The following is a 56,634-nucleotide window of genomic DNA, read 5'->3' as shown; positions in this document are numbered from 1 at the left end:
GGATGTTGGAAAGGATGACCTCGGTGAGGAAGCCTTCTTGCTCCGTTTTGCGGCGAACCATGATCACATCGACTCGATCGTTGGGCAGAATGAAACCGCCGGCACTGGTGGCAACCGAAATTTCGGTCGCAATTGCGCGCTTGCCCGCAGGAAGCAGGGAAGACATTATGCGCGAAGAGGAATCCACGATTTTTTCGGGCCGAAGCGGTTCACCAGTGAACAGCGGAAGCCGGACAATTGACCCCGTCAGCTCCGTTATGGCATCCGGGCGGGATTCACGTCGGATCAGTCCTTCTGTGACTGCATCCTCCGGCCAACCCTTCCACTCCATTGTCTCTTCATTGAGCCGCGCGCCCACCGGTAGGCTGGCGCTGACCACCAGAACATCCAGGGTAGGCATTTTTTCGATCACTGGCGTTGCTGAGATCTCGTTCACCTGAACCGTTGGAGCAGTTAGGTTCATAGCGAGATATCCGGCAAGACCGGCGGCCAGGACTGCCACTGCCATGATGACGACGCGGGCGGGTTTCATGCGGTTTCCTCACCGTGAATTGGATAGGCTGGCCGCAGAATGCATTCGCAATCGTGTAATTATGGTTAATGTTCTGGAAGCAAACAGGGTTAATGTTTGGTTTGCTTGACAAATAGGGTATGGGGCTCTCGTGACTGCAATGGGAATGACGGCTCATACCGCTGCCATTGCCCAACAGCAGATGGCGCAATTCTCAAATCTCAGTGGAGACGGCCGATGGCTTCAATGAAAATACGGCTGTCAGGATAGGTGGAAAAGGCGGCTGCCCCAATGGCCACACCGTAGGGGATACCCGCACGATCCTTGAAAAAATGCATTGGAATCGGAACCGGCGACACAAGCAGGATGTTCTGGTTGGCGCGAAGCATCAGCACGACAAGCGCAAGAAGGCCGCCATAGATTCCCGTGAACCCTAAAAACACGACCAGATCCGAGCTAAAGCCGTACCATAGCGCGGCAGCGCTGAGGATCTTGGCGTCACCACCGCCCATGACGTTAACTGCGAACAGGGCGAAGCAAACCGCGAATACGATCAGAGCCGCAACAATTGACCACCCAAAGGTAGCGAGATCCATGCCGCTGAGGGGCGCGACAACAAAAAAGGAGAGGCCGAGAACAATCGAGACCCTGTTCGGAATCTTCATTGTCAAAATATCGGTGAATGCCGCTATTGCCAGGCAAAGCGGGAGTACAATGAAGATTGCGGCCTCAACCATCGAAAAGCTCCAAGATTCGCTGTCCACCGTTATGACCGCAACGCGCGTGGGATTTCCCGGTCTGCGGCAACCCCGCGCGAAAGGCCAAGTTCCGCTTTCTGAAGAAGTTTCTTCAGCGGGAGTGCTAATCTAGCCCGAAGACATTAAGAAACCGCAACGGGAACCTAATCCAAAAATACCGCCAGAATGCCGGTTGGTATTTTCAGAGTGCGCAATAGCGCTTTTTCGCATTATTTATGCGCGTTTTGGGCATTGTTCATCTTGTCCGCCAGGCCTTGGAACTGATTCCCGACCGTATTTCCAAGCGTCATTGCTCCAGCGATAATGGAAACAGATATCAAAGTTCCAATCAGGCCATATTCAATAGCCGTTGTTCCAGTCTTGTCTTTGGCGAAACATTCAAAAAATTTCAGCACGGAACGTTCCTTTATCCAGATAAACAAAGACGCCAACCCTTCGAACTTGTAAGACGTTGCGATAAATGAAGCTGTTTCGGAGAAGCAGACTATCGGGGCAACAGAAAAACCGATTTCATCATGTCCAAAATATATTAGAGATTCGTTTACATTGATCCGCAATTCAGCCTGATCCACAGCGGATCGATTGGATGGATGGATACAAAAAAGCTGCCCCATCTGAGGGGCAGCTCTTATCCAAGCAATGCTGAATGCGATTTTAGTCAAGCACCTTCAGCATTGTCATCAACGCTGATTACTTACCAGCGTTGTCAAGCTTGGTCGCCAGGCCCGAGAACTGATTGTTCAGCGAGTTGCCGAGTGTGGTTGCGCCGGTGATCAGTGCGACCGAAATAAGTGCAGCAATCAGGCCGTACTCGATTGCAGTTGCGCCGGATTCGTCTTTGACGAAACGATCAAAAATGGTCTTCATGGGATACTCCTTCATCCAGATATTGGTTTCAGCACTCCGTCAACCGTTACCGTTGATCAGATGACCTGAACCTAGGATGGAAGTTTTTCGATCTGCTTAAGAGACGTGGTTAGCGAAATCTTTTCGCCGGGATAGCGGCCTGCACCAAGCCTGGTTCGAGGCCGACACACCGGATCGCCAGAGTCACTTTATAATTAGGGGGGGCTCAATTTCCGACCGCTTTTTGTACGGCTAGCGGGATGAAATCGATCAAAAAGAGGGCTAAATGAAGAAGTCTGGCCTCACCTTAAGGCTTCATTCACCAATCCAGGCGATTTTGGGGTGAGACACCGAGACCCGAGGAAACGGCATGACCCACTCCACCCCTGTTCGACGTCGGCTTGCGATTGCGGCGTTCGGCATGGCGATCGCCGTGCTTTCTCCACTGACTGCGGTGGCAGATGAAGATCTTATCCGGGTGTTCATGGATCATGCACGTATCCTCAAGCTCGACCGGACAGTCAGCAAGGTGATCATCGGCAATGCCGCTGTGGCGGATGTGACAGTGTCAGATCCGCGAACAATTGTGCTGACCGGCAAGTCTTACGGCACAACCAACCTTGTCATTCTTGATCAGGAAGGTGAGGCGATTGTTGACGAGCGCATTCTGGTGTCGGTTGACGAAGCCAACACGCTCAGGGTGTTCAAGCAGACGGCCCGTTCAGTCTATTCGTGCTCACCCTCGTGCGAGGAACACAAACCGGGTGCCGTATCCCCCTAGCCTCAATCGACTTTGAGATCATGGCCAGTAACGATCCATTCACCAGAATGGCGATCTTTGTGTCCTGCTCGTTACGAATGATCAACTAGTTCAGCATAGAGTATGCCTGAGACAAAGAATGTCTGGGAGTTCGATGATGATTATCGAAGAGCAAACTCGAAAGAAGCCGAGAAAACAGGTGCGCCGTATTATCGGCCGATTCCGCAAATCTCAGGATGGGGTAGCTGCAATTGAATTTGCAATGCTCTCGCTCCCGTTCTTTATGCTCGTCTTTGCCACCATAGAGGTCTTTGTCGCGTTCGCCGGTGAGCAATTGCTCGAAAATGCCGTCGATACCATGAGCCGTCAGGTTCGGACCGGGCAGATTACCTTTCAAATGGGGCGCGCGACCGACAAGACAGAGGCGGAATTCCGGGCGCAACTGTGTGAAGAGATCAGCCTGATGATCACATGCCCCGAGAACGAAGATCCCAACGATCAGAAGCTGTATCTTGACGTCAGAGAGTTTGCCAGTTTTGCGGCGATTCCAAATGATATTCCGCGCGTGGGTGAAGCGAAACACTCCGACATTGACCCATCCAGCTTCGACTACGATCCCGGTGGTCCCGGCACGATCAATATTGTGCGCGCCTACTATCGCTGGGAAGTAATGACCGATCTGGTCCGCCCCTTCATCACAAATATCCGAAAGGATGGGGAAATGCCACGCGATTACCTGATGGTGGCGACCTCCGCGTTCCGGAACGAGGAATACCCATGACCGGCGCGCTGATAGGATTGATGCAAACTGCGCGCAGGTTGCGCGGAAATAAAGATGGCGTGGGCGCGGTTGAATTTGCTCTCATCGCGCCAGTTCTGATCATTCTCTATATGGGATCATTGGAAATTTCGGTGGCCATGTCGGTTAACAAGAAACTGGCACGTGCCTCCAGCACTGTGGCTGACCTGATCACGCAGGAAGAATCGGTCGACAAGGTCTACCTTACCTCGATGGTGAATGTGGTGGAGAGCGTAATGACTCCATTTCGTTCAGAAGGCGTGAGAGTAAAAGTCACTGGAATTGCCATCAACGGTGCGGGCAATGCGACAGCCTCGTGGTCGTGGCAGGACAATGGTTCACGCCCATATAGCGCGGGCTCAACCCAAACGCTGCCAGCAGACCTCGCAATTCCGAACACGTTCCTGGTCCGCACCGAGGTTGAGTTCGACCATAAGCTTCTGCTGGTTCTTCCGGGTGTCAGTGATATCGATATCCGCACCCTGAAGATGGCGAAAACCTACCACCTGCGACAGCGGATGGGCAACAGCGTGACCTGCTCGAACTGCTGATCCACAATTCAGCCGTCGCCGCCATCGGGCGGAGCCACGACAAGCCCTTGCAGGTTCTCGTAATCCTTCAGGCCAGGTGTCACATAACCCCCTGCAAAAAACGGCTCGAAGATGTCCAGCAATCCTGGTTCATTCTCCGGCATCTGGTCAAGAAATGCCCCCAATGCGGCCAGCAGATCATCAGGCAGCGACCGATGCAACGCATGCGGACCATAGGGTATCCGCTGCGATGACCAGATTACGCGAACTGGATCGCTTTCAAGCACCATCTGCCGATTCCAGCCTCCGAACAGAAGCGAAGGGTCCGATCCGGCTGCTGTGGCAATATCGGGAACCCAACCGAAGAAGCCATCGGCCTCGCCTGCGCCATACAGCGTGATTGTTGCAGCGACTGTGCCGGCACGAACCAATTGGGGCGTTTCAAGGCTTCCGGCCTGCATTGCCTGATGCGGAATCTGCCAGCCGGAGACCGAATCTTCGTTCGAGTAGGCAATCCGGAGTTCGCTGATCGGCCTGGTCACGGAGTCGCCAACAGCGAGTACTGATCTGAATCCGCTAGAACCATCGGCGGCGACCGGGGTTCGAAATGGTATGACACACCCGCATGCCGCATCGGTGGCAGCATAGGAACGTGCTGAATGGATCGCATATCCGACACGCCCGCTGGCGTGCGCGTCAACCAACGCCGCGTAACTGCGCATCCTGATGATCTCGATGGGAATTCCGAGTGTTTTGGAGAAGGCCTGCTGCACGGCCTCAAGCTTGAGCGGGTTGGTCAGGGCAACGTGATTTTCGACAACGCCAATTCGCAACACGGGGACCGTATCGCGATAGTCCGCAAACGCCGCGCATGCCCCCAGGGCGAGAACGGCAACACCTGCCCGGCAGGTCGCAAAAAAGGAAACGGCCATCGCCGCAGCTGGCTTGGTCACGATCATGGAGAGATTGTAGCATGATCAATTTCGGTTGCTAGGATATGGTGAAAACAAGGTTACCGGGCAAGATCCATGATCACCCTTCCGGCATGATACGATTCGGGCTAACTTCGCGATCATACTGGAGAACCCCGCATGGCTCGCGCATTTCTTTTCGTTCTTGACTCATTTGGCATCGGAGGCGCCCCGGATGCCGAGGCCTATGGCGATCTCGGGGCCAATACGCTTGGCCACATAGCCGAGCAATGCGCCGCCGGCCTTGCCGACCGTGCGGACTTGCGCAAGGGGCCACTGGCGCTGCCGCACATGCAGTCTCTCGGCCTGGCTGAAGCCGCGCTTGCTGCATCGGGCGAGCTTCCCGCGGGCTGGGAGCTGGCGGTCCGCCCTCGCGGCCTGCACGGTGCGGCGGCTGAAGTCTCTCACGGCAAGGACACACCATCCGGGCATTGGGAGATTGCCGGTCAGCCCGTCATGTTCGACTGGGGCTATTTTCCAGATGATGGCGCAGCTTTCAGCGATGAACTGATTGCGGCAATTGCGTCTCAAGGCGATGTTCCGGGGATCCTGGGCAATTGCCACGCATCGGGCACAGAGATCATCGCGAGCCTTGGTGCCGAGCACATGCGGACCGGAAAGCCGATCTGCTACACATCATCCGACTCCGTGTTCCAGATTGCGGCTCACGAGGAAAGCTTTGGTCTCGATCGGCTGATCAAGCTTTGCCAAACCGTCCGCAGCCTTGTTGACCCACTCAATATCGGGCGGGTGATCGCCAGGCCGTTCGTCGGCACACCTGAAACAGGTTTCGATCGTACGGGAAACCGCCGCGATTTCTCGGTGCCGCCGCCTGGCCCGACGCTGCTTGATCAGATCAGCGACAATGGCAACCGGGTGTTCGCTGTCGGCAAGATCAGTGATATCTTCGCCCATCAGGGCGTTACCGATCTTCGCAAGGCCAACGGCAATGCAGCGCTTTTCGAAGCGACACTGAAAGCCGCCAAAGACGCCAAGGATGGTGATCTGGTGTTCACGAATTTTGTCGATTTCGACATGTTGTACGGTCACAGGCGCGATGTGCCAGGTTATGCTGCGGCACTGGAAGCCCTTGATGCGAAACTGCCGCGCTTCGCCAAGCTTCTCAAACCAGGGGACCTGGTGCTGATGACCGCAGACCATGGCTGCGACCCGACCTGGCGCGGGACAGATCATACTCGCGAACGTGTTCCGATCCTCGGTTTTGGGCCAGGCATTGCGGCACGAAGCATTGGCATCAGGAGGAGTTTTTCAGACATCGGCGCAACGGTGGCGGCGCATCTGGGTCTGCCGCCATTGGCCAATGGAAGGAGTTTCCTTTGACACTCAACGTCAAGAAGGCAGAACTGCATTGCCACATCGAGGGCGCTGCATCACCTGCACTGGTCAAGGCTCAGGCCCGCAAATATGGTGCGGATGTCTCCACCTTTATCGCTGACGATCACTATGTCTGGTCTGATTTCACCGAATTTCTCGCGGCCTATGACGGTGCTGCAGCGCTGTTTCGCAGCGAAGAAGATTATGCGTTGCTGGCCAGGACCTATCTTGAGGGTATCGCGGCGCAGAATGCAATCTATGCCGAAATCTTCGTTTCCCCGGACCATGCCGCTGCTGCGGGCTTGACGGCTGAAGCCTATCTCAACGGTCTGGGCGAAGGGATCGAAGCCGCCCGGTCCGCGACCGGCATCGAGTGCAGGATGATCATTGTCGGCGTGCGGCATCTGGGTGCGGAAAAGGTGGAGGCCGCTGCCCGGCTCGCAGCGACCAGACCGCATTCGCTGATCACCGGTTTCGGGATGGCCGGCGAAGAGCGCTTTGGACGGGTTGCGGATTTCACGCGCGCCTTCGACATCGCCCGCGATGCAGGGCTCGGCATTACCATTCACGCGGGAGAACTGGCTGGGCCGGAAAGCGTGCGCGATGCGCTTGATCACGTCCGCCCATCGCGGATCGGACACGGGGTCCGCGCCAGCGAGGATCCTGATCTGGTCAGGCGCCTGGCAGACGAAGGCGTGGTGCTCGAGGTATGCCCAGGATCAAATCTGGCTCTCAATGTCTATCCAGACATCACCAGTCACCCGTTCGACGCTTTGCGGCGCGAAGGGGTGAAGGTCACGCTGAGTTCGGATGACCCTCCGCACTTCCATTCCTCGATCGGACACGAGTATCAACTTGTTGCCGATGCCTGGGGCTACAGTTCCGCTGAAATGACCGGCTTTACCAAGACTTCGATCGAAGCGGCCTTTGTTGATGAACCAACCCGCGAGATTCTCTTGGGACAGCTTGGCTGAAAGCGCTGCAAAAGGTTGCCGCCGCTTCCCAATCGGTGTCTAAATCAGGCTTGGCTGAAGCCATGTTGCCAACGGTATCCGGCCGGCAGCAAAGGCGGAGCAGGATTTTATCAGCAGGCGAACCAAACACATCGACCAGGAATTGGCGGTGCTGCGTCGGCTCAGAGTTTCAGGGCGGGACATTATGGACGGCGTAACAGTTATCGATCACCCTCTGGTGCAGCACAAGCTGACCATCATGCGCAAGAAGGAAACCTCAACAGCCGGTTTCCGGAGGTTGCTTCGGGAAATCTCGACGCTCCTGTGCTACGAGGTCACGCGTGATCTTGAACTCACCATGGAGCGGATCGAAACCCCGTTGACCGAGATCGAAGCCCCGGTTCTTGAAGGCAAGAAGCTGGTTTTCGCTTCGATCCTGAGGGCGGGCAATGGTCTGCTCGAGGGCATGCTCGATCTGGTGCCCTCGGCGCGCGTTGCCCATGTTGGCGTTTATCGTGATCATGAGACGCTGGAAGCGATTGAGTATTACTTCAAGGCGCCCGAGGATGTGAGCAACCGGCTGGTCATTGTCGTCGACCCGATGCTCGCCACCGGCAACTCGTCGATTGCCTCGATCGACAAGCTTAAAGAGCGCGGCGCGCACAACATCCGGTTCCTGTGCCTGCTGGCAGCGCCAGAGGGTATCCGCAACTTCCAGGCGGCGCACCCGGACGTGCCGATCTTCACTGCTTCGATCGACAGCCATCTCAACGAAAAGGGCTATATCGTCCCCGGGTTGGGTGATGCGGGCGACCGGATGTACGGGACCAAATAGCTCCAACGCCAAATTCTGCAGTGGCGATGGCGGTGTGGCAGGAGCGTTACCGATCGCTTAACCATGGGTTCAATTCCACGAACCAGAAGCTCGATGGTCACCGGGCGTTAGGAATGAATGTGTTCAATGGAACCGAGATTTCGGAGTTGTGCATGTTCAAGAAGATCTTTCTCATTTCCTGCGCCGTTCTGGGCATTGCCAGTCTGCCGCATTATGCGCAGGATGTTTCCGTGTTTACCGGCACGATGTCTGACAAGGAAAGCTCCGGGGTGCCAGTGCCGGAGGTCAAAACGGCCTCCGCGCACCCGGCACAGCCACTGGCACACTATGCAACCGGTGTACGTGCGGCCACCATTCCCATGGACAGAAGCGGGCACTTTTCCGCAGACTTCAGGGTGAATGGCCGCAATTTGAAGGGCCTTATCGATACCGGGGCAACCTATGTGGCGCTGAATGTTTCGACGGCGCGCAGTCTTGGCCTTGGTCTGGTTGGATCGGATTTCAAACATCAGGTGAACACCGCAAACGGCAAGACCAGTGCGGCCCTGGTGATGCTTGACCAGATGAATGTGGGTTCGATCACGGTGCGAAATGTCGAGGCGTTCGTCCTGGAAGACAAGGCCCTGTCTTCAACCCTGATCGGAATGAGCTTCATGTCGAAACTCAAATCCTATCAGGTCAAAGGCAACAGGCTGGAACTCGTCAACTAAATCCGCGCGGCATCAGACCTCCCGACCAACAATGACCGGGTCGAGTTGGGGAAGATCCGCGCCGATACGGATCGCTCTTTTCAACTGTGCCTGCACCTGCTCGACCTGATCCGGTGTTCGGGCGTGGATTCTTGCGATCGGCCTGTTCTTTTCCAGACGCGTTCCAACCGGCAACAGATCGGTGAGCCCAACAGCGTGGTCCACGGGGTCGCTCGGGCGCACACGCCCGCCGCCGAGCTCAACCACGGCGAGACCTATGCCACGGGTGTCGTAACCGGTCACAAAACCTTCGGCTTCGGCCAGGCAATCGGCCACAATCGGCGCCTTTGCCAGATGCCGGGCCGGGTCTGCCAGGAAATCCGTTGGCCCACCGAGAGCCGCCACCATCCGGTTGAAGTGTTCGGCGGCATAGCCCTGTTCCAGCGCACGTCTCGCCTGAACCGCCCCGGCTTCGGGATCAGAAGCCAGCCCACCCGAAACGAGCATTTCCGCAGCGAGCGCGACAGTGACCGCTTCAAGCCGAGGGTCCCGCGCGTCTCCGGTGAGAAAATCGGCGGCATTCTGAACTTCCACCGCATTGCCTGCGGCACTCGCAAGCGGCTGGTTCATATCGGTGATCAACGCTGTTGTGGGCATTCCCGCACCGGTGGCGACCTCCACCAGAGAGCGTGCCAGTTCGGCGGCGCGGACCGGGTTGTCCATGAAGGCGCCATTGCCGCATTTGACATCCAGAACCAGCGCACCGAGCCCGGCTGCGAGCTTTTTCGACAGGATGGATGCGGTTATCAAGGGCACCGATTCGACTGTCGCAGTAACATCGCGGATTCCATAGAAGCGCTTGTCGGCGGGTGCGAGATTACCGGTCTGGCCAATGATCGCGCACCCCGCGGAGGCGACAACCTTGCGGAACAGCGCATTGTCCGGCATCGCCTGATAGCCGGGGATCGCTTCCATCTTGTCGAGCGTACCCCCGGTATGGCCAAGACCGCGCCCCGAAATCATCGGCACGGCAAGCCCGCAGGCCGCGGCGATCGGCGCCAGCATCAGCGAGACATTGTCGCCGACACCGCCCGTGGAATGCTTGTCGACGACCGGACGGTCCAGCTCGGGCCAGGACAGCACTTCGCCGGAATCACGCATCGCCAGCGTCAGGGCGACCGCTTCTGCACGGGTCATGCCGTTGAAGAACACCGCCATCGCAAGGGCCGCCACCTGGCCCTCGCTGACGCTGCCATCGGTCAGACCGGTGATGAACGCGGCAATCTGCTCGCGATCAAGTTCGCCACCGTCGCGTTTGGTCCGGACAATCTCCTGGGGAAGCATGATACCTCCTCAAACGCCAAACGGCGTCCAGATGGTCTTGATCCGCACCGCGCGGAACAGGAACTCCTCGCCCTGACCCTGAACCGGGTCGGACCAGTTACGGGCCTTGCCATTGCTGGCCCAGACGGGCTTGAGATTGCCCGCGGATTCGCGCTCGACCAGCGCGGTTCCGGCCTGGCCGCCAAAATACCAGAGCGCCGCGATGTCATCATGCTTCGCCATTGTATCAGCCAGAGTGTCGCGATCGCCGGTGACGATGTTGACCACACCGCCGGGCACATCGGACGTATCGAGCACCTGATAGAAATCCAGAGCCGGCAGCGGCTGGCGCGGCGAGGGTGTCACCACAACCCGGTTGCCCATCGCAATGGCGGGCAGAACCAGAGAGACGAACGCCAATAGTGGCGCTTCATCCGGGCAGGAGATGCCCATCACATCCCAGGGCTCGTTGAGCGCCAGCGTCAGCATGCGCTTGTCAGGCGCGCGCACAGCGCCGTCATATTTGTCGGCCCAGGCGGCATAATGCATGATCCGCGCCACCGATGCCTCGACTTCGCGCTTTGCCGCAGACGCGGACGCCCCGGCATCAGCCAGACGAGCGGCGAATTCTGCGCTTCGCAGTTCCAGATTTTCGGCCAGGAAATAGAGCACCTGGGCGCGCTGATGACCGGTCATTGCGCTCCAGGCGGAGGCCTTGTGCGCGGCTTCGACCGCATTGCGGATGTCCTTGCGGCTGCCCAGGCCGACTTCCGCGAGATGCCTGCCGTTCTTGCCGGTCACCGGGTAGGAGTAACCCGAATCCGGCCGCGCCTGCTTGCCGGCAATGTACATTTTCACGGTCCGGTCGAGGCCAGGGGCATCACCACCAGGGACAGGAACGGGAGCCGCAAGAGGCTCGCTTTCGGGCAGCAATTTTGCCTTTTTCTGCCAGGACGGGACGAGATATTCGCGCATGCCTTCACGGCCGCCCTCGCGGCCGAAGCCGCTTTCCTTGTAACCGCCGAAGCCTGCCGAGGCGTCAAACAGATTGGTGGCATTGATCCAGACGATGCCGGACTTGATCTGCCGCGCGGCGTCGAATGCCTCATCGAGGTTTTGCGACCAGACCGAGGCGGCCAGGCCATAACGCGAATTGTTGGCAAGCTGCACCGCCTCACCCGGGGTGCGGAAGGTCATCGAGGCGAGCACCGGCCCGAAGATCTCTTCCTGGGCCAGCGTCGAAGACGGGGCAACGCCGGTGAACAAGGTGGGTGGGAAGAAGCAGCCATCCGCATTGGAGACCGTCCTGGCCCAGCTCGGCTGCCACATGCTGCCGCCCTCGGCGATCCCGGCTTCGACCTTGGCCGTGATCTCACGGATCTGGACCGGCGCGACAACGGCGCCCATGTCCATCGACTTGTCGAGCGGATTGCCGACGCGGAGTTTCTCCATGCGGGCGCGCAGCTTGTCATGAAAGCGATCGGCAATGCCTTCCTGAACGATGGCGCGGGAGCCGGCGCAGCAGACTTCGCCCTGATTGAACCAGATCGCATCCACCACGCCCTCGACGGCTGCATCGATGTCGGCGTTTTCAAACACGATGAAAGGCGACTTTCCACCGAGTTCAAGCGACAGCTTCTTGCCCGACCCTGCAGTCTGGCGGCGCAGCACCCGGCCGACTTCGGTCGATCCGGTGAAGGCGAGCTTGGCGATGCCATCATGGCCTGCGAGAGCAGCTCCGGTTTCGCCCGCGCCGTTGACGAGGTTGAAAACCCCGGCGGGAAGGCCTGCCTCAGTACAGATTTCCGCAAAGGCAATCGCCGTCAGAGGCGTGTGTTCGGCGGACTTGAGCACCACGGTGCATCCGGCTGCCAGCGCAGGAGCAACCTTCCAGGCGAGCATCAACAGCGGGAAGTTCCACGGGATGATCTGACCACAAACACCAGCCGCCTCATAGCCCGGGAACTCGGTCTCGCAGAGCTCCGCCCAGCCGGCATGGTGATAGAAATGGCGGGCGACAAGCGGAATGTCGATGTCCCGGGTCTCGCGGATGGTCTTGCCATTGTCGAGCGTTTCCAGCACTGCAAGGAAGCGGGCATGTTTCTGGATATGCCGGGCCAGCGCATAGACATGCCGGGCGCGTTTGTTGCCGGACAGGGCCTGCCATTTCTTCTGTGCTTTCGCAGCCTCGCCGACAGCGCGGTCCACATCCTCGGCATTGGCAATGGCGACGCGGGCAAGGGTCTCGCCATTGGCGGGATTGTGCACTTCGAAGGTGTTGCCGCCAAGCTTTGTGAAGCTGCCGCCGATGAAATGGCCAAAGCCATCCTTGTGGTTTGCGAGCCAGGCCCGCACTTCCTTGTCGTCTTCCGGCGCAGGTCCGTAGTCCATCGTGTTCAGAATATCCCTGATCTCGTTCATGGAGCGCTCCTCACGCCATGCCGTGGCGGTCGGACGAGGCGTACCGGCCGGTCACGTGGTGTTCAATCTGGCGCTCGATATCGCCAAGCAGCGCGCTGGCGCCAAAGCGGAACAGATCGGGCTTGATCCAGTCATTGCCGAGCTCCTCCTTCATCAGGACCAGCCAGGCGATCGCGTCCTTAGAGGTGCGAATGCCGCCCGCCGGCTTGAAACCGCAGATCTGCCCGGTGAATTCAAAGTAGTCGCGCACCGAGCGGACCATCGTCAGACTTACGGGCAATGTCGCATTGACCGCTTCCATGCCGGTCGATGTCTTGACGAAATCCGCGCCCGCCATCATCGAGACCATTGACGCCTTGTAGACATTGGAGAGCGTCTTGAGTTCGCCGGTGGACAGAATGGCCTTCATGTGCGCCTCGCCGCAGGCCTCGCGCATCCTTCGGACCTCGTCATAGAGTGCCGACCAGTTGCCAGTCAGAACATGGCGGCGGGAGATGACGATATCGATTTCCTCAGCGCCTTCGCCGACCGCATAGGTGATTTCCGCAAGGCGATCCTTCATCGGAGTGAGGCCTGCGGGAAAGCCGGTCGCAACGGATGCAACGGGAACCCCGGAGCCCTCCAGCGCGCGCACCGCGGTCGACACCATCATCGGATAGACGCAGACCGCGCCGGTGGTCAGGGCGTAGTCATCGAGGCCCAAAGCCTTGCGCAGATCGGCACGCAACGGATTGCGCGCCTTAGCACAAAGCCGCTCTACCTTGCCCGGCGTGTCGTCGCCGGCGAGCGTGGTCAGATCGATGCATTCGATCGCCCGGATCAGCCAGGCGGCCTGCCAGTTCTTCTTGACGGTGCGGCGTGCACCCAGCGTCGCGATGCGGCGTTCGGTGGCGGACAGGTTGACCGACATGTTTTCGAACATCGCGGGCAGAAATTCGGTCCCCATATTGCGCTTGTGCGCCGGGGCAAGCGAGACCAGTTGCGATCCCGTCTCCTGCCGGCCAGTCGCGGCCAGCGCAGCGGTTTTGTTGGTCATGCCTCTCCTCCAAGAGCGTGAGTCAGGATGGCTGCAAGCCGTTTTCCACCGACCGGCGCCATGTCCTTGGTCTCCTGATGGGAAAGCTCGCCTCCGGTCATCCCGGCTGCATAATTGGTGATCACCGAGGCTGCAGCGACCTTCATTCCAAGAAACCGCGCCAGTATCACCTCAGGAACCGTCGACATGCCGACCGCGTCCGCCCCGATGATACGGGCCATGCGGATCTCCGCCGGGGTCTCGAAGCTGGGGCCGGAAAACCACATATAGACACCCTCATGAAGAGGCGTTCCGGTGGCTTCAGCCGCTGCCTTCATCCTGGCGCCGAAGTCGACGTCATAGGCATTGGTCAGGCCGACGAAACGGCGGTCGCTGGGTTCGCCGAACAACGGGTTGGAGCCCGAGAAATTGATGTGATCGGTGATCCGCATCACCGATCCGGGCGGCATGTCCTCGCGAAGTGACCCGGCAGCATTGGTCAGGATCAGATTGGTAACGCCAATCCCCTGCAGCGCTTCAAGCGGGGGGCGCATCGCGTCAGCACGGGCATGTTCATAGTAGTGGGCACGGCCCGACAGCATCATCACCGGGGTGTTGCCGATCAACCCTGCCACCACTTCGCCAGCATGGCCGGAGACACCGCTCACCGGGAAACCGGGCAGATCGCCATAGGGAATGCGAACCGGGTCGGTCACGGTCTCGACCAGGGAACCCAGCCCGGATCCCAGAATCATTGCATGGCGTGGCAGCAGCCCGCGCAAACGGTCGGTCAGAATGTCTGTGACAGACTTCATCCAATGACCTCCGTCTTGAAGCCGAAGGGGAGCAATTCGTCCATTCGCAATGTCTGCTTCACACCCTGAGCATCGCAGAGATGAATCAGCGTATCGGGATCGGCGAATTCCGCCAGCCGCTGACGGCAACCCCCACAGGGCGGGCAGAGTTCGAGCTTTTCCGCGATCACCGCGACTTCGCGGATTCGCCGCGCGCCCGCCATGATCATGTGGCCAATGGCGGTCGTCTCGGCACACCAGCCTTCGGGGAAGGAAAGAACTTCAATGTTTGCACCGGCATAGATTGCCCCGTCTTCGGCGCGGATCGCCGCGCCAACAGGGAACTTCGAATAGGGCGCATGGCACAGCGCCATTGCATCGCGCGCGGCTTCGAACAGGTCCTGAGACATCTCAACGCTCCTTGACGTAAGGCACACCACCGGCTTTGGGCGGGATCGCCTTGCCGATAAAACCGGCGAGGAGGACAACGGTCAGAATGTAAGGCAAGGCCTGCATCAACTGCACCGGCACTTCGCCGATCAGCGGCAGCGCATTGCCCTGCATGCGGATCGACATGGCATCGAGAAAGCCGAACAGCAGGCAGGCGAACATGACGTTGACCGGCTTCCATTTGGCAAAGATCAGAGCCGCAAGCGCGATAAAGCCCTTGCCCGCCGTCATGCCTTTGACGAAGCCTGCGGTCATTGCCATCGACAGATAGGCGCCGGCGATGCCGCAGAGAATACCGCAGCAGATGACGGCGCGGTACCGCATCCACGTGACAGAGATCCCGGCGGTGTCGACCGCACCGGGGTTCTCGCCGACGGCACGCAGCCGCAAACCGAAGCGGGTGCGGTAAAGCACCCACCAGGTGAACGGCACAAGCGCAAAGGCGAGATAGGTCAGAAGGAAATGGCCTGACAGAAGGTTGGAATAGATCGACCCCAGGATCGGCACATTGGCAATTTCAGCGGCGAAGGGCAGCTCGACGGTCGAGAAGCGCGCGCCTTCGACCAGTTGCGGGGTGCGGCCGCCCTGCTGAAACCAGGCTTGCCCAAGGATCACGGTAGCGCCAAGCGCGATGAAGTTGATTGCCACGCCAGAGACGATCTGGTTGCCACGCTGGGTGATCGAGGCAAAGGCGTGAACCAGCGCCAGGCAGACCGAGACGAAAATTGCCGCGGCAAGGCCCATCAGCGCCGAAGCGGTGACTGCGGCGGCGGCACCACCGGCAAAGGCGGCCGCCAGCATCTTGCCCTCAAGGCCGATGTCGAAGATACCGGCCCGCTCCGAGTAGAGCCCGGCAAGTGCGGCCAGGATCAGCGGCACGGACACCCGCACCGTTGACTGGAGGATGACAATAAGTGTGTCGAAGGTTTCCATCATGATTTCACTCCGCCGCTGGCGCGGTTTTGGTCTCTCCGGCCGAACCCAATGTGGCAAAAAAGGTGGTGATGGCCGGGCGGAACATGTTTTCAAGCGCACCGGCAAACAGGATCACCAGACCCTGAATGATGGTGATCATGTCACGCGAAATCTGCGGCATCTCAAAGGAGATTTCCGCGCCGCCCTGGTAGAGCACACCGAACAGGATCGCCGCGGGCACGATACCGACGGGATGGGACCGGCCCATGAGCGCAACGGCGATGCCGACAAAGCCTGCACCGGTGACAAAATCAAGCTGCATGCGGTGCTGGTCACCCATGATCGGGTTGAGGGCCATCATGCCCGCAAGCGCGCCGGACATCATCATGGTGATGATGATGATCCGGCTTTCCTTGATCCCCGCATAACGTGCGGCTTTCGGGCTGTGCCCCATGGTGCGGATCTCATAACCGAGCCTGGTTCTCCAGATCACCACCCAGACCACGAAGGCTGCCACAAGCGCGAGCAGAAAGGACAGATTGAACGGAGCCCCGCCAATGTCCAATCCGAAGGGCGACAGCAGCCAATCGAGCCGGGGCAACTGTCCGCCCTCCTCAAAGGTACGGGTCTGCGGCGCCATAGAGCCGGCCGGCTTGAGAACATCGACGAGCACATAGACCATCAGGCTCGAAGCGATGAAGTTGAACATGATCGTGGTGATGACCACGTGGCTGCCGCGCTTGGCCTGCAGCCAGCCCGGGATGAAGGCCCAGGCCGCGCCAACCAGGGCCGAACCCAGAATGGCGGCGGGAAACACCACATACCAGGGCATGATCTGGTCGAGCCAGAGGATCGGCAGTGCCACACCGAGACCAGCCACATAGGCCTGCCCTTCACCGCCGATGTTGAACAGTCCACAATGGAATGCAACGGCGACGGCAAGCCCGGTGAAGATGAAGTTGGTGGCATAGTAAAGCGTGAAGCCGATGCCCTCGCCATACCCAAAGGCACCCTGAATCAGCAGGCTCGCAGCCCGTAGCGGGCTTTCACCCACTGCCAGAACCACAAGCCCCGCAACCATGAAGGCCACCACAAGATTGATCAGCGGGATCAGGCCATAGTCGACCCAGGCCGGCAATTTCGCATAGGGCGCACTCATTCTGCCGCCTCCTTGGTATCTTCCACACCGGCCATCAGCAGGCCCAGTTCGCCCTCGCTGGTCTCGGGCGACCTCTCACCAACGATCCGGCCATCGAACATCACCAGAATCCTGTCAGCCAGAGAGCGGATTTCATCAAGCTCGACAGAGACCAGCAGCACCGCTTTTCCGGCATCGCGCATCTCGATGATGCGCTTGTGAATGAATTCAATGGCCCCAACATCGACACCGCGGGTGGGTTGGCCGATGACCAGCACCGGTGGATCGCGCTCCATTTCACGGGCCAGAACGATCTTCTGCTGGTTGCCACCGGAAAAATTGGCCGTCTTCAGGCGCGGATTGGGAGGGCGGATATCGTATTTCTCAATCTTTGCAACGGCATCCTCGCGGATCGCATCGGTATTGAGAAACACGCCATTGAGATATTTCCCATCGTCATGATAGCCGAGAATAGAGTTTTCGCTCTCATCGAACTTGAGAACCAGGCCCATATGCTGGCGGTCCTCAGGCACATGCGCCAGTCCGCGGTGACGCAACTCTGCGGGGTCTGCTTCACCGGTGACATGGATCGGCTGGCCCTGAAGCAGCACCCGGCCACTGACCCCGCGACGGATACCAGTGATCGCCTCCAGCAGCTCCGACTGGCCGTTGCCGGCGACACCGGCGACGCCGACAATTTCCCCGGCGCGGACCTGAAGCGAGACATCCTTGACCATATCGACGCCGCGGGAATCGCGGACAGTCAGACCTTCAACCGACAACGCCACCTCACCTGGCGAGGCAGGGCCCTTGTCGACCTGGAGAAGCACCCGGCGGCCGACCATCAGCTCGGCCAGTTCTTCGACCGATGTATCAGCCGTAGTGCGGGTTGCGACCATCTCGCCTCGCCGCATCACCGACACCTCATCGGTCACGGCCATGATCTCCCGCAACTTGTGAGTGATCAGCATGATGGTTTTGCCTTCGGCCTTGAGCTGTTCAAGGATCCGGAACAGGTGATCGGCCTCAGCAGGGGTCAGAACGCCGGTCGGCTCATCCAGAATCAGGATTTCCGCGCCGCGGTACAGCGCCTTGAGGATTTCAACGCGCTGCTGGATGCCAACGGGCAGTTCCTCGATGATGGCATCGGGATCGACCTCGAGTTCATATTCCTCTTCGAGCCGCCTGAGCTCGTCACGCGCCTTTGAAATGCCGGCCGTCAGAATCTGGCTTTCCTCGGCTCCGAGCATGACATTCTCAAGAACGGTAAAATTCTCGACCAGCATGAAATGCTGGTGAACCATGCCGATCCCGGAGGCGATCGCCGCATTGGGATCCTTGATCACGGTCTTGCGGCCATCAATGAAGATGTCGCCCTTATCAGCCTGATAGAATCCATAGAGGATCGACATCAGAGTCGATTTGCCGGCACCATTTTCTCCGATAATGCCGTGAATGGTGCCTTTGCGGACAGTCAGATTGATGTTTTTGTTAGCTTGAACGAGCCCGAAGCTCTTGTCGATGCCCTTGAGTTCAATGGCAATATCGTTCATGTGCCCTCGTCATTTTTTTTATGGTTCGCCGTCGCCCGGCCCTGTCGCGGGTTCGACCTTTGTCCTAGTCTCGACAGTTCTGAAAGCAAAGTCCAGATTCAAATGAGGAGACGAGCTTGCAGCCTTTTGTTTTCAACACCACTGCACAAATTGTATGCAAAGCGGGTGCAACAGCCGAACTCGGACAGCACGCTGCAGCAATGCTGGGGGACAAGGTGATGTTTGTCACCGACCGGGGTCTGCGGGAGATCGGTCTGGAAAGGGCAGCAATAACCAGCCTGGTGAGGAGACAGTCATGAGCCGTCTACCGCCTTCAGGGCGCTCCCGGTTCGTTGCCTTCATGGAGCTGCAAACCCGCTGGGAAGACAATGACATTTACGGCCACATGAACAATGTGGTGCATTACAAGCTGTTCGACACGGCGGTCAATCAATGGCTGATCGAGGCAGGTCTGCTTGATCCGCTGAACGGGTCAATGATCGGGCTGGTGGTGGAAACCGGATGCCGCTATCACGCCGAAGCTGCGTTTCCGGACCGGATCAGCGCCGGGATTGCAGTGGAACGGCTGGGCGGCTCTTCGGTCACTTATGAAATCGGCCTTTATCGCAACGAGGCACAGAAAGCCTTTGCGGATGGCCGGTTTGTTCATGTCTATGTCGACAAGGCCACCCGGCGGCCGGTCGCCTTGCCAGAGCTCTGGCGTGAAAAACTTGCGGAGATTTGCCGATGAATGCGGATGACGAAGCCCGGCTGATGCGGCTGGAAGAGCTGGTGGCGCATCAGCAGGCGGCAATCGAAGACCTGTCACGCCAGCTCACTGAAGGCTGGAAGGAAAACGAGAAACTGCGGCGGGACCTTGCGCGGCTGGCCGACCGTTTTGAAGAGCTTGAAGATGGTGCCGAGGCACCCGCCGCCAACCAGAAGCCGCCCCATTGGTGAGCTGGCTGAGAGACTGACATGCGCCATTGACGGCCGGTTCTCGTCAATTGGCTTCGGCAGGCTGGTAGCGAACGAATGCGAAGCGAGAACCATCGGGCGACCAGCAAGGCACATTGATCGTCCCCTGGCCACCGAAGAGTGACAACAAGGTGCGGACCGACTGGTCGGCCAGATCGAGCAATCTGAGCTCGACATCGCGGTCGCGCGGGTGGCCCTCGGTCCGCGGCGCATAACTGAGATAAAGGACCGAACGGCCATCGGGTGCGGGATGCGGGAACCAGTTCGCCCGGTCGTCGCGGGTCATTTGTTGCGGCTCCCCGCCGGCTGCGGGGATGCGCCAGAGATCCATACTTCCGGTACGGTCGGAGTTGAACCAGATGAAGGCGCCATCGGGAGAGTAGTCCGGGCCGTCATAATGGCCGCCGCCGCTGATCAGATGCTCTTCATCACCCCCCGCAAGAGATATCGTGTAGATGCCAAACCCATCATCACGGCGGCCGACATAGGCCAGCGTGCTTCCGTCAGGCGACCACCCGTGCCACCAGGAGGGAACCTGGCCAGTGATCCGCTCGGGAATGCCTCCTGCAATCGGCAACACCCAAATGCAGGACTGGCCCGTATCGGTGGAATCACTGATGACCAACCTCTCGCCATCGGGCGAAACACCGTGATCATTGTTGCAGTTTATCGCGTGACTGGTGTCGATCGGCACAAGATCCGGCGCTTCCAGCGGCACCCGGAACATGCGGCCATCACCATTGACGATCAGCGCCACGCCGTCCGGCGTCCAGTTCGGAGCCTCAATCAGGCGGGGCGTTGCGAGCACCTCCTCGACCGTGCCGGTGGCAATCTCATAGATGCAGAGTGCGCTGCGCATCATCCCTCTTCCGGCATATAGGCAAATTGCTCGAAATCCGCGGCGATCGCACTGCCGGAGGTATCGAAAGCTGCCATGCCAACGAAGGCTCCGGTGAAGGAGGCATGCTCGCCACGCCCGCCCTCATCGGAAATCACACTGGCGTCGAGCATAGGGCCAATGCGCTGCCACTCACCGCCAGGTATCCGGTGGGAGAATACGATTTCCGCGCCATCGACATCCATAGCGAGATCGACCGGTCCGTCTCCCGGAAGCGCCACCGGGGTCTTGAGGGGAAACTCCATTCTGCTATCCGGCCAGTCTCCGGGGCAGCTCAGAATGGACAGCGACCGTCCAAGCTGCTCATGCCAGGTGACGGCAAGGAAATGAAATTTGTGCCGGTTGTAGTAGTGAACAAGGCCGGCTGCCTGCTGAAAATTCCCCGGTTCAAAGCGCAGTGTGGTCTCGGCACGGAACTTAAGGTGCTCCTGCCGCCTTGCCACCAGGGCCTGTTCGAACCAGCTCCCGATCGATTCGCGTGCATGCAAACGCAGGGCCGAACCGGTCAGAGTGAACAGGCGGTCCGGATGAGGTGTCCTGAGCCACTGGAATTCATCGGGAAGCCGCTCACCGGCGAATGTTCGACGGACTGCAACGGGTGGCGTTCTGCGGCTTTCGGGATCGGGCGATTCGACCGTCACGTCGGGCACAAGCCCTCTCTGGGCAAGCCGCAGCCAGCCATCCTCACCCCAGGTGCATTTCTGCAAAGCGGTTTCGCGGCCCAGCGGCGAACGCCGGAGTCCGGGCAGCGGGCGTGAGCACAGATGGGTATGATAGACCTCACCATCCGGGGTTTCGATCATCTGGCCATGGCCTGCGCGCTGCAGCGGCGCTTCGGGCGCGTCCTTGGAGGTCATCAGGAAGGTGTCGGGATGCAGCTCATAGGGCCCGGCAAGCGCACGTGACCGCGCCATGGTGACAGCGTGTTCGTAACCGGTCCCGCCCTCGGCGACGGTGAGATAGTACCACCCATCGCGCTTGAAGACGTGCGACCCCTCGACCAGACCGTGATCACTGCCGGCAAAGACGTTCTGAGGCTTGCCGATCAGCTTGCCGGCGTCCGCGTCATATTCCTGTAGCAGAATGCCTGCGAAGGCCGGGTGTTTGGGGCTCCCACCAACAGAATCCGTGCGGTGGTTCCAGACCATGTTGAGGAACCATTTGCGGCCGTCATCATCGTGGAACAGCGACGGATCGAAACCCGACGAATTGACATAGACCGGATCGGACCAGGGGCCGGTGATCGACGGCGCGGTTACGATGTAGTTGTGGGCGTCCTTGAAGTTGCCATCAAGCCGTTTGACATCGGTGTAGACAAGCCAGAAAAGACCGTCGGCGTAGGACAGGCAGGGCGCCCAGACGCCGCAGGAATCCGGGTTGCCGCGCATGTCGAGCTGGCTTTCGCGGTCGAGAGGGCGGCAAACCAGACGCCAGTTGACCAGATCCGTCGAGTGATGGATCTGAACGCCGGGGTACCATTCGAATGTGGATGTGGCGATGTAATAGTCCGCTCCTGCCCGGCAGATGGATGGGTCGGGATTGAAGCCGGGCAGAATCGGGTTGGTGATCATTTTCTCTTGGGTCCCTTACGCTCGGATGAAGCCGCCCACAGGTTGATGTCGGCATCGCGGGCGAAGGTATCGATCTCGCTCAACTCGGCCTCGGTGAAATCGAGATTGTCGAGCGCCCCGACACAATCGATGATCTGTTGCGGACGGCTGGCGCCGATCAGCGCCGTGGTCACCCGGCCGCCGCGCAGCACCCAGGCTATGGCCATTTGCGCCAGTGTCTGGCCACGACGTTTGGCGATCGCGTCAAGGCCGCGGATGTTGGCCAGATTGCGCTCGTTGAGGAAATCCGCATTGAGCGATTTTTCCTGCGCAGCGCGGCTGTCCTCGGGGATGCCACCAAGGTATTTGCTGGTCAGCATGCCCTGGGCCAGCGGCGAAAACACGATCGAACCGATGCCTTCCTCGTCCAGCGTGTCGAGCAGACCGTCATCCTCGACCCAGCGGTTGATCATCGAATAGCTTGGCTGATGGATCAGGCAGGGTGTGCCAAGATCCTTGAGGATTGCGGCGGCTTCCTTTGTCCGCTTGGAATTGTAGCTCGAAATCCCGGCATAGAGCGCACGGCCGGAACGGACGATGTAATCCAGCGCCTGCATGGTCTCTTCAAGCGGCGTGTCAGGATCAAAACGGTGGGAATAGAAGATATCGACGTAGTCGAGGCCCATGCGCTTGAGACTCTGATCGCAGCTGGCGATGAGATATTTGCGGCTGCCCCATTCGCCATAGGGACCAGGCCACATTCCATAGCCGGCTTTGGACGAAATGATCATCTCATCGCGCAGACCGTGGAAATCAGTTTTGAGGATCTCGCCAAATGCGGATTCCGCCGACCCTGGGGGCGGGCCGTAATTGTTGGCCAGATCGAAATGGGTGATGCCCAGATCAAAAGCGGTGCGGCACATCTCGCGCTTGATTTCATGGTGCGTATCACCACCGAAATTGTGCCAAAGGCCGAGCGAAAGCGCCGGCAATTTCAGGCCGGAGCGGCCGGTGCGGCGGTAAACCATCTTGTCGTATCGGCCGGGTGCGGGTGTCCACATGGTGATCTGCCTTTCTGTCTGGGGTCAGTTTTGCAGCAACGCTGCAGCCTCCACCACACCAAGTGGGTCGGGCTGCGCGCAGCTTGTGGTCAGGGTTTTGAACTGGCCATCCGCCCCGGAGTGCAGGATGGCCGTCATCACGTCAACCACGTGCAGAGCGAAATCCAATGAGCAGCGGTGCGCCCGGTTTTCCATGATGGCAATCGCCATATCGGCAAGGCCGACAGTCCTGTAGTTGGCCATCATGCCCTGGCCATGCTGCTGATTGGGAACGCCGAGCGGATGGCTCCAGTCGGGCAGATCCTTGGTCGCGCCGCCCTGAGCGATCAGTTGAACTTCGCCGCCAAAGAAATTGGGGTCTGGCACAATCAGGCTGGCTTCGGTGCCGTAGAGCTCCATCGGGCGATGGCCATGGGCCTTGACGTCCCAGCTGGCTCCCAGCGTGACCAGGGCGCCATTGGCAAACTCCAGCACCGCATGAATGGTGGTCGGGGTTTCGACGCTGATCATCTCGCCATGGCGTGGCTTTGAGGTGATCTTGCGCTCGGGAGTGGGGATGGATGACATCGCCACAACACGGCGGACGCGGCCGATAAGCTGGACCAGATTGGAAATGTAGTAGGGGCCGAGATCAAGCACCGGCCCGCCGCCGGGCTTGAAAAAGAAGTCCGGATTGGGGTGCCAATGCTCCATCCCCGGGCTCAGGACATGGCAGGTGCCGCCGATAATCCGGCCGACATCACCGTGGTCGACCAGATGCCGGGCAAGCTGATGCGCACCCCCCAGGAATGTGTCGGGGGCGGAACCAACCCTGAGGCCATGCTTTTCTGCGCGTGCCGCGAGATCGCGGCCTTCCTCGACGGACAGCACGAAGGGCTTTTCCGAGTAGACATGCTTGCCCGCATCCAGCGCCTTGGCCGACACTTCGTAGTGCACCGCGGGCACAGTGAGGTTGACGATGATGTCGATGTCATCGGCGGCGAGAAGGCCATCCACCGTTTCGGCGCGGATGCCATATTCGTCGGCACGCGCTTGCGCGGCTTGTGCATTGATGTCCGCGCAGGCGCGGATTTCAAAGCCCCTGAACATCGGAGCAAGGCCAAGATAGGAGGTCGAGATATTGCCGCATCCGATGATGCCAACGCCGAGTTTTCCAGTCATGCCTGCTGCTCCAAAGTGTTGCGCACCCATTCGATCGAGCGCGTTGCGAAGCGCGTTGCGTCCGCGGGGTTGTCATGTTCCATGATGAAGAGCCTTGCCGGTGTCTTGGCGCGAAGCTCGGTGAACAGCCGCGCCCAATCGACGGTGCCATGGCCGACATCCGCCCAACCGTCCTCGTCCATGGCTTCGCCCTGAGGCGCGATGTCCTTGACGTGGACAGCGGTGATGCGGTCACCATAACGGTTGATCCAGTCAAAGGGATCAGCGCCGCCGCGAATGATCCAGGCGATGTCAGCTTCCCATTCGATCTTTGGCGCCGTGTCGAGCAGGATCTGCATGGGAACCGTACCGTCATCAAGAGCCTGGAATTCGAAATCATGATTGTGCCAGCCAAAGCCAAGGCCTGCGGCGCTGATCTTCTCTCCCACTGCTTCCAGACGGGCAGCGAAGGCTTGCCAGCCGATGCGATTCGTGGGGCGTAAATCGGCGGCGATATGGGGGCAATAGACCCGTTCCATGCCTAGCGCCTTGGCGATCCTGATCACCTTTGCGGGATCGCTTTCAAGCATGTCCAGGCCAAAATGGGCCGTTTGCATGATCAGGCCATTGGCATCGAGATCGATCTTCAACGCCTCGACAGCTGCGTCATCGAGGTCCGCATAGATACCGCCATAGCCTTCGACGGAATCGTAGCCGGCGGCTGCCAGGACGGGATAAAACGCACTGAACGGCTGAAAATTGCGCGCGCTGTAGAGTTGGAAAGCTAGTTTGTTCATGGGTAGTCCTCCCGTGACCGGCCCGCGCCGCAGGACGGTCTGTTGTTAGGTTGTCCTAATCCGCCGACTGGCTGGAATAGAGATCGTGAAGGCGGAACGCCGGTGGCTGGTCCGATGAAACCGGCGTGCCGGGTGTGAATATGATCCGGCGGCTTTCACCGCGCGCCAGATCGAAGGCGTTGTCGGAGTAACGGCCCGGCATTTCGCTCTCGATCATGATGAAAAGCGCCAGTCCCGATGCGGTGACCGTCAGTTCGAAAGTACCGTCGGGCAAAGCCGAGATTTCAGTCTCGATGCCGGATGGGAACAGTTCGAGTGATTTGTAGGCCCCGTTGATAAAATGCCCTTCGCCCTTCATTCCGTTGGATGCAACAAAGCTCCAGGCGAGCAATCCGCCGGCGGGGATTTCCAGGCTGTCGAGATGCAGCAAGACCTCCGCACGATCAGGCGGGCAATCGCCCTGCACAGTCTTGATTGGCACGCGATCACCCGCTGTCGAGAGCGCGAAAAGGTTCACGTCGATTGTCACGGTTTCGGCCGTATCATTGACCATCGAAAGAATGATGTTCGTTGCGTCTTCGGACGGGATGGCCGCGACCGCCACGGGCTGGAAAAAGCGCCGCGCCATATAATGCAACGCCTTCCAGCTGCCGCCATAGTCGAGGCTTGACCAGGATGCGACCGGCCAGGTGTCGTTGAGCTGCCAAAAGAGCGTGCCCATGCAATGGGGCTTGAGCGAGCGCCAGTGGTCGACCGCTGTCCCGATCGCCAGCCCCTGCTGGATCTGGCTGAGATAGACGAAACTGGCAAAATCCTTGGGAAAGCGGAAATAGCGGAACATGGTGCCGGCAATGCGCTCATTGCCGCCGGCATTCTTCTGGTGCAGCTCGATCACCGGCGAGGAAATGTTCATGTCCGCCTTGCCGGCAAAGCTCTCGATCACCGGCAGGGAAGTGTAGGACTGGAAGCCGAACTCGGAGCAGAAGCGCGGCTTCACCGCGCGGTAATTGTCGAAGCTCTTGTTCTCGTGCCACACCGACCAGTAATGCATGTCACCCGAACCGTCGGCATGCCAGGCATCGCCATAATCAAGATAACCAGAGGCCGGGCTGGAGGGCCACCAGATCGCCTGTGGGCTTGCCTTCCTGACACCCTGCTCAATCTCCCGGTTCAACCGGTCATAGGCCACGAGATAGCGGTCGCGATTGTTGACCGATTCCTCGAACCAGGTCAGAGCCCCGACCAGCTCGTTGTCGCCGCACCAGAGCACGATCGAAGCGTGGGAGGCGAGCCTGCGGACCTGGTAATCGACTTCGGCGGCGACATTTTCCAGAAACTCGTCGGTGCAGGGGTAGAGGTTGCAGGCGAACATGAAATCCTGCCAGACCATCAGACCAAGCCGGTCACAAAGATCATAGAACCAGTCCGCCTCGTAGAACCCGCCGCCCCAGACGCGGATCATGTTCATGTTCGCAGCAACCGCGGAGGTCAGAAGATCCTCGGTTTTTTCAGGCGAGGTCCGGGAGAACAGCGCATCCGCGGGGATCCAGTTGGCGCCACGACAGAAGATCTCCCGGCCATTGAGCTTGAGCGCGAAGCGGCTGCCCGTCTCGTCCTTGTCGGTGATGAGCTCGACGGTGCGCAAGCCGATCTGCCGGGTGACGCTTTCACCCGCGATCTCGACTTTCAGCGTGTAAAGCGCCTGCTCGCCAGATCCGGACGGCCACCAGAGCCTCGGTTGTTCGATCTCGAACACATGGGTGACCCGCGTCTCGCCGGCCCGGGTCCCTATATCGAGACGAATGCGTTCGCCATCGAGATCCAAGTGCATTTGTATGGCGGCTGGATCGGCGGAATAGACGGTGACTGTGACCTTGAGGTCGACCAGTCCATCCCCATGATGGGTCTGCTCGGTTTCGACATGTTCGATGCGCGCGGGATCGAGACGCCGCAGCGCAATTGTCCCGTAAAGTCCAAGCGGGCCGATGGCAATGTTCCAGTCCCAACCGAAATGGCACTGCGGCTTGCGCAACATGTTGCCATTGGGCAGCGGCGAGTTCCCCTTGTGATAGGGGACATAGAATGGTTGCCGCGCCTGCCGGTCGGCGCCCGCGCTCAGACTCGAATGAAAGATGATGCGGATCGTGTTTTCGCCTTGCCGCAACGCGTGAATGACATCGGGCCTGAAGCGACGGAAGCAGTTGTCGGCGGAAAGCACCGGCACATCATTGACGAAAACGACGGCGACCGTATCGAGATGGTCAATGTCGAGATACCAGCTGCCGGAGGGATCGGGCAGCATGAACGTCCGTTCCACCACCCAGTCGCGCTCGACGACCCATTGAACCAGTTCTTCGTTGCGGCCGAAATAGGGATCGGGGATCACACCGGCATGTTCCAATGCCGAGTGCACATCGCCTGGCAGGGTGATCACCGCGCGATGTTCACCGTCGGCAGAATGGAGGCTCCATTCTCCCGCGAGATCAACGCCCATCGCGGCTTCATACTCGTACATTGTGTTCATCTCGCAAGATCATGTGACGCGCCGAAGACCCCGGATGAAAACCGGGGCTTCGAGCTGAGAAACTCTATCAGATCCGCAGCTCTGAGGTTGCGTCGAACAGAGAGGCGACGGACATATCGAAGCCAAGTCGAACCGATCCGCCATGACTGTAGCGCCCGGTTGCAGCAGTCCGCACCGACAAGGTCTGCCCCGCATATTTCAACCAGAGAAGATTGTCCGATCCCATCGGCTCTTCGATATCGAAGACCGCCTCGTGGGTTTCCCCACCATTCGCGTCCTCATCAACACGAATGTGCTCGGGTCTAACACCAAGGACAACCTTGCGGCCAGGCTCGAGTGCTGTCTCGGTCTCATAGCCGCGAAGCGAAAAGGTTACTCCGTTGGACAGGAACACGGTCTCTCCTGACTGCTCCGCCAGTTCGCCGTGAAGGAAGTTCATCGATGGCGAGCCCATGAAGCCGGCAACATAGAGATTGACCGGGCGATTGTAGATCTCGTGCGGACCGGCGAGCTGCTGAATGATGCCGTTGCGCATGATCGCGATCCGATCGGCCAGCGTCAGCGCCTCGATCTGGTCATGGGTGACGTAAATCATGGTGTTCTTGAGGCGTTGATGCAGCCGCTTGATCTCGACGCGCAACTCGGCGCGCAGCTTGGCATCGAGGTTGGACAGCGGCTCGTCGAACAGGAACACATCCACATCACGGACCAGTGCCCGGCCGATGGCGACGCGCTGCCGTTGACCACCTGAGAGCTGCGCCGGTTTGCGCTGAAGCAAAGGCTCGATCTGCAGGATCTCGGCGGCACGGGCGATACGCTTGGCGATCTCGTCCTTCGGCATCCTCGCATTTTTCAGGCCGAATGCCAGATTGCCTTCAACCGACATCTGCGGATAGAGCGCATAGGATTGGAACACCATACCGATGCCGCGGTCCTTGGGTTCCTCCCAGGTGACATTCTTGCCTTTGATGAAGATCTGGCCTTCGGAGGCGTCCAAAAGGCCGGCGATGCAATTGAGCAGGGTGGACTTGCCGCATCCCGAAGGTCCGAGGAGAACCAGGAACTCACCTTCATCGATGTCGATGTTGAGGTTCTTGAGAACTTTGACCGAGCCGAAGTTCAGGCACAGGTCCTTGATAGCAACACTTGTCATGGATCAGCCTTTCACCGCGCCGGCGGCTATGCCGCGGACAAACAGTTTGCCGGATATGAAGTAGACGGTTAGCGGCACCAGGCCGGTGAGAATTGTGGCGGCCATGTTGACGTTGTACTCCTTCACGCCCTGCACAGAATTCACGATGTTGTTGAGCTGAACCGTCATCGGGTAGATGTCGGGCTTGGTGTAGACCACGCCGAAAAGGAAATCGTTCCAGATTCCTGTGACCTGAAGGATGATGGCAACCACGAAGATCGGCAGGCTCATCGGCAGCATGATCTTGAAGAAGATGCCCCAGAAACCGGCACCGTCGACGCGCGCCGCCTTGAACAGCTCTTCAGGCAGCGAGGTGAAATAATTGCGGAACAGCAGCGTCAGAATCGGCATGCCGAAGATGGTGTGCACCACCACCAGGCCCCAGAGCGTGCCATAGATACCCATCTCCCTGAGCAGGATGACAATCGGATAAAGCATCACCTGGTAGGGAATGAAGGCTCCGAAAATCAGGATGGTGAAGAACACATCCGCGCCCTTGAAACGCCAGTTGGCGAGCGCATAGCCGTTCACGGAGGCTATGGCGATCGAGACAATCACCGACGGCACCGTGATTTGCACGGAGTTCCAGAAGCCACGCGACAGCCCATCACAATTGAGCCCGGTGCAAGCTTCCGACCAGGCCTTGACCCACGGTTCGAATGTGATTTCCACCGGCGGCGCGAAGATATTCCCAAGCCGGATTTCGGGCATGCCTTTCAGGGAGGTGACAACCATGATGTACAAAGGCAGCAGATAGTACATCGCCACCATGATCAGCGTGCCATAGAGAAAGATATTGCGACGCGAGAGCGTCTTGCGGGGCTTTCGCCCGCTTGGGCCGGGTTCAAGAACCGGCGAAACTGCAACAGCATCAACCATGCTTCTTGCCTCCGAACTCGAGATAGGCCCAGGGAATCAGAACGATGAGAACGGTCAGCAGCATCATGGTCGATGCGGCAAATCCCTGACCAAGGTTTTGCGCCTGGAACATGTAGTCATAGACATATTTGGCCGGCACTTCGGAGGCATTGCCAGGCCCACCGGAGGTTTGGGCAACGACCAGATCGTAGAGCTTGACGATGCCAGAGGCGATGATCACAAGCGTGGTGATGAACACCGGCCGCATCATGGGAATGATGATAAAGAGGTAGGTCTTCCACATCGGAATGCCGTCGACCCGCGCGGCCTTCCAGATATCTTCGTCAATGCCGCGCAGGCCCGCGAGCATGAGACACATGATAAAGCCGGTGCCTTGCCACAGCCCGGCGATCAGCAGGCCGAACATGACGATATCGGGATTGTAGAGCGGATCGAAGGTGAAGCTCTCCCAGCCCCAGCCGCGGACAATGGCCTGGACGCCAAATTGCGGATTGAGAAGCCACTGCCAGACAAGGCCGGTGACAATGAAGGAAAGGGCGAAGGGATAGAGCAGGATCGTTCGAAACGTGTCCTCAAATCGGATCTTCTGATCGAGCAGCGCGGCCAGACAAAATCCGATCACCAGTGAAAAGATCAAAGAGAACACGCCATAGAGCATCAGATTCTCGATCGAGATCACCCAACGGCTGGTCGACCAGAGACGCTCGTACTGATCAAAGCCGACAAATTTCTCGCGTGGCAGCAGCTTCGAGTTGGTGAATGAATAGAACACCGTCCAGAGCGTCCCGCCGACGAAGACGACAAGAGCGGTGAATATCATCGGCAATGCCGCGATCTTGCTGCTGAGATTGCGGAACAACTGCGTCGGACGCTGAACCTGCGACATGAAAATTGCCTCCCCCAAAGTCATTCGGGATTGCCCAGGCGATCAGGCCTGGGCAATCCGTGATCAGATGAGAGGCTCAGCTGCCGCTTTTGAGGTTGTTAACCCACTGGGCGTGCGCATCTTCCGGCGCCATGTCGGTCTTCCAGAACTCGACCATCAGGTCTTCATTCTGCTTGACGATATCCGGCGACCAGACCATGTCACCGGTCGGCACCAGATTGCCACTGGCAAGGATCTCGAGACCCTTTTTCATGCAGTCATTGGCCGCAGCAAGATCGACATCTCCGCGGATCGGGAGCGATCCTTTTTTCAGGTTGAAGGCCACCTGGACTTGCTTGGAGACCATCATAGCGGCGAGTTCCTTCTGTGCCTTCTCGATTTCCGGATCGTCGATCTTCGGGAAGTAGAAGGCATCGCCACCAGTCGAGAGATACGCGTTCACGCCGAGGCCCGGCAGGCAGGTGTAATCCTGGCCGGCAACCTTGCCAGCAACAGCGAATTCGCCCTGGGCCCAGTCGCCCATGATCTGACCGCCAGCCTGATCGGTGATGACGAGGTTTGTCGCCTGGTTCCAGTCCTGAACGGTCGATTTTGCTGCGAGCTTGCGCGCGTTGGCAGCCGCCTCGAAAACCTTTGCATATTCCGGCCCGGCGGCGACATCCATGTTCTTGTCGACGTTGACGGCCTTCCACGTATCAAGACCTGCGACAGCAATCTGCATCGCGCCGAAGGCGAGGTTGGACTGCCAGGGCTGGTTGCCGAGCGCCAACGGTATCTTGCCGGCAGCTTCAAGCGCGGGGGCGGCGGCGACGAACTCGCCCCAGTTGGTGGGCACCGGCACGCCTGCTTCCTCAAACGCCTTGTTGGACAGCCACAGCCACTCCGGCGAGTGGATGTTGACGGGCGCGCAGTAAATGCGGCCATCCACCGTGCAGGAGTCGAGAAGGGACTGCGGGAAGATCACATCTTTCCACCCCTCGGCTTCGGCCACATCGGTCAGGTCCAGCATCAGGCCAGCCTCGACCAGTTCCAGCGCCTGCTGGCCGTGGTTGAACTGCGTTGCAGCCATCGGATCACCGCCGGTGATGCGGCTGATCATGATCGGGCGTGCGGTGCCGCCGCCACCGGCGATGGCGCCGTCGACCCATTTGTTGCCCGTGGCATCAAACGCCTTGGCGAATTCGGCAACGGCCGCGGCTTCACCGCCGGACGTCCACCAATGCGTGACTTCAAGTTCTGTGGCCTGAGCCGAAGCAGTCAGCGCCAGCACCGAAGCACCAGCAAGAATTGTATTGTAAATATCCATCACTTTCCCTCCCAGGATTGTTCCTCCACCCGGGCTTCGCCTGCTTGGCGCAACGCTCCGGGAACCATTGTTCTTACAAAAACCAGACTGGATCCTCACAACAGCCAGACCGGCATTTGCAATCGATTACATTTTGCTGACATGTTGCGCTGCAATCGATTACATGAAGGTTGACCGCGATGGGTTTTGGAGTCAAGTGGTAATTCCCTCGGCGCGATCAGCGTCACACGGAATGATAAGGACTTGAACGCCACATGCAGAAGCGGGCGCCGAGAATCACCGATGTCGCAAAGCTTGCAGGTGTCTCGACCGCAACCGTGAGCCGCGCGCTCAGCAAGCCCGATACAGTAGCTGAATCAACACGCAACGCGGTTCTCGCGGCGGCGCAGGAAAGCGGCTACCGGGTCAATCTTTCTGCCCGCAATCTGAGGCGGCAGCGGACAGGGGCCATAGTCGTGATGGTGCCTGATCTGGGCAATCCGTTTTTCTCCCGGATCCTGTCAGGCATTGAGGAAGGGTTGTCGAAGTCCGATCTCAACATGTTGGTGGTCGACACACGGCAGGCGCATCTGAAGCCACAACTGCTCTTGAACTATCTGCATGCCACCCGTGCTGACGGTATTATCGCACTTGACGGCTCACTGCCCGACACCGTTCTCTCCGCAACACTGTCAGGCCCCGACGCCCCGCCGATCATCTTCGCTTGCGAATGGACGCCAGCCGACCGCTTTCCCTCTGTCCGGGTCAACAACGAGCGCGGCGCGCGGCTAGCGATCGCGCATCTGACCGATCTCGGCCACCGGTCTATCGGAATGATCAGCGGCCCCCGGGACAATGTCCTGACCGGGACGCGCAGCCAGGGAGTTGCTGCCGAGATGGCAGCACGCAATCTTGCGCTTGATCCTGCGCATGTGTTTGACGGTGATTTTTCCATTGAGGCCGGCGCCAAAGCGGCTGCCGCATGGCTGGGCCTGCCCAACCGGCCCAGCGCCATGTTCTGCCAGTCAGACCAGATGGCGTTCGGCTTCATCTCGGAGTTGACCCGCCTTGGCATCTCGACGCCGGAGGACGTTTCCGTCGTCGGATTCGATGACATCGATATTGCACGACGGTTCATCCCTGCCCTGACAACAGTCCATCAGCCGCGCACGGCGCTGGGACTTGCCGCTGCGGAAATCATCATCCGCCATATCGGGGCACCTGATGACCGCAGCTCCAAACCCAACATCCTGGATGTGGAGCTGATCGCGCGGGACAGCACCCGCAGGGTTATCGATTGAAAATACGTCCAAAATCATTTATATAAGAGTTTATTAATGTTTGCGAAAGGAACACGGATCAATGCCGGACGCCCTTGATATGCTCGAAATGGAGCCGCGCATGAACGAAGCGGCAAAGCTGATGGAGATGCTGTCACAACCGGTTCGCTTGCGCATTCTTTGCATTTTGCTCGATGGCGAGCAGAGTGTTTTGAAGCTTGCGGACATGGCCGGCCTTTCGCAACCGGCGATGTCGCATCATCTGCGTAAACTGCGTGACGCTGACCTGGTCAACACGAGGCGCGATGCACAAACCATCTACTACTCGCTCAAGGGCCAGGAAGTCTCGGCAGTGCTCGATGTGTTGCACGGGCTTTATTGCAGGCCCCGCGTCGCTGACGCTGATTGATCACATCCGGAAGTCAGATCGGCCGAGATCGGACCGGTGACGTCAGGTCAGGCGCACCCTGTATTCCTTCATGTGTGTCATTGTTCACGGAGATAAGCCAAGAGCGCCATGTGCTCACCCCTCTCCTTTCAGTAGCCATTGGCTGGCTTCAAACTGGCCTTAGAAGATGTCGAACTGGCGCTAGCTCCCAGCCTTGACATTTGTGGGGCCGCGGGGTCCGTTTGCAGAGGGTCACGGCTTTGTCTGCCGGATCGCCAGCAATGGCACACAAAGGCCGTGGCACAACCGTCAAGACGGGCGTCGCGGAGGCGGGGGAGCGCATGAACCATATCAGCCGGGCGGAGGATGCCGGCGACGGCAAAACCGAGATTCGCAAGACCACATGCTACATGTGCGCCTGCCGCTGCGGGATCAACGTCCACATGAAGGGCGAGAAGGTTCACTACATCGAGGGCAACCGGGACCACCCGATCAACAAGGGCGTGCTTTGCGCCAAGGGATCGGCCGGGATCATGCAACACTACTCTCCGGCACGGCTGAAAAAGCCGCTGTTGCGCACCGGAAAGCGCGGCGAGGGCAAATTCAAGGAAATCGAATGGGACGAGGCGCTGGGTCTGGCCACACAATGGCTTGGGAAGGTGCGCAGCACTGATCCGCGCAAGCTCGCCTTCTTCACCGGGCGTGACCAGAGCCAGTCGATGACCGGCTGGTGGGCGCAGCAATACGGGACTCCCAACTACGCTGCGCATGGCGGTTTCTGCTCGGTCAACATGGCTGCGGCCGGCATCTACACCATGGGCGGCGCGTTCTGGGAGTTCGGCGCGCCGGACTGGGAGCGCACCGAGCTGTTCATGATTTTCGGCGTTGCCGAAGACCATGATTCCAACCCGATCAAGATGGGACTGGGGCGTCTCAAGGCGCGCGGCGTCAAGGTCATTGGCGTCAATCCAGTTCGCACCGGCTACAACGCGATTGCCGATGAATGGCTCGGGATCACGCCGGGCACCGACGGTTTGCTGATCCTGGCCCTGGTGCATGAGCTGATGCGCACCGGGCAGATCGATGTCGACTACCTAATCCGCTACACCAATGCGCCCTGGCTGGTAATTGACGACCCCGATGCTTCCGACCACGGATTGTTTGCCCGTGACGAGCAGGGCGTGGCGCTGGTGGCTGATCGCAAGACCGGGGCGATCGTCACCTCCTCTGAAGCTGGCATAAAGCCGGCGATGAAGGGCCAGTTCACGTTGCCTGACGGTCGCAAGGCAACGCCGGTGTTCGAGTTGCTGGCGAAAGCCTATCTCGATCCGAAATATGCGCCTGCAGCCGTTGCGGAGCAGACAGGGATCGACGCTGACACCGTCACCCGGATTGCCAGCGAAATCGCCGATGCCGCGTTCAAGCGCGAAATTGTTATCGAGCGCCCGTGGACCGACATGAAGGGTGAGCGCCATGAGCGGATGATCGGCCGCCCGGTGGCGTTTCACGCCATGCGCGGGATCTCCGCTCATTCCAACGGCTTTCAGACCTGCAGGGCGCTTCATCTCCTGCAGATCCTGCTTGGCTCCGTCGATTGTCCCGGTGGTTTTCGTTTCAAGCCACCCTATCCGAGGCCGGTCGCCGGTCAGCCCCGGCCCCATGGCGGCGCCTGTGCTGACGCGGCGCTGGCAGGGCCGCATCTGGGCTATCCGCGGGGGCCGGAAGATCTGCTGCTCGAAGCCGATGGCGAGACTGCACAGCGCATCGACAAGGCGTTTTCCTGGGATGCGCCACTGTCGGCGCACGGGTTGATGCACATGGTAATCTCGAATGCCCATGCGCGCGATCCCTATGGCATAGACGTCCTGTTTCTCTACATGGCCAACATGGCCTGGAACTCGTCGATGAACACCACATCGGTGATGGACATGCTTACCGACACCGATGAGAATGGCGATTACGTGATCCCCAAGATCATCTATTCGGACGCCTATTCCTCAGAAATGGTGGCTTTCGCCGATCTGATTCTGCCTGACACCACCTATCTCGAGCGCCACGACTGCATCTCGCTGCTCGACCGTCCGATCAGTGAACCTGAAGCGCTGTGCGATTCGATCCGTTGGCCGGTTGTCGAGCCCGACCGCGACGTGCGCGGGTTTCAAAGCGTGCTGCTCGATCTTGGCGCGCGGCTGAAACTGCCCGGCATGGTCAATGAGGCGGGCGAAGCGATCTACAAGGACTACGCCGACTACATCGTCAATCACCAACGCAAGCCGGGGGTCGGACCCTTATCCGGATGGCGGGGTGAGAATGGCGACAAGACCGGACGTGGCGAACCCAATCCGGACCAGCTCAAACGCTACATCGAGAATGGCGGGTTTTCGATGGTGCATGTGCCGGAAGAGGCGCAATTCTTCAAGCACGCCAACCGGGCCTGGAGCGACTGGGCGATCGCAAACGGACTGCAGGACGGGCCGGTCGAAAACATCTTCCAGCTCTATCTCGAGCCGTTGCGCAAGTTTCAGCTGGCCGCCGAAGGCAAGATCAAGCCGTCGCCGCCCGAACATCATCGCGCACGAATCCAGCGCTGCTTTGATCCGTTGCCCTGCTGGTATCCGCCGTTCTACGAGGACGGGCTTGAGCCAGATGCCTATCCGCTACATGCGATCACCCAACGCCCTGCTGCGATGTACCATTCCTGGGGATCCCAGAATGCCTGGCTCAGGCAGATCCATGGCGAGAACGCGCTCTATGTGCCCGGCGATGTCTGTGACAGGGAGAAGCTAACCGATGGTGACTGGGCCCTGGTCAATTCACCATCCGGCGAAATCCGGGTTCAGGTGCGGCGCATGGATGCGGTCAACGGTTCGACGCTGTGGACCTGGAACGCAATCGGCAAACGTGCAGGCGCCTGGGCGCTCGGCAAGGATGCGCCGGAGACCACCCGAGGGTTTCTGCTCAACCATCTGATCGATGAGTTGCTGCCGCCAAAGGGTGACGGCCGTCGCTGGGCCAATTCCGATCCAATCACCGGCCAGGCCGCCTGGTTTGATTTGCGGGTTTCAATCCGCCGCGATCCGGATCAGTCGGGCATTCACAGCCAACCGTCACATGGTGCGCAAGGAAGCCCGGTTGGGTCTGGTCCCGGCCAGGTGGCCTTCGGGCGGGAGACTGCCGAATGACCACGCTTCCGCAGACAACCGAAAAACGCCTTGGACTGGTGATCGATCTCGACACCTGCGTCGGCTGCCATGCCTGCGCGGTCAATTGCAAGGAATGGAACACCGGCGCGGGTGCTTCACCGCTTGGTGATGTCGATGCCTATGGCGCGGATCCATCCGGGGCCTGGCTCAACCGGATCCATACATTCGAAGTCACACCTGCAGACGCGCCGGCGCAGATCGTTCATTTCCCCAAATCCTGCCTGCATTGCGATGATGCACCTTGCGTGACCGTCTGCCCGACGGGCGCCAGCCACAAGCGGTCCGAAGATGGCATTGTGCTGGTCACCGAAGACATGTGCATCGGCTGCGGTCTGTGCGCCTGGGCCTGTCCCTACGGCGCGCGCGAGATGGATCCGGTCGAAAACGTGATGAAGAAATGCACATTGTGCGTGGACCGGATCTACAGCGACACCTTGGCCGAGGAAGACAGAATTCCTGCCTGCGTGCGGACCTGCCCTTCCAACGCGCGGCATTTCGGGGATTTCAACGATCCCCAGTCGGACGTGTCCTTGCTGGTCGTGGAGCGCGGCGGCGTTGAACTGATGCCGGAGATGGGCACGAGCCCGGTCAACAGATATCTGCCGCCACGACCCAAGACACGCTCGCAAACTGCACCTTTGGCGGCAGTCGCCGCAGATTTGCCGAAAGCTGAAGGCGGCTTTCTTGGCTGGCTTGATGCCGCACTCGAGAAACTCGGATAATCCCATGCATCCTGCTGTCTCTGTCATTTTTTTCACGGTCGCCTCGGGTGCGGGATTCGGCCTGATTTTCCTTCTAGGCCTCGGCTTCCCGGTGAGTGGCGGAGCCGGCCGGGCGTTCCTGATCTCGCTTGCAGGCGGCGGTCTGGCTGTGGCCGGTCTTCTGTCTTCGACCTTTCACCTCGGCCACCCTGAACGGGCCTGGCGGGCGCTCAGCCAATGGCGTTCGAGCTGGCTGTCGCGCGAAGGGATCTGCGCGATCGCAACACTTGTCCTGTTTGGTATTTACGCCCTCTACTGGATGGTGATCGGGGTCCGGCTTGACGTGCTTGGGCTTGTCATTGCGGTGGGTGCGGCGGCAACCGTGTTCACCACCTCGATGATCTACGCCCAGTTGAAGACCGTGCCGCAATGGCAAAGCGCGCTCACGCCATTGGTCTATCTCGCCTTCGCACTGGGCTCGGGCTGGCTGCTTGCTTCGGCTTTCGGCAGTTTTCAATCGCCGGAACCCTGGGGCATCCTGCTGGTGGGGCTGGCCTGGGGCGCGAAGTGGCTCTGGTGGACACGGGCTGCCCGGACGCGGCTCGCGGACACCGGATCAACCCCGGAAACCGCCACCGGGCTGGGTTTCATCGGAAAGGTTAGGCTTCTCGAAAAGCCGCACAGCGGCGACAACTACCTGACCCGCGAAATGGTTCACAAGATCGGCCGCAAGCATGCCCGCTCGCTACGCCGGGTCGCTCTTGTGTTGGGCGGCGTCGTGCCGGTGGCGATCCTTGCCCTCGTGGCGCTGAGCGGCGCTCCGGCGATCCTCAACATACTTGCAGCGCTTTCGATGCTGGCCGGACTGCTGGCCGAACGCTGGCTGTTTTTCGCGGAAGCCGAGCACTCGGTGTCGCTTTATTATGGACACCGCTGAGCAACCGCGAAGACTTGCAATCAGTCTGGCAATCAGTCTGGCAATCAGTCCTCCAGTGCGCCCTCATAGCCAGCCACCAAGGCTTCATCACCGATGATCTTGAACAGGTTGTCGCCCATACGGATGAAGCGACGCGCCCGCCGGGTGAGGACAAATCCACCCTGGGGTGCCCGCACTTCAACGCAACCATCCTTGAAACCGGGATTGACCACAATCTCCGCAATGAGTTGACCGGCCTCGACCCGGTCGCCGGGTTTGGCATGAAACAGGATGGTGCCGCCTGCCGGCGCCTCGATCATGTCGACATGGCGGATCGGCTTGCCGACAAATCCGCCGCGCAGATCTGGCGCAGCAGCATCACCTGCAACCACGCCGCGGGCCTGCAAGAAACGATAAATCCCCTCGGCATCCTTCAACCCGGTCTGGGCATCGACATCAATCTGCCCGCGCAGTTCAACCGTTGTCACACAATGACCAGACAGATCACCGTCCGCAGCGCTCGCCCGCATCTGTTCGAACGCAGCCTCTTCAAAGGCACGGTCCGAGCCCTTGTCCCATAGCAGCGCGGCCTCGGCATCGAGACAGGCGGCGAGATCAGACATTTCCGGCCACAGAATTTCCGGTACATAGAGATATTGGACGCCCTCATCGTCGCAATGCAGATCAAGAACAATCGGGCATCCATCGGCAAGCTCAAGCAAGCGGCTCTTGAGGCGGCGCTCGGCGAAGGTGGCCGAGGACGCGTTATCCAGATGCCGGACGCCGTCCTTGCCGGGAACCGGAAAATCACGGTTGAAATTGACCCGGGTGGCGCCGGAAAACCGGCCCATATGATTGCTGAAGAGATGTTGTGCCGCGCCGATGGGATTGGCGTGCGGCACCAGGGTCAGTGATCCCAGAAGACGGCCTTCGGCTTCAGCATGTTCAAGCATAGGAATGAGATAGTGCATGACAGCAACGCCGGGGCGCTCGTCAGCATGGAGCGCGGACTGAATATAGACGCGCGGAGCAGCTGGATCGGAGCCGCTCAGGTGGTGGACGATCAGCTCATAGGCGATGCCGGGTGTTTCGCCGGGGATGGTTTCGATCTCAGTTTTCATGGCCCCTCACTTCTGCATGTGACCGTGCTGTCCTGCATAAGAGAAACAGCCCGTTGATTTGAACGGTTACACCCGGCACGCACAGATGTCGCTTGGAATTTCTCGTGGACACACTGTTGCCCGTATGCCGCATTGGTCGTCACAAGATATGCTGGCAGAACTTGACGGGCGGCGCTGCATGATGCCGAATCGGGCATGTCTTCGCTTCTTGATGATTCGCCAACAAATGCTGCCGAGTTTACGGTCAGCGAACTGTCAGGCTCGATCCGCCGCACGGTGGAGGATGCCTTCGGCAATGTCCGGGTGCGTGGCGAGATTTCAGGCTACCGTGGCCCGCATTCCTCGGGGCATGCCTATTTTTCACTGAAGGATGATCGCGCACGGATCGAAGCCGTAATCTGGAAGGGTGTTTTCTCCCGGCTCAAGCACCGGCCGGAAGAAGGGTTGGAGGTAATCGCCACCGGGAAGATCACCACCTATGCCGGGTCTTCGAAATATCAGATCGTGATCGAATCGATCGAACCTGCTGGCGCAGGCGCCCTGATGGCGCTGATCGAAGAACGCCGGTGCAAGCTCGCCGCCGAGGGGCTGTTTGACGAAGCGCGCAAGCAGCTGTTGCCATACATGCCGTTGGTGATCGGAGTCGTGACCTCACCCACAGGGGCGGTGATTCGCGATATCCTGCACCGGATCGAGGACCGGTTTCCGGTCCATGTGATCGTCTGGCCGGTGCGGGTTCAGGGCGACACATCGGGCAATGAGGTGGCGAACGCCATCACCGGCTTCAATGCGCTCGCGCCGGGTGGCCGAATCAAGCGTCCGGATCTGATCATTGTCGCACGCGGCGGCGGCAGCCTTGAGGACCTCTGGGGTTTCAATGATGAAGCAGTGGTTCGTGCCGCAGCGGAGTCGGACATTCCGCTGATCTCGGCTGTCGGGCACGAGACCGACTGGACATTGATCGATCACGCCAGCGACCGGCGCGCGCCGACGCCGACAGGAGCCGCGGAGATGGCGGTGCCGGTCAAGGCGGATCTTGAAGCGCATCTTGCAGGTCTCGCCGCGCGACTCAAATCGGCGCAATCACGCATGCTCGACAGGCGGCGCGAGGCGGTTCGCGGATTGACCCGTGCGCTCCCCACGCTCGACAGCGTTCTGGCCTTGCCGCGGCAAAGGCTTGACCGGTCCGGGCAGGGGCTTGGGCAGGCGCTTCAGCTCAACACCGCAAACCGCCGGCGCGGTTTCGAACGACAAGCGGCCCGCATCACACCGATTGCACTGGTCTCTGCCATTCGGGAAAAGCGTCAGGTGTTGCGCGACAGGGCGACACGTGCCGACCGGTCACTGGAGCGCCGTGTGGAGGTGCTCAGGACAGGCCTAGAGCGCCACGCTCTGGTCCTCTCGGCCGTCCCGCGGCGGATTACCGAAACCCAAACCCACGCACGCGAAAGGCTGACCGGACTGGGACGACGTGGTGAAACCGCGCTGACGCAGCTCATCGGGCAACACAAGCGAGCGCTGGGCGCGCAGGCCAGAATGCTCAAGTCGCTGTCCTATCAGAGCGTTCTTGGACGCGGCTATGCAGTGGTCCGCAATCAGGACCGGAAGCTGCTGTCACGTGCGGAGCAGGTCCAATCGGGCGAAATGATCGGCGTCGAATTCGCTGACGGCGAAGTCTCCGCTCTCGTCAATGGAACGGGGGCAGAAGCACCGTCATCCAAGCCGAAGAAGCAGACACGCACCAAAGCAAACAAGACGCCCGAACCCGGCCAGGGCAGCCTGTTCTGAGCGTCAAGCACAAAGATCGCATTCGTCACTCGGCGGGAAAACCAGCAAAGATAATTTTGCGGAGGCTGACTGCCCGCTAACCGGCAATCAACCTGGCGGCTTCCTGTCCCGACAGATAGGCGCCATGCACCGTTGCAGGATGTTCTTCATGGGTTGCTTCGCCGGCAAACAAAAGCCGCCCATCCCAATCCGCTCCAGCCAATGCTCGACGTGAGCCGCGGTCGCTTCCCACGGCTGTAAATGAGTATGAGCCCAGGGCGAAGGGGTCGGAATTCCAGCGGCTGATTTTCCATGTAACGGGATCCGGAATGCCGGAGCCAAAGATTGACCGCAGAACCTCCATCGCCCTTTCGACAGTCTCAAGGTCATCCAGTTTCTCGATCTCCCGGGCAGCGGTGCCGGCGTTGAAACCAAGCAGTGTTGGCTCTCCGGTCGCCCGGCTCAACGAAAACCATTCCGCCCAGTGCCCGTCAAGCTCTCCAACGAAGCCGAAGGCGTCGGTGTTGTGGGGCCAGAAGGTCCGCTCGAAGCGCAGCCAGCATTTGTTGAGGAGTCCCATGCCGATGGAATCAATAGCCTTGGTCCGGCTCCGCTCAAGGGGATGGCTGAATGCAATTCTGCCAGCCTTGAACACGCCAAGCGGGACGGTGAGAATGACATGGGATGCCTGGTACGTGGTATCCGACTGCGTGATGATCTTGACGGTGTCGCCACGGCGCTGGAGGCCCGTGACAATTTCCCCGGTGGTGATCGAAGGGCCCTTCGCAAGATAGGTTGCCAGGTCTCCGTAGCCATCGGGGAAGATGACATCGGGTCCATCATACGCGCCGCTGTCGTCATAGTACCAGGCTGACAGATCGTTCCAGTCCGCTGCAAATTCATGCTCGATGTCGCTGTTGGCGAAATGGCGCATCAGCCTCCGGTCGCCGGGCTTGAGCCCGCGCCAGCCAGCTGTTCCCTGTACCGCATCTGCGAGGGAAACATCATAGTCACGATCTTCGACGCGGTCACGGCCGGCTTCCAGCAGCTTTCCGGCAAGCTCGCTTGCATCATCGAGATCGATACGGACACCACCGGGTCCGAATGTCGGTCGCGGTTCCCAGCTGGTTTCAATCCGCGCAAGTCCACCCTGATCTGCAAGCCTTGTGAGCGGATTGCCGTCAATGCCGTGAATCCAGCTGGCGCCCATGTCCACCGGCCAGCCCGGCACGTCGCGGTTGGTGAAGACCCGCCCGCCAATACGGTCGCGCGCCTCGAGAATATGCACCGACATGCCCCGGGCCATGAGATCTCTGGCGGCAGCAAGCCCTGCCATACCGGCTCCAATGACAACAACATCTGGATTGCGATTGCCTCGAGCAAGGCGCGGGGCCGCGGCGGTCATGGCCAAACCGGCCACTATCTGACGGCGCGTGGGCATGAAGTGCTTTACTCCCGGTTCTTGAGCGACAGGCGCGCGGCGTTCACGCAGGCAGGTTCTAGGCAGATAACCGCGACTTCAACCAAAGAATTGAGCGTATAGCTCCGGCTTAAATCCGACAAGCACGCGATCACCCGCCTCGATCACCGGGCGCTTGATCATTGATGGCTGGGCCAGCATCAGACGGATCGCCTTGGTCTGATCGAGATCCTGCTTTTCGGCCTCATCGAGCTTGCGGAAAGTGGTGCCCGCACGGTTGAGAACCGTTTCCCAACCGGCCTCCACGCACCAGCGCTCAAGATGCGCCGCGTCAATACCGGCGCTCTTGTAGTCATGAAAGACGGCTTCGATGCCCTGATCGGCAAGCCATTTCCGCGCTTTCTTCATGGTGTCGCAATTCTTGATGCCGTAGATCGTGACGGTCATGTCTGGTCTTCTCCGCAGGTTTGGGGTCGCGCCTCAGCGCGCAATCAGAAGCTCAATGCCGCGCGCTTCGATAGACTTGGCATCCTTGTCCGAGATTCCGTCATCGGTGATGAAGGTCTGCACCAGATCCAGATCGCCCAAGCGGGTAAAGGAAGGCTTGTTGATCTTGGACGCATCGGCGACAAGATAGACATGTTGAGCCGCCCGGATCATCGCCTGCTTGAGCTGTAGGTCGGCAAAGCTTGGATAGGTAAGCCCGAGTTCGACATCCACGCCAGCCGTGGCGAGAAACAGTTTCCCCGCGAGGATGTCACGGAAATAATCGACCGACTTGTCCCCTGTGAGAGACAAGGTCGGCGGTTTGAACTCGCCGCCCGGCATGTGAACGGAAAACCCAGGAACCGAGCCGAGAACCATGGCGATGTTGAGCGCATTGGTGATGACGGTGAGATTCTTGCGAACGGTCAGCCGGGTGGCAACTTCCGTCGTCGTCGTGCCCGCATCGAGAATGATGGTTTCGTTGTCCGCAACCAGTGAGGCTGCGAGCGCACCAATCTTCTGCTTCCGGTCCATCTCGATACGGTGGTGGAGTGCATGAGAAGCGACCTGGCTGGGCACGGAATTCAGAAAGGCTCCGCCATGTTCACGGGTAACCTGGCCTGCCTTTTCCAGCCGTTCGAGGTCCTGCCGGATGGTGGCCTCGGTGACCTCGAAAGCAGCTGCGAGATCGCGCACCCGCGCAGACCCCTCTTCTTCGATCCAGTCAATGATCCTCTTGCGCCGCACAGTCGAGAGCATGCCTGTCAACGTTCCCGACGCCCCCTGATCCTTTACCGCTTTCTTCCGCGCATCTGCCAATCAGTCCAAGCCTCTTGCCTGCGGGCTAGCGCCCGCCTTCCGTTTCCTGAGCCAAAGCAATACGCGACTGGAGCCGACTTTGGAACTGGTCAATCACAACTGCGGCAATGATCACCAGGCCCTTGATCACCATCTGCCAGAATGACGACACGCCCATCATGATCAAACCGTCGGCGAGGATGCCGATGACGAAGGCGCCAACGATGGTTCCCCAGATCCGTCCGCGACCACCAGCCATCGATGTGCCGCCCAGGACTGCGGCTGCAATGGCATTGAGTTCGAAGAACTCACCCGTGGCCGGATGGCTGGCCTTGAGCTGGGAAGCGATGATGATTCCGACGATCGCGGCCATAAGCCCGGAAAACATGTAAACGAACAGCTTGGTGCGATCGACATTCACACCCGAGAGCGCGGCACTGCGTTCATTGCCGCCGGTGGCATAGATGTGGCGGCCGAGCGGCGTACGCCTGGAGATGTAGATTGCCAGCAGGGTGACGCCGATCAGCGCCCAGATCATCACCGGCAGGCCAAACACAGTGCCCGATCCGATCATCGGAAACGTATCGGATCCGTATTCCGGGTTGCCGTTGAGATTGGGGAAAGTGCGGCCGTCCGAGAGCAGCAGCGAGACGCCGCGGGCCACATAAAGCGTGCCGAGAGTGGCAATGAAAGGCGCGACTTTCAATCGCGTGATCAGGATCCCGTTGATCCAGCCAACGAAGATCCCCACACAGCAGACGATGGCAACGATCTCGATGGTGTTGAAATAGACCGTGTAGCCGCCACCAATGTAAATGCCGTTGAGCACCAGATAGCCCGCGACCATGCCGGTAAGGCCAACAACCGAGCCAACGGACAGATCGATCCCGCCGGTGATGATCACGAAGGTCATGCCGATCGCCAGGAAGGCATTGATGGCGACATGCTTGGAAATCAGCACCGCGTTGTCAACCGACAGGAAGTTCGGCGCCATGATCGCAAAATAGGCAAAGACGAGCAGCAAGGCGAGATAGGTGCGCATCTCCAGCACAAGCAGAAGAAAGTTGGGGCGCGCAGCCGGGCGCGGCGCAGCGGTGATCATCTCGCTCATGCGGCGGTGTCCTTTTGTTTTCTTGGCGTGGCAGCTGCAATGATGTCGGCGGCACGGGCTGTGTTGGGAAACTCCCCGGTCTTGCGCCCGTCAGCCATGACAGCGATCCGGTCGGCGAGCGCCATCACTTCTTCGAGGTCGGAGGTGACGAAGAGAATCGCCAGACCTTCTGAGGCAAGCTTGCGGATCAACCGGTAGATCTCCGCCTTGGCACCGATGTCGATGCCGCGGGACGGCTCATCCATCAGCAGAACGCGGGGTTCCGTCATGAGGGCCTTGCCAATGACGACCTTTTGCTGATTGCCGCCCGACAGTGACGAGACCGGATTTTCAGGGTTCGAGACCTTGATCGTCAGGCGCTTGATGTATTCAGCGGCCTTCTTGACCTCGCGGACCGGGTCAAGATGAAACAGGCGTGCAATCCGGCGGATCGAGGACAGTGTCAGGTTCTCGCGGATCGACATGATCTGCACCAGCCCATCGCGCTTGCGGTCCTCGGGGACCAGGGCAATCCCCTTGCTGATGCGTCCGGCGACACTGTGCGAGCGCAGCTCCTCTGCGTAGACGTAGTAACGTCCTGTCGAGCCATGGTGCTGGGCCATGACGCATTCGAGAAACTCGGTCCGGCCAGCCCCCATAAGACCGTAGAGCCCCAGAACCTCTCCGGCGCGAACGGAGAGCGACAGGTGGTCGACAATGAAGCCGCCGCCGGGCCGCGGCAGGCAGACATCTTCGGCGCGAAAGGCTTCAACGCCGAACTCGTGATTTGTGGCGGAGGCGAAATCCTTCGACTTGTCGCCGATCATGGCGTGAACGATCCAGGGGATGTCCACGCCCTGCATCGATCGCGCACCGGTGATTTCACCATCCCTGAGGACGGTGATGTAATCACCGACGCGGATCAGTTCCTCGAGCCTGTGTGAGATGTAGACGATCCCGACGCCCTGGCGCTTGAGGTCCTCGATAACCCGGAACAGGACATCAACTTCATGCGCGGACAGCGCCGATGTGGGCTCGTCGAGGATGAGAATGTTGACGTCCTGTGCCAGCGCCTTGGCAATCTCCACGATTTGCTGCTGGCCGATCCTGAGATGGCCCAGCACCGTATCGGGTGCAATTGTCTGCTCCAGGCGCTTCATCAGAAGCGACGTCTGCTCGGTTTCGGCGTCGCCATCGATGTCGATGCCCATGCGGGCCCGCTCCCGGCCGATGAAGACATTCTCGGCCACCGTCATCTCGGCGAAGAGATTGAGCTCCTGGAAAACAATTCCGATGCCCGCGCGGACCGCATCATCCTTGGAGCGGAAGGTGACTGCCTCTCCATTGAGCAGGATCTCGCCCTCGTTCAGTTCCTCAACGCCGGCGATGATTTTCATCAGGGTGGATTTGCCCGCGCCATTCTCGCCGACAAGCACGTTCACGGCGCCCATGCGGATATCGAAATCCACACCCTTGAGCGCGCGGGTGCCGGGATAGACCTTGACGGCCCCGCGGATAGACAGCCCGATTGGGTGATCTTCGCTCATTTCGCGAAACTCATCTCAACGGGCGTAACAACCATGGTCTCCTGAGGAGACTTGAGAGGCGTCACGCCGACAAAGGACATGGTCATGCCGACGAGATCGCCGTCCGGCACCTTGAGCAGCGGCTTGATCCGGTCATTGATGGCACGGGCCAGTTTGGCGAACTCGATCTGATCGCGGAAATCATCAAAATTGTAGAAAGGCGCGACATCCCGCAATGCAGTGCCGCGGATCACCGGCCCCAATTGCACGGTGACATCGCCCACCCCGTCTTTATCGACATCGACGGACACGGTGCGCGCGCTGGTGTCGAGTTTGGCTGCGACGATGATGCCGTCGCCCTGAACGGGGAAGTTCCAGGCTGCCCCCCGGCCGGATCCCTGGTTGCCATGGGCAGAGCCTGCGGCTTCGAGCCCGTCCGAGGCAAGTGCGGCGCGAAGCCCGGCAACATCGAGCGGTCCGGTCGTTATCAATGGCAGAAGCTGGCTGTCGAATGTCTCTTCGAGACGTGCCTGATTGCGAGCAGCATCACCCTCAGGCCCTACCGATACCACTTCCGTCTTTTCACTCTCATGAATGATCTTGCAGCCCGGAAGGGCCGCAAGGCACAAAATGAGAATGACAGGAATCGCCTGTTTCATGCACGCACGCCTTCAAGATCACCAGGGAGCCTGACGCCCAGGGCTCAGGCTCCCCGGGGAGGTTAGCTCAGCTGGAAATTGTCGAGCTGGCCCGCATTGTCGGCGGTGATGAGGACACAATCCATCAGCTGCTTTTCATCAAGCCCTGTCGATCCTGCGGTCAGGAACTTGTCGGCCTGCTCCACAGCAAGCTGGGCCTGCTGATAGGCTGGCTGAAGCACGGTGGCCTTTATGCCGCCGGCGAGGATCGAGTCCCGCACATCGTTGGAGCCATCGAAGCCGACGACAATCACATCGCTGCGGCCCGCGGCTTCCAGTGCGGCCATCGCGCCCATCGCCATGGTGTCGTTGCCAGAGATCACACCCTTTATGTCCGGGTTTGCCTGCAACATCGATTCCATCACCGAGAAAGCCTCGGTCTGCGACCAGTTGGCGGTCTGCTGAGCGACCATCTCAAGGTCCGTGAACTGATCGATCACATCGTGATAGCCCTGGCTGCGAATGCCGGCATTGGTGTCGGATTCCTTGCCCAGAAGCTCGGCATATTTGCCGCTTTCGCCCATCTGGACCACGAATTCCTCAGCACCGAGCTGGGCGCCCTGATAGTTGTTCGACACAATCTGCGACACGGCAACGCCGGTGGCGGTGATTTCACGGTCGATGAGGAACGACGGGATGCCCGCATCCTTGGCGCGTTGGACCGCCGCAACGGATGCGTCCGCACCGGCATTGTCGAGAATGATGGCGACAACGCCCTGGGCAATCACCGTGTCGAACTGCTGTGATTGCTTGTTCGGGTCATCATCGTGCACGAGAATTACGGTGTCGTAGCCAAGCTCCTTAGCCTTGGCGTCGGCACCATCGGCTTCTGCCTTGAAGAACGGATTGTCATGGCTTGGCGTGATGATTGCGATCGTGCCCTTTGATTGGGCCCAAGCCGGCTTGGCGGCAACAACGGCTGCAACCGCGACGCTCCCAAGGAACGTACGACGCTTCAAAGTCAGTTTCGACATTATGTCTCCTCCCAGATTGACAAGAACGCGCTCTCTCCCTGCGCGATCGCTTGAAATCGTCATATTTTGCTGCGGTTTGTCAACATATTTTTTTGTTTAATTTTGTTTATTTTCATTACAAAGCCCTAAATTAAGCATCAACTCCATGTATTGGGGTATCTCAGTCCATAAGAGCAGAGCTGGGGGTTGCCACAGATCGACAAACTATATATTCAAAAAATATCGAAAGTTTTCGCAATCTTTGGGGGGAGAAAACCATGGATCGCACAGTCAACCGGCCGGTATCACTCGGCGTCGTTATCGGCAGCCGGGCGTTCTTCAGTCCAGCGCCCTGCAAGCAGGCGCGCGATGCCGTTCTGGCGCAAATGGAGAGGCTCGGCATCAATGCCGTAACGCTCCCTTTTGAAGCAACGGACAATGGTGCAGTGCAGTCAATCTCCGACGCCAAGCTTTACGCGGACCATTTTGCGGCCAATCGGGACAAGATCGACGGGATTGTCATCTGCCTGCCCAATTTCGGCGACGAGATTGCCGTGGCCGAACTGGTGGGCCGGGCCAAACTCGATGTGCCCATCCTGCTCCAGGCCTGCAATGACGAGATCGACAAGGTCGACGTTCATTCGCGGCGGGATGCCTTCTGCGGCAAGATCTCGATCTCCAATAATTTCTGGCAGTATGGCGTCCCTTTCACCGAAACGACCAACCATACGGTCGATATCGAATCGGATGAATTCGCCGCGGACCTGGATCGTTTCGCGCGCATCTGCCGGACAGTTGGCGGACTAAAGGGGGCGCGGATCGGCGCCATCGGCGCCCGGACCGGACCGTTTCAGACCATGCGCTATTCAGAAAAGCTCCTGCAGACCAGTGGCGTAACGGTGGTTACGGTCGATCTGTCGGAAATGATGCATGCAGCCGGGCAGATCGCCGACGACGCCCCTGAATTGCTGGAGAAACTCCGCAAGATCGAGGCCTACGGCACGATCCCGACTTACATCAAATCCGAACAGGTGTTGACCCAGGCCAAATGGACGCTGGCAGTCAACCGCTGGATTGACGAGAACGAGTGTGACGCCTCGGCGATCCAGTGCTGGCGTTCGCTGCAGGACAATTTTGGCTGCGCGACCTGCCTGACCATGTCGATGATGGGCGAGGAGCTGATGCCGTCTGCCTGCGAAGTGGATGTGATGGGGGCCGTTTCGATGTATGCGCTCACACTCGCGTCCGGCGCGCCGGCGGCCATTCTCGACTGGAACAACAATTACGGCAATTCCCCCGACATGTGCGTGTGCACCCATTGCGGCAATTATCCCAAGAGCTTTATCGGCGACACACCTGAAATCTCCGAGCTCGATGTGCTTGGTGAGACCATCGGGCGCGGCAAGTGCTTTGGTGCAGTCAAGGGCAAGGTGAAAGCAGGCGACATGACCTATTTCCGCCTCTCCTCGGACGACAATGCAGGCCGGCTCAAATGCTATGTGGGCGAAGGTGAGTTCACCGATGACCCATTCGGCATGGATGGCGGGATTGCGGTCACACGGGTCAAGGATTTGCGCCGGCTGATGCGCTTTGTCACCCAGAATGGGTTCGAGCATCACGTGGCGATGGTCCGGGGCCAACATGCCGATGTCGTCAACGAGGCGGTCACGCGCTATCTCGGCTGGGCAACCTATCATCACGGCGGCGATCCCGAGCCGCAGCTTTTCATTCCAAACCGTTTCTGAGGGAACCGCATGGCGATGCCGCTTGAAGACGAAGACACGCGACTGCCGCAGATCCGGCAGAAAGCCAACTGGATGCGCCGCAGGGCGCTGGAGATGGTGCACGGCAAGAAGCTGGGGCACATCGGCGGTGATTTCTCAGCCACCGATATACTCGCGACGCTCTATTTCGGAGTGCTGCGCTATGACCCAGTAAAGCCGGACTGGCCGGAGCGGGATCGTTTCGTGATGTCGAAAGGACATGCAACAGGCGCACTTTACACTGTGCTGTGTGCTGCAGGCTATTTTCCCGAGGACTGGCTCAAAACCTATATGGGGCCGGGCTCGCGCCTGAACGGGCACCCCAACCGGAACTATCTTCCGGGCGTGGAAGCCAATACCGGGCCGCTTGGCCATGGCTTCCCAATCGCTTTGGGGATGGCCATTGCCGGCCAGATGTCCGGCTCCGCCCACCGCACCTTCGTGCTTACCGGAGACGGCGAGCAGCAGGAAGGATCGAACTGGGAAGCCGCGATGACAGCGGGCCACAAGCAACTTCAAGACCTGACGCTGATCATCGACCGCAACCGGCTGCAGCAGGGCGCCCGCACCGAGGACACCGTCTCGCTCGATCCGCTGGGTGAGAAGTACCGGTCATTCGGCTGGGACGTGATCGAGGTTGACGGGCACGACCATGCAAAGCTGCTCAACACGCTGGACGCGGCACCGGCACAAGGCCGTCCGCGCTGCATCATCGCCAACACGATCAAGGGCAAGGGCGTCTCCTTCATGGAAGACAAGGCCAAGTGGCACCATGGCGTGCCCAATGACGACGAATTCGAACTGGCGATGAAAGAGCTCAGCCGATGAACGCAGTGGAAAAAGTGGAAGGTCTGTTCGACTGCCGCAAGGCCTGGGCAACGACGCTTGAGACGCTGGCGGCTGACGACGAACGGATCGTGGCAGTGGTCAATGATTCGGTCGGTTCGTCCAATCTGGGCGGTTTTCAGAACGCTTTCGCCGACCGGCTGGTCAATGTCGGCATTGCCGAACAGAACATGGTTGGTGTCAGCGCCGGGCTGGCCAATGGCGGGCGCATTCCATTCGTGTCGGCCGCCTCCTGTTTTCTGACCGGCCGGGCGTTGGAACAGATCAAGGCCGACATTGCCTATTCCGGATACAATGTGAAGCTGGTCGGCCAGTCCTCCGGCATCGCCTATGGCGAACTTGGCGCGACCCATCATTCCATCGAGGATTTTGCCTGGCTTCGCGCGCTTGAGCCGCTGACGGTGATTGCACCAGCCGACCCGTGGGAAACGGAGATGGCGGTGCGGTGGGCGGCAGAGCATGAGGGCCCGGTCTATCTGCGTCTGTCGCGGATGCAGGTGCCTGATCTCGGACCGGATGCTCATGGCCGCCGCGATTTCACACCCGGCACGGCACGATTGATGCGAAAGGGAGATGATGTGACGATCCTTGCCTCGGGCACGATCGTGCATATTGCATTGGCCGCAGCTGATGCTCTGGCAAGTGACGGCATCTCGGCACGGGTTTTCTCGGTCCACACACTCAATCCGCTCGACGAGGCAGCCGTTCTGGCGGCTGCCGAGGAAACCGGCGCGATCGTGACCTGCGAGGAGGCGCTTGTGCGCGGCGGATTTGGTGGCGCCGTTGCGGAACTGACATCGTCGAACCGACCGGTGCCGGTAGAACGGGTCGGCTTCAAGACCTTCCAGACGACCGGTTCGGTGGACTGGCTGTTCGAACAGAACGGGCTGACCCCGATTGGCATCGCTGATGCTTCACGCCGAGCTCTCGCACGCAAGACGGGCTGACCATGTTTGTTCTGGCCATCGATCAGGGCACGACCAACACCAAGGCGCTGGTGTTTGCGCAGGATGGCGAGGTCGTACGAAGCGCTTCAGCATCCTGCCACACGGATTACCCGCATCCGGGATGGGCGGAGCAATCTGCCTCGGAGATCTGGGCCACCACGCGTCAAGTCATTGGCGACGCCTGTGCCGGTATCGAAACCGAAATCGCGGCCATCGGGATATCCAACCAGCGCGAGACCCTGGTGGTCTGGGACGCAACAACCGGCGAGCCAGTCGGGCCGGCGCCAATCTGGCAATGCCGGCGCACGGCTGATGAATGCGCCGCGCTGATTGAAGCCGGTCATTCCGATGAGGTCAGCACATTGACCGGGCTCGGCATCAACCCCCTGTTTCCTGCATCCAAACTTGCCTGGGTTCTCAAGAACCGCCCCGAGCCTGAAGATCTCCACCGGGTCGGGCGGCTGCGGGCCGGAACCGTCGATTCCTGGTTGCTCTGGAACCTCACCGGCCGGGCGGTGTTTGCCACGGACCACTCCAACGCCTCGCGCACGCTTCTGTTCGACACCGAAAGGCTCGCCTGGAGCCCCCGGCTCGGTGAGATTTTTGGTGCACCGATTGATTGTCTTGCCACACCCATGGCCTCCGATGCCCGGTTTGGCGAAACCGCGCAAGGCGCCACAACCCTGCCCGCCGGCGTCCCGATCCATGCGATGATGGGTGACAGCCATGCAGCGCTGTTCGGTCATGGTGTGCGCGGGCCTGGAAAGGTCAAAGCGACCTACGGAACAGGATCATCTCTGATGACCCTGACCCGGCAACGCACCCTCTCAAGCCACGGCCTCTCGGGCACCATCGCCTGGACGCAGGATGGCAACACTGCCCATGCGCTTGAAGGCAATATCACCGTGTCCGCACAGGCGGCAGCTTTCATGGCGGAGATGCTTGGGCTCAATGGACCCGCCGAGCTCTCGGATCTGGCCCTGCAGGTTTCCGACAATGGCGGGGTCTGTTTCGTGCCGGCACTCGCGGGGCTGGGGGCACCGCACTGGCAGGACGACGCCCGTGGTCTGGTCAGCGGGTTGTCGCTGGGATCACGCCCGGCGCATCTGGCGCGCGCAACCTTTGAGGCCATCGCGCACCAGGTGACCGATGTGTTGGAGGCAATGGAACAGGATCTCGGCCACCCGCTCAACGGGCTGAGCGCCGATGGCGGTGCCTCCGCCAATTCCTTCCTGATGCAGCTTCAGGCCGATTTCATCGGCAAACCGGTGGAGCGGCGCGAAATTGCCGAGATCGGCGCTTTCGGTGTTGCCAGCATGGCTGCCGAGGCGCTTGGAATGCCGATTGTGGCCGGAGCCAAAGAGATCCGAATCTTCGATCCCGCCACCGATGCGACGGCGCGGCGCGGCGCGCGCAACGAATGGAAGATCGCCATCGCACGCGCCTGCCGCTAATCCGGTTCAGAACACGATTGGGCGCCAGACGCACAACTCGCAACTCATCTGACCTGTTCGGATTCTTGCTTTTTTGATCAACTTGTAGCATCTGTTGATAAGTTGAGCTTTTGGCCAATCTGCGCCGAACGGAAAGCAGTTTGATATGAACAAAACCAATGCCGCAGACAGCAAGATTGTCCGTCTTAAACTGTCTGACCAGGTTTTTGAACGCCTTCGTGAGATGCTTGCGAGTGGAGAACTTGCAGCCGGAGACACCGTTCCCTCCGAACGCGATCTGATGGAGCTCTTCGGTGTCGGCCGTCCGGCAGTGCGCGAAGCATTGCAATCAATGCAGAGCAAGGGACTGATCACGATCACACATGGCGGGCGCAGCCGTGTAAACGCCCTCACCGCTGGCCTGGCTTTCAATCAGCTAGACGACATCGCAAAGCTGCTGCTTTCCAGCGAGCCGGCCAATATCGACTACCTCAAACAAGTCCGGCACATTCTTGAACTTGGCACGATCAAGATAGCAGCCCAGAAATGTACCTCCAAGGATGCTGCGGAACTGGCCAAGCTGATCGAAGATCAGCGCTCACAAATTAAAAGCCCGGAAGCGTTTATGAAGGCCGATATTGCCTTTCACACACGCATTGCATCCATCACCACAAATCCTCTCATCTATTCGATTACCGAGATGATGCTGACATGGCTGTTTGAGTATCACTCTTCGCTACTGATATGGCCTGGCCGCGAGGAAACGACACTCGGCGAGCATGCAACCATCTTGAGCTTTCTCAAATCCAATGATTCCGAAGGCGCCGTTCGGGCTATGGAAGCACATCTCAATCGTTCACAATCCAGCTTCATTTCAGCCGGCAAACGCTAAGCCTGTTTGATTTTTGCCTGCCATTCATAGGGTCCAAGCCCAGAACGCTCAACTCCGGTCAGGTTCACCACAAATTCTGCTTCTCCAACATGAAGCCGTGCCAAGCCGTTCTCTTGCCGGATTGAAAGCACCGGTTCCCCCGCGGCCAAGGCCAGCTGCTTCAAGGTGCCGACCAAAGGCCATGGCTGGCAAAATCCGATATCTCCGCTGGGGAACACTTTCGGTTGAACTCGGGAAAAAACTGACCATGCCAACCAAAATGTCCTCAAGCGCTTTCCAGATCTCGCTGTGCAGTTCCCTGCCACCGGCGCCCCTATCCTGGCTCGACGCGCCAAGCCTGCGAGCGCAGAAGCGACAAATGTCGAGGACACTCCACGGCCAGACATGAAAAGACTGTCCCGAGGCTTTGGGAACTGGTGTCTGAAACCTGCCAACATTGGCCATCCAAGCTGCAGCCCCCCATTGAGCTGCAAAAAGATACAGGGTCATCCGGTTTTGGAATTGAGCCATGCAGACAATTGGACCAGCCATTGTGGGACTTGCTGCGGCCGAACCCAAAATCAAATAAAGCCCCGGTCACAATGGGTACATAGTGAACCGCGCTTCAGGACTGACAATATGCGAAAAGAGTTGGCTCAGGTGATCCGATCGACGCTTGCTGCAATTTCGTCGTCGTCAAAACAGCGGATCCAGTCATCTTTCATCAGCACCGGAATTCCGAACTCGATTGCCTTGTTGGCGGCGTCAGAAAAGACACCTTGATGCTGGTCGAACATCACCGCACCCATGATGTTCATGTGACCAAGGAGGAAATCCCGGGCGCAATCGTAGGGCACGCCTTTCCTGACAACCTCATCCATGGCCATTCGCAGGACTTTCATCAGAGAGCCATTGACGGTTTCCGAGAGGCCCGGTTCCAGAAGTGCGAATTGCTGCAGCGTGACGCGATGGGAGCGCACAACCGGTGCATAAATGGTCTTGCCGACCCGTTCGCCCAATTCATAATCTTCTTCCGGACCCTGCACCAACACGTTGACGATGCCCTGGGCGGCAGCGATACCGCCGAAGTAATCGCGCTTGGCTTCCATCTCCGTTTCATCGTTCCAGATCGGCGGATGGCACGGATGAGATACGAAATATGTAATGTCGGCTCGCTCGGGCAGATGGCCGGCAAAGGGAGCAGCGCCATCAAGAACAAACACCATGGCGCCCGGCTTCACCCTGTCGATGATGGCGTGTGAAACCTTGCCGATCGCGGTATCAGGCACGGCCAGGACAATGATGTCTGCACCGTCGAGAGCAACATCGGTATCCACACAGTCAACGCCGTAAGCCTCGCGAACACGGGCACGCCCCTCGTCTGAGACTTCCACGTGCAATGTCTCGAAATCAGGTGCTTTTGCCAGGTTCGCACCCAGGCGCATGCCCATTTTTCCACCAGCGCCAAACAAGGCGAGCTTTGTCATTGTAATCCTCCCAAAGGCGCTTCGAAAGAAACAAGAGCCAATTGACAACTGGTATAATGAGGTACTAATTACACAATTGTGTCAACCCCCTACGGTTTGAAATTGGGCCAATTCACATGGACGCTCCCAGCAAAACGCTCCCTGATGGCCCACTGATTGCCTGGTATGGCGATGACTTCACCGGCGCATCTGCCGTTATGGAGGTTCTCGCCTTTGCCGGACTGCCTTCAATGCTGTTCCTTGAGGCCCCGACTGAAGAGCAGTTGGCACGCTTTCCTGATCTGAAAGGGATTGGCGTAGCTTCAACCGCACGGGCGCAATCACCCGGTTGGATGGCCACGGAACTTCCGGCAGTTTTTGCGAAGTTGAGCCGCCTCAAACCATTGTTGGTGCACTACAAGGTCTGTTCGACACTCGACTCCTCACCGGAGGTCGGATCGATCGGGCGCGCAATCGAGATCGGGCATGATCTGTTTTCGCCAACGACCGTTCCGCTTCTGGTCGCCGCGCCACAGATGCGCCGTTATCAGGCTTTCGGGCACCTGTTTGCGGGGATGGGCGACGAGATCTACCGGTTGGACCGGCATCCGGTGATGTCTCGCCATCCCGTGACACCGATGAATGAATCCGATGTTGCGCGGCATGTGGCAAAGCAGTCTGAGCGGCTCGATGTGCATTGTCTTTCGCTGGAGGCGTTGGCTAAACGTCCAGGCACCTATCCTTCGCTGCCTTCCGACGGAGACGATCGAATTACACTGATCACCCTGGATTGCATGGATGCATCATCCGAATCCGCAGCGGGACACCTGATCTGGAATGAACGGCACACCAATCCATTTGTCGTTGGCTCGCAGGGCGTGACATATGCCCTAGTGCGCCATTGGCAGGAAAGCGGACTGATACCTGTCGCTGAGGCTCCGGAAGGCATCGGCGAAGCAGAGCCCATGGTCGTGGTTTCCGGATCCGTGTCGCCAACGACCGCAGAGCAGATAGCCTGGTCCAAATCCAATGGCTTTGCCTCCATCGAGTTCGACGCCGCGGCCGCATGTGGCGGCACCGAAGCGGTGGAACGCGAAATCGACCGCGCTGTGGCTGCTGCACTGAATGCCATTGCAGCAAACAAGGATCCGCTCATTCACACGGCTGAAGGCCCCGATGATCCGGCAGTCGACGCC

At 59.3% G+C, this 56,634-nt stretch carries 55 protein-coding genes (2 of these 55 running past the window's edge); 22 read left to right on the top strand and 33 right to left on the bottom strand.

The annotated features are described in order from the left end of the window. The 4 genes from cpaB to HPDFL43_RS00765 form a co-directional block, all read right to left on the bottom strand. Positions 1–532, bottom strand: the 5' portion of a protein-coding gene (gene cpaB / locus HPDFL43_RS00780) for a Flp pilus assembly protein CpaB (protein ID WP_007199641.1). The gene continues 278 nt to the left of window position 1, outside the view; the window shows 532 of its 810 coding nt (coding positions 1–532); it begins with the start codon at positions 530–532; the stop codon falls past the left edge of the window. Positions 533–732: 200 nt separating this feature from the next. Further along, a complete protein-coding gene (locus HPDFL43_RS00775) occupies positions 733–1,248 on the bottom strand; it encodes an A24 family peptidase (RefSeq protein WP_040448865.1) in 516 nt (171 codons plus the stop codon). 230 nt (positions 1,249–1,478) lie between these two features. Further along, the gene (locus HPDFL43_RS22400; RefSeq protein WP_425348812.1) at positions 1,479–1,931 is read right to left on the bottom strand and encodes a Flp family type IVb pilin; all 453 of its coding nucleotides are present in this window, start codon (positions 1,929–1,931) and stop codon (positions 1,479–1,481) included. 28 nt (positions 1,932–1,959) lie between these two features. Beyond that, the gene (locus tag HPDFL43_RS00765) at positions 1,960–2,136 is read right to left on the bottom strand and encodes a Flp family type IVb pilin (protein WP_040449458.1); all 177 of its coding nucleotides are present in this window, start codon (positions 2,134–2,136) and stop codon (positions 1,960–1,962) included. Positions 2,137–2,485: 349 nt separating this feature from the next. Between HPDFL43_RS00765 and HPDFL43_RS00760 the strand changes: the two genes are divergently transcribed. The 3 genes from HPDFL43_RS00760 (at position 2,486) to HPDFL43_RS00750 (ending at position 4,225) form a co-directional block, all read left to right on the top strand. Continuing rightward, positions 2,486–2,896 carry a pilus assembly protein N-terminal domain-containing protein gene (locus tag HPDFL43_RS00760; protein WP_007199636.1) on the top strand — a complete coding sequence of 137 codons (411 nt, stop codon included), beginning with the start codon at positions 2,486–2,488 and terminating at the stop codon, positions 2,894–2,896. Positions 2,897–3,029: 133 nt separating this feature from the next. Then, on the top strand, positions 3,030–3,656 hold the full coding sequence (locus HPDFL43_RS00755) for a TadE/TadG family type IV pilus assembly protein (protein WP_040448863.1): 627 nt from the start codon (positions 3,030–3,032) through the stop codon (positions 3,654–3,656). Further along, positions 3,653–4,225 carry a TadE/TadG family type IV pilus assembly protein gene (locus HPDFL43_RS00750; protein WP_007199634.1) on the top strand — a complete coding sequence of 191 codons (573 nt, stop codon included), beginning with the start codon at positions 3,653–3,655 and terminating at the stop codon, positions 4,223–4,225. The genes HPDFL43_RS00755 and HPDFL43_RS00750 overlap by 4 nt, the downstream gene beginning before the upstream one ends. Positions 4,226–4,233: 8 nt before the next feature. Here HPDFL43_RS00750 and HPDFL43_RS21200 read toward each other — a convergent pair whose 3' ends face one another. Next, complete coding sequence (locus HPDFL43_RS21200) at positions 4,234–5,163, bottom strand: phosphate/phosphite/phosphonate ABC transporter substrate-binding protein (protein ID WP_007199633.1); 930 nt, start codon at positions 5,161–5,163, stop codon at positions 4,234–4,236. A gap of 132 nt (positions 5,164–5,295) precedes the next feature. Here HPDFL43_RS21200 and HPDFL43_RS00740 point away from each other — a divergent pair, with 132 nt between their 5' ends. From HPDFL43_RS00740 to HPDFL43_RS00725, 4 genes are all read left to right on the top strand, one after another. Next, positions 5,296–6,516, top strand: coding sequence for a phosphopentomutase (locus tag HPDFL43_RS00740; RefSeq protein ID WP_007199632.1), 1,221 nt, complete (start codon positions 5,296–5,298; stop codon positions 6,514–6,516). Further along, complete coding sequence (locus HPDFL43_RS00735) at positions 6,513–7,484, top strand: adenosine deaminase (RefSeq protein ID WP_007199631.1); 972 nt, start codon at positions 6,513–6,515, stop codon at positions 7,482–7,484. Before HPDFL43_RS00740 ends, HPDFL43_RS00735 begins: the two co-directional genes overlap by 4 nt. A gap of 184 nt (positions 7,485–7,668) precedes the next feature. After that, positions 7,669–8,298, top strand: coding sequence for a uracil phosphoribosyltransferase (gene upp, locus HPDFL43_RS00730; protein WP_007199630.1), 630 nt, complete (start codon positions 7,669–7,671; stop codon positions 8,296–8,298). Between the two features lie 152 nt (positions 8,299–8,450). Next, positions 8,451–9,008 (top strand): retropepsin-like aspartic protease family protein, encoded by a 558-nt coding sequence (locus HPDFL43_RS00725; RefSeq protein ID WP_040449455.1) that lies wholly within the window; start codon positions 8,451–8,453, stop codon positions 9,006–9,008. 12 nt (positions 9,009–9,020) lie between these two features. Here the strand turns inward: HPDFL43_RS00725 and deoA are convergent, their stop codons facing one another. From deoA to HPDFL43_RS00685, 8 genes are all read right to left on the bottom strand, one after another. Then, positions 9,021–10,331 (bottom strand): thymidine phosphorylase, encoded by a 1,311-nt coding sequence (gene deoA, locus HPDFL43_RS00720; protein ID WP_007199628.1) that lies wholly within the window; start codon positions 10,329–10,331, stop codon positions 9,021–9,023. A gap of 9 nt (positions 10,332–10,340) precedes the next feature. Further along, positions 10,341–12,731 carry an aldehyde dehydrogenase family protein gene (locus tag HPDFL43_RS00715; protein WP_007199627.1) on the bottom strand — a complete coding sequence of 797 codons (2,391 nt, stop codon included), beginning with the start codon at positions 12,729–12,731 and terminating at the stop codon, positions 10,341–10,343. 10 nt (positions 12,732–12,741) lie between these two features. Then, complete coding sequence (gene deoC, locus HPDFL43_RS00710) at positions 12,742–13,677, bottom strand: deoxyribose-phosphate aldolase (protein WP_040449454.1); 936 nt, start codon at positions 13,675–13,677, stop codon at positions 12,742–12,744. Between the two features lie 86 nt (positions 13,678–13,763). Beyond that, entirely contained in the window at positions 13,764–14,561 is a 798-nt protein-coding gene (locus HPDFL43_RS00705) for a purine-nucleoside phosphorylase (protein ID WP_007199625.1), read from the bottom strand. Beyond that, the gene (locus HPDFL43_RS00700) at positions 14,558–14,950 is read right to left on the bottom strand and encodes a cytidine deaminase (RefSeq protein WP_007199624.1); all 393 of its coding nucleotides are present in this window, start codon (positions 14,948–14,950) and stop codon (positions 14,558–14,560) included. The genes HPDFL43_RS00705 and HPDFL43_RS00700 overlap by 4 nt, the downstream gene beginning before the upstream one ends. 1 nt (position 14,951) lies before the next feature. Then, complete coding sequence (locus HPDFL43_RS00695) at positions 14,952–15,923, bottom strand: ABC transporter permease (protein ID WP_007199623.1); 972 nt, start codon at positions 15,921–15,923, stop codon at positions 14,952–14,954. Positions 15,924–15,930: 7 nt separating this feature from the next. Continuing rightward, complete coding sequence (locus HPDFL43_RS00690; protein ID WP_007199622.1) at positions 15,931–17,064, bottom strand: ABC transporter permease; 1,134 nt, start codon at positions 17,062–17,064, stop codon at positions 15,931–15,933. Continuing rightward, positions 17,061–18,596 carry an ABC transporter ATP-binding protein gene (locus tag HPDFL43_RS00685; RefSeq protein WP_007199621.1) on the bottom strand — a complete coding sequence of 512 codons (1,536 nt, stop codon included), beginning with the start codon at positions 18,594–18,596 and terminating at the stop codon, positions 17,061–17,063. The genes HPDFL43_RS00690 and HPDFL43_RS00685 overlap by 4 nt, the downstream gene beginning before the upstream one ends. Before the next feature lie 116 nt (positions 18,597–18,712). On the opposite strand from HPDFL43_RS00685, the gene HPDFL43_RS00680 reads away from it, so the two are divergent. Genes HPDFL43_RS00680 through HPDFL43_RS00670 form a run of 3 tightly spaced genes read left to right on the top strand, consistent with a single transcriptional unit; the run spans position 18,713 to position 19,535 of the window. Further along, on the top strand, positions 18,713–18,895 hold the full coding sequence (locus HPDFL43_RS00680) for a hypothetical protein (protein ID WP_040448860.1): 183 nt from the start codon (positions 18,713–18,715) through the stop codon (positions 18,893–18,895). After that, complete coding sequence (locus tag HPDFL43_RS00675) at positions 18,892–19,326, top strand: acyl-CoA thioesterase (protein ID WP_040448858.1); 435 nt, start codon at positions 18,892–18,894, stop codon at positions 19,324–19,326. The genes HPDFL43_RS00680 and HPDFL43_RS00675 overlap by 4 nt, the downstream gene beginning before the upstream one ends. Continuing rightward, entirely contained in the window at positions 19,323–19,535 is a 213-nt protein-coding gene (locus HPDFL43_RS00670; RefSeq protein WP_007199619.1) for a SlyX family protein, read from the top strand. The genes HPDFL43_RS00675 and HPDFL43_RS00670 overlap by 4 nt, the downstream gene beginning before the upstream one ends. Positions 19,536–19,578: 43 nt before the next feature. On the opposite strand, the gene HPDFL43_RS00665 is transcribed toward HPDFL43_RS00670, so the two are convergent. The 10 genes from HPDFL43_RS00665 to HPDFL43_RS00620 form a co-directional block, all read right to left on the bottom strand. After that, a complete protein-coding gene (locus tag HPDFL43_RS00665) occupies positions 19,579–20,412 on the bottom strand; it encodes a TolB family protein (RefSeq protein ID WP_040449452.1) in 834 nt (277 codons plus the stop codon). Next, complete coding sequence (locus HPDFL43_RS00660; RefSeq protein WP_007199617.1) at positions 20,412–22,022, bottom strand: glycoside hydrolase family 43 protein; 1,611 nt, start codon at positions 22,020–22,022, stop codon at positions 20,412–20,414. Before HPDFL43_RS00660 ends, HPDFL43_RS00665 begins: the two co-directional genes overlap by 1 nt. Further along, positions 22,019–23,062 (bottom strand): L-glyceraldehyde 3-phosphate reductase, encoded by a 1,044-nt coding sequence (gene mgrA / locus HPDFL43_RS00655; protein ID WP_040448856.1) that lies wholly within the window; start codon positions 23,060–23,062, stop codon positions 22,019–22,021. Before mgrA ends, HPDFL43_RS00660 begins: the two co-directional genes overlap by 4 nt. Before the next feature lie 24 nt (positions 23,063–23,086). Continuing rightward, positions 23,087–24,223, bottom strand: coding sequence for a Gfo/Idh/MocA family protein (locus HPDFL43_RS00650; RefSeq protein WP_007199615.1), 1,137 nt, complete (start codon positions 24,221–24,223; stop codon positions 23,087–23,089). Then, on the bottom strand, positions 24,220–24,999 hold the full coding sequence (locus HPDFL43_RS00645; RefSeq protein ID WP_007199614.1) for a sugar phosphate isomerase/epimerase family protein: 780 nt from the start codon (positions 24,997–24,999) through the stop codon (positions 24,220–24,222). The genes HPDFL43_RS00650 and HPDFL43_RS00645 overlap by 4 nt, the downstream gene beginning before the upstream one ends. A 55-nt stretch (positions 25,000–25,054) precedes the next feature. Continuing rightward, positions 25,055–27,523, bottom strand: a complete 2,469-nt coding sequence (locus HPDFL43_RS00640) for a beta-mannosidase (RefSeq protein ID WP_007199613.1) — start codon at positions 27,521–27,523, stop codon at positions 25,055–25,057. A gap of 67 nt (positions 27,524–27,590) precedes the next feature. Continuing rightward, complete coding sequence (locus HPDFL43_RS00635) at positions 27,591–28,676, bottom strand: ABC transporter ATP-binding protein (protein WP_007199612.1); 1,086 nt, start codon at positions 28,674–28,676, stop codon at positions 27,591–27,593. Positions 28,677–28,679: 3 nt separating this feature from the next. Next, entirely contained in the window at positions 28,680–29,594 is a 915-nt protein-coding gene (locus HPDFL43_RS00630) for a carbohydrate ABC transporter permease (protein WP_007199611.1), read from the bottom strand. Next, on the bottom strand, positions 29,587–30,480 hold the full coding sequence (locus HPDFL43_RS00625) for a carbohydrate ABC transporter permease (protein ID WP_052093245.1): 894 nt from the start codon (positions 30,478–30,480) through the stop codon (positions 29,587–29,589). Before HPDFL43_RS00625 ends, HPDFL43_RS00630 begins: the two co-directional genes overlap by 8 nt. Before the next feature lie 76 nt (positions 30,481–30,556). Next, positions 30,557–31,786 carry an ABC transporter substrate-binding protein gene (locus HPDFL43_RS00620; RefSeq protein WP_007199609.1) on the bottom strand — a complete coding sequence of 410 codons (1,230 nt, stop codon included), beginning with the start codon at positions 31,784–31,786 and terminating at the stop codon, positions 30,557–30,559. A 254-nt stretch (positions 31,787–32,040) separates the two neighbouring features. Here HPDFL43_RS00620 and HPDFL43_RS00615 point away from each other — a divergent pair, with 254 nt between their 5' ends. From HPDFL43_RS00615 to HPDFL43_RS00595, 5 genes are all read left to right on the top strand, one after another. Then, the gene (locus HPDFL43_RS00615) at positions 32,041–33,066 is read left to right on the top strand and encodes a LacI family DNA-binding transcriptional regulator (protein ID WP_007199608.1); all 1,026 of its coding nucleotides are present in this window, start codon (positions 32,041–32,043) and stop codon (positions 33,064–33,066) included. A 61-nt stretch (positions 33,067–33,127) separates the two neighbouring features. Next, positions 33,128–33,454, top strand: coding sequence for an ArsR/SmtB family transcription factor (locus HPDFL43_RS00610; protein WP_007199607.1), 327 nt, complete (start codon positions 33,128–33,130; stop codon positions 33,452–33,454). Between the two features lie 320 nt (positions 33,455–33,774). Then, positions 33,775–36,615, top strand: coding sequence for a molybdopterin oxidoreductase family protein (locus HPDFL43_RS00605; protein ID WP_040449448.1), 2,841 nt, complete (start codon positions 33,775–33,777; stop codon positions 36,613–36,615). Then, the gene (locus tag HPDFL43_RS00600) at positions 36,612–37,358 is read left to right on the top strand and encodes a 4Fe-4S dicluster domain-containing protein (RefSeq protein ID WP_007199605.1); all 747 of its coding nucleotides are present in this window, start codon (positions 36,612–36,614) and stop codon (positions 37,356–37,358) included. The genes HPDFL43_RS00605 and HPDFL43_RS00600 overlap by 4 nt, the downstream gene beginning before the upstream one ends. A gap of 4 nt (positions 37,359–37,362) precedes the next feature. Next, positions 37,363–38,274: a dimethyl sulfoxide reductase anchor subunit family protein gene (locus HPDFL43_RS00595; protein ID WP_007199604.1), complete on the top strand. Its 912-nt coding sequence runs from the start codon at positions 37,363–37,365 to the stop codon at positions 38,272–38,274. A 44-nt stretch (positions 38,275–38,318) separates the two neighbouring features. On the opposite strand, the gene HPDFL43_RS00590 is transcribed toward HPDFL43_RS00595, so the two are convergent. Further along, positions 38,319–39,374 (bottom strand): succinylglutamate desuccinylase/aspartoacylase domain-containing protein, encoded by a 1,056-nt coding sequence (locus tag HPDFL43_RS00590; RefSeq protein ID WP_007199603.1) that lies wholly within the window; start codon positions 39,372–39,374, stop codon positions 38,319–38,321. A 195-nt stretch (positions 39,375–39,569) separates the two neighbouring features. Between HPDFL43_RS00590 and xseA the strand changes: the two genes are divergently transcribed. Further along, the gene (gene xseA / locus HPDFL43_RS00585; protein ID WP_007199602.1) at positions 39,570–41,162 is read left to right on the top strand and encodes an exodeoxyribonuclease VII large subunit; all 1,593 of its coding nucleotides are present in this window, start codon (positions 39,570–39,572) and stop codon (positions 41,160–41,162) included. A 76-nt stretch (positions 41,163–41,238) separates the two neighbouring features. Here xseA and HPDFL43_RS00580 read toward each other — a convergent pair whose 3' ends face one another. The 7 genes from HPDFL43_RS00580 to HPDFL43_RS00550 form a co-directional block, all read right to left on the bottom strand. After that, positions 41,239–42,546, bottom strand: a complete 1,308-nt coding sequence (locus tag HPDFL43_RS00580; protein WP_007199601.1) for a flavin monoamine oxidase family protein — start codon at positions 42,544–42,546, stop codon at positions 41,239–41,241. A 114-nt stretch (positions 42,547–42,660) separates the two neighbouring features. Continuing rightward, entirely contained in the window at positions 42,661–43,008 is a 348-nt protein-coding gene (locus tag HPDFL43_RS00575) for an ArsC family reductase (RefSeq protein ID WP_007199600.1), read from the bottom strand. 33 nt (positions 43,009–43,041) lie between these two features. Then, on the bottom strand, positions 43,042–43,806 hold the full coding sequence (locus HPDFL43_RS00570; protein WP_007199599.1) for a DeoR/GlpR family DNA-binding transcription regulator: 765 nt from the start codon (positions 43,804–43,806) through the stop codon (positions 43,042–43,044). A gap of 85 nt (positions 43,807–43,891) precedes the next feature. After that, entirely contained in the window at positions 43,892–44,956 is a 1,065-nt protein-coding gene (locus HPDFL43_RS00565) for an ABC transporter permease (protein WP_007199598.1), read from the bottom strand. Beyond that, on the bottom strand, positions 44,953–46,482 hold the full coding sequence (locus HPDFL43_RS00560; protein WP_007199597.1) for a sugar ABC transporter ATP-binding protein: 1,530 nt from the start codon (positions 46,480–46,482) through the stop codon (positions 44,953–44,955). The genes HPDFL43_RS00565 and HPDFL43_RS00560 overlap by 4 nt, the downstream gene beginning before the upstream one ends. Next, positions 46,479–47,120, bottom strand: a complete 642-nt coding sequence (locus HPDFL43_RS00555) for a DUF2291 family protein (RefSeq protein ID WP_007199596.1) — start codon at positions 47,118–47,120, stop codon at positions 46,479–46,481. Before HPDFL43_RS00555 ends, HPDFL43_RS00560 begins: the two co-directional genes overlap by 4 nt. 62 nt (positions 47,121–47,182) lie before the next feature. Then, positions 47,183–48,133 (bottom strand): D-ribose ABC transporter substrate-binding protein, encoded by a 951-nt coding sequence (locus HPDFL43_RS00550; protein ID WP_007199595.1) that lies wholly within the window; start codon positions 48,131–48,133, stop codon positions 47,183–47,185. A gap of 257 nt (positions 48,134–48,390) precedes the next feature. Here HPDFL43_RS00550 and HPDFL43_RS00545 point away from each other — a divergent pair, with 257 nt between their 5' ends. The 5 genes from HPDFL43_RS00545 (at position 48,391) to nanR (ending at position 53,993) form a co-directional block, all read left to right on the top strand. After that, positions 48,391–49,857 (top strand): L-fucose/L-arabinose isomerase family protein, encoded by a 1,467-nt coding sequence (locus HPDFL43_RS00545; RefSeq protein ID WP_007199594.1) that lies wholly within the window; start codon positions 48,391–48,393, stop codon positions 49,855–49,857. A 9-nt stretch (positions 49,858–49,866) separates the two neighbouring features. Then, the gene (locus HPDFL43_RS00540; protein ID WP_007199593.1) at positions 49,867–50,703 is read left to right on the top strand and encodes a transketolase; all 837 of its coding nucleotides are present in this window, start codon (positions 49,867–49,869) and stop codon (positions 50,701–50,703) included. Then, positions 50,700–51,668: a transketolase family protein gene (locus tag HPDFL43_RS00535; RefSeq protein ID WP_007199592.1), complete on the top strand. Its 969-nt coding sequence runs from the start codon at positions 50,700–50,702 to the stop codon at positions 51,666–51,668. The genes HPDFL43_RS00540 and HPDFL43_RS00535 overlap by 4 nt, the downstream gene beginning before the upstream one ends. A gap of 2 nt (positions 51,669–51,670) precedes the next feature. After that, on the top strand, positions 51,671–53,122 hold the full coding sequence (locus HPDFL43_RS00530) for an FGGY-family carbohydrate kinase (RefSeq protein WP_007199591.1): 1,452 nt from the start codon (positions 51,671–51,673) through the stop codon (positions 53,120–53,122). Between the two features lie 145 nt (positions 53,123–53,267). Then, a complete protein-coding gene (gene nanR / locus HPDFL43_RS00525) occupies positions 53,268–53,993 on the top strand; it encodes a transcriptional regulator NanR (RefSeq protein ID WP_007199590.1) in 726 nt (241 codons plus the stop codon). On the opposite strand, the gene HPDFL43_RS00520 is transcribed toward nanR, so the two are convergent. After that, entirely contained in the window at positions 53,990–54,247 is a 258-nt protein-coding gene (locus HPDFL43_RS00520; protein WP_156970144.1) for a hypothetical protein, read from the bottom strand. The genes nanR and HPDFL43_RS00520 overlap by 4 nt on opposite strands. Before the next feature lie 381 nt (positions 54,248–54,628). Beyond that, positions 54,629–55,459, bottom strand: coding sequence for a phosphogluconate dehydrogenase C-terminal domain-containing protein (locus HPDFL43_RS00515; protein ID WP_007199588.1), 831 nt, complete (start codon positions 55,457–55,459; stop codon positions 54,629–54,631). A 116-nt stretch (positions 55,460–55,575) separates the two neighbouring features. Between HPDFL43_RS00515 and HPDFL43_RS00510 the strand changes: the two genes are divergently transcribed. Continuing rightward, positions 55,576–56,634, top strand: partial view of a four-carbon acid sugar kinase family protein gene (locus tag HPDFL43_RS00510; RefSeq protein WP_007199587.1) — the 5' portion only. 327 nt of this gene lie beyond the right edge of the window; the window shows 1,059 of its 1,386 coding nt (coding positions 1–1,059); it begins with the start codon at positions 55,576–55,578; the stop codon falls past the right edge of the window.

The organism is Hoeflea phototrophica DFL-43 (genome assembly GCF_000154705.2).
GTDB classification, from domain to species: Bacteria; Pseudomonadota; Alphaproteobacteria; order Rhizobiales; family Rhizobiaceae; genus Hoeflea; species Hoeflea phototrophica.
Note: the sequence above shows the minus strand (reverse complement) of the source record. Positions and strands in the feature narration are given on the sequence as shown.

Bases quoted from the DNA above. Each gene is read 5' to 3' on its own strand.
- HPDFL43_RS00560 (WP_007199597.1), bottom strand. From the start codon at position 46,482: ATGAGCGAAGATCACCCAATCGGGCTGTCTATCCGCGGGGCCGTCAAG.
- mgrA (WP_040448856.1), bottom strand. From the start codon at position 23,062: ATGTGGACACCCGCACCCGGCCGATACGACAAGATGGTTTACCGCCGC.
- deoA (WP_007199628.1), bottom strand. From the start codon at position 10,331: ATGCTTCCCCAGGAGATTGTCCGGACCAAACGCGACGGTGGCGAACTT.
- HPDFL43_RS00535 (WP_007199592.1), top strand. From the start codon at position 50,700: ATGAACGCAGTGGAAAAAGTGGAAGGTCTGTTCGACTGCCGCAAGGCC.
- HPDFL43_RS00515 (WP_007199588.1), bottom strand. From the start codon at position 55,459: ATGACAAAGCTCGCCTTGTTTGGCGCTGGTGGAAAAATGGGCATGCGC.
- HPDFL43_RS00595 (WP_007199604.1), top strand. From the start codon at position 37,363: ATGCATCCTGCTGTCTCTGTCATTTTTTTCACGGTCGCCTCGGGTGCG.
- HPDFL43_RS00600 (WP_007199605.1), top strand. From the start codon at position 36,612: ATGACCACGCTTCCGCAGACAACCGAAAAACGCCTTGGACTGGTGATC.
- HPDFL43_RS00530 (WP_007199591.1), top strand. From the start codon at position 51,671: ATGTTTGTTCTGGCCATCGATCAGGGCACGACCAACACCAAGGCGCTG.
- HPDFL43_RS00760 (WP_007199636.1), top strand. From the start codon at position 2,486: ATGACCCACTCCACCCCTGTTCGACGTCGGCTTGCGATTGCGGCGTTC.
- HPDFL43_RS00695 (WP_007199623.1), bottom strand. From the start codon at position 15,923: ATGGAAACCTTCGACACACTTATTGTCATCCTCCAGTCAACGGTGCGG.
- HPDFL43_RS00775 (WP_040448865.1), bottom strand. From the start codon at position 1,248: ATGGTTGAGGCCGCAATCTTCATTGTACTCCCGCTTTGCCTGGCAATA.
- HPDFL43_RS00690 (WP_007199622.1), bottom strand. From the start codon at position 17,064: ATGAGTGCGCCCTATGCGAAATTGCCGGCCTGGGTCGACTATGGCCTG.
- HPDFL43_RS00615 (WP_007199608.1), top strand. From the start codon at position 32,041: ATGCAGAAGCGGGCGCCGAGAATCACCGATGTCGCAAAGCTTGCAGGT.
- nanR (WP_007199590.1), top strand. From the start codon at position 53,268: ATGAACAAAACCAATGCCGCAGACAGCAAGATTGTCCGTCTTAAACTG.
- HPDFL43_RS00625 (WP_052093245.1), bottom strand. From the start codon at position 30,480: ATGTCGCAGGTTCAGCGTCCGACGCAGTTGTTCCGCAATCTCAGCAGC.
- HPDFL43_RS00610 (WP_007199607.1), top strand. From the start codon at position 33,128: ATGCCGGACGCCCTTGATATGCTCGAAATGGAGCCGCGCATGAACGAA.
- HPDFL43_RS00590 (WP_007199603.1), bottom strand. From the start codon at position 39,374: ATGAAAACTGAGATCGAAACCATCCCCGGCGAAACACCCGGCATCGCC.
- HPDFL43_RS00545 (WP_007199594.1), top strand. From the start codon at position 48,391: ATGGATCGCACAGTCAACCGGCCGGTATCACTCGGCGTCGTTATCGGC.
- HPDFL43_RS00580 (WP_007199601.1), bottom strand. From the start codon at position 42,546: ATGACCGCCGCGGCCCCGCGCCTTGCTCGAGGCAATCGCAATCCAGAT.
- HPDFL43_RS00665 (WP_040449452.1), bottom strand. From the start codon at position 20,412: ATGCGCAGCGCACTCTGCATCTATGAGATTGCCACCGGCACGGTCGAG.
- HPDFL43_RS00640 (WP_007199613.1), bottom strand. From the start codon at position 27,523: ATGAACACAATGTACGAGTATGAAGCCGCGATGGGCGTTGATCTCGCG.
- HPDFL43_RS00575 (WP_007199600.1), bottom strand. From the start codon at position 43,008: ATGACCGTCACGATCTACGGCATCAAGAATTGCGACACCATGAAGAAA.
- HPDFL43_RS00620 (WP_007199609.1), bottom strand. From the start codon at position 31,786: ATGGATATTTACAATACAATTCTTGCTGGTGCTTCGGTGCTGGCGCTG.
- HPDFL43_RS00570 (WP_007199599.1), bottom strand. From the start codon at position 43,806: ATGCTCTCGACTGTGCGGCGCAAGAGGATCATTGACTGGATCGAAGAA.
- HPDFL43_RS00670 (WP_007199619.1), top strand. From the start codon at position 19,323: ATGAATGCGGATGACGAAGCCCGGCTGATGCGGCTGGAAGAGCTGGTG.
- HPDFL43_RS00540 (WP_007199593.1), top strand. From the start codon at position 49,867: ATGGCGATGCCGCTTGAAGACGAAGACACGCGACTGCCGCAGATCCGG.
- HPDFL43_RS00550 (WP_007199595.1), bottom strand. From the start codon at position 48,133: ATGTCGAAACTGACTTTGAAGCGTCGTACGTTCCTTGGGAGCGTCGCG.
- HPDFL43_RS00555 (WP_007199596.1), bottom strand. From the start codon at position 47,120: ATGAAACAGGCGATTCCTGTCATTCTCATTTTGTGCCTTGCGGCCCTT.
- HPDFL43_RS00755 (WP_040448863.1), top strand. From the start codon at position 3,030: ATGATGATTATCGAAGAGCAAACTCGAAAGAAGCCGAGAAAACAGGTG.
- HPDFL43_RS00725 (WP_040449455.1), top strand. From the start codon at position 8,451: ATGTTCAAGAAGATCTTTCTCATTTCCTGCGCCGTTCTGGGCATTGCC.
- deoC (WP_040449454.1), bottom strand. From the start codon at position 13,677: ATGGGGACCGAATTTCTGCCCGCGATGTTCGAAAACATGTCGGTCAAC.
- upp (WP_007199630.1), top strand. From the start codon at position 7,669: ATGGACGGCGTAACAGTTATCGATCACCCTCTGGTGCAGCACAAGCTG.
- xseA (WP_007199602.1), top strand. From the start codon at position 39,570: ATGTCTTCGCTTCTTGATGATTCGCCAACAAATGCTGCCGAGTTTACG.
- HPDFL43_RS21200 (WP_007199633.1), bottom strand. From the start codon at position 5,163: ATGATCGTGACCAAGCCAGCTGCGGCGATGGCCGTTTCCTTTTTTGCG.
- HPDFL43_RS00685 (WP_007199621.1), bottom strand. From the start codon at position 18,596: ATGAACGATATTGCCATTGAACTCAAGGGCATCGACAAGAGCTTCGGG.
- HPDFL43_RS00765 (WP_040449458.1), bottom strand. From the start codon at position 2,136: ATGAAGACCATTTTTGATCGTTTCGTCAAAGACGAATCCGGCGCAACT.
- HPDFL43_RS00740 (WP_007199632.1), top strand. From the start codon at position 5,296: ATGGCTCGCGCATTTCTTTTCGTTCTTGACTCATTTGGCATCGGAGGC.
- HPDFL43_RS00650 (WP_007199615.1), bottom strand. From the start codon at position 24,223: ATGACTGGAAAACTCGGCGTTGGCATCATCGGATGCGGCAATATCTCG.
- HPDFL43_RS00635 (WP_007199612.1), bottom strand. From the start codon at position 28,676: ATGACAAGTGTTGCTATCAAGGACCTGTGCCTGAACTTCGGCTCGGTC.
- HPDFL43_RS00705 (WP_007199625.1), bottom strand. From the start codon at position 14,561: ATGAAGTCTGTCACAGACATTCTGACCGACCGTTTGCGCGGGCTGCTG.
- HPDFL43_RS00675 (WP_040448858.1), top strand. From the start codon at position 18,892: ATGAGCCGTCTACCGCCTTCAGGGCGCTCCCGGTTCGTTGCCTTCATG.
- HPDFL43_RS00605 (WP_040449448.1), top strand. From the start codon at position 33,775: ATGAACCATATCAGCCGGGCGGAGGATGCCGGCGACGGCAAAACCGAG.
- HPDFL43_RS00565 (WP_007199598.1), bottom strand. From the start codon at position 44,956: ATGAGCGAGATGATCACCGCTGCGCCGCGCCCGGCTGCGCGCCCCAAC.
- HPDFL43_RS00715 (WP_007199627.1), bottom strand. From the start codon at position 12,731: ATGAACGAGATCAGGGATATTCTGAACACGATGGACTACGGACCTGCG.
- HPDFL43_RS00700 (WP_007199624.1), bottom strand. From the start codon at position 14,950: ATGTCTCAGGACCTGTTCGAAGCCGCGCGCGATGCAATGGCGCTGTGC.
- HPDFL43_RS00630 (WP_007199611.1), bottom strand. From the start codon at position 29,594: ATGGTTGATGCTGTTGCAGTTTCGCCGGTTCTTGAACCCGGCCCAAGC.
- HPDFL43_RS00660 (WP_007199617.1), bottom strand. From the start codon at position 22,022: ATGATCACCAACCCGATTCTGCCCGGCTTCAATCCCGACCCATCCATC.
- HPDFL43_RS00750 (WP_007199634.1), top strand. From the start codon at position 3,653: ATGACCGGCGCGCTGATAGGATTGATGCAAACTGCGCGCAGGTTGCGC.
- HPDFL43_RS00645 (WP_007199614.1), bottom strand. From the start codon at position 24,999: ATGAACAAACTAGCTTTCCAACTCTACAGCGCGCGCAATTTTCAGCCG.